Consider the following 57,071-nt stretch of genomic DNA (forward strand, 5'->3'; position numbering starts at 1 on the left):
GTCCCGAAGATATTGCTCAAGCCGTCGCGATGCTGGTCGCTTCGGACTACCTGACCGGAGAAATTCTGCTATCGGACGGCGGGTTGAATCTCACATAGCAAGCGCGAGATGAGCGACCGGCTGCTTTGGGGGGAATGGGAAGGGCCGCTCAGGGTGGCGGATTCAACCGGTCGTCGGTGTATAGATTAACTGCCTGGAAGATCGTATGGCAACCTAACGCGCTGAGCTTGACGAAGATTCTCGGCAATGATGCGCGGGCAACATTGCATGCCGCAAATCCGGCCTGATAATTGACTTCATCCCCGCTTCGGGTTTGCGACGGCGAACCGCGCATCTTTGCATTAATATCGCAGGCATAATGCGGAAAAAAGAAATGCGGGGGACTTATGCCAAAACAGATACGCGCACTTTACTGGGCAGCCTGGCGCTTCACATTCCTCCTGATGCTGATCGACAGCATATGGGCGGCCCGTATCGGCTTTCGACTCGCCCGCGGCGGCGTCATGCTGACCATCGCGCTCACTTGCGGCCTGGTCGCGATCAGCGGCGTGCTTTGGATACTCTCACGCATACCGTACAAAGACGTTAGCCGATCGATCTTCTATCGGAACGTGCTCGACGTGTTCCTGTGGATCACCGTTCTGGCCACGTTCAGCAAGGTCTGTATCGTGTTTCAGTACCTGTGCGTGGCGACGAATTTCCCGCTGGCAACCCATGCATTCATCGCCGCCGACGCCGCGCTCGGATTCCACTGGTCCGATACCTACCGGTGGGTTCTGGCGCACCCGTGGCTGCACCAGGCACTCGGCTGGGCCTATGCGTCCGGCGCCTGTCAGCTGTTCGTCGTGCCGGTCATTCTCGCGATCACCCGCAATACGCAGGACTATGCGGAGTTCGTCGTGCAGTTCATGGTGTCGGCTACGCTGGTGATATTGATTTCCGTGCCTTTCCCGGCTGAAAGCGCATTCGTGCATTTCGGCATTCACGATCCCGGCACGGCCTCGACCGTGTCTGACTTCGCCCTTTTCAGAACCGGCCAGGCGCGAGAACTGAATCTGTTATTCGTGCAGGGACTGGTTTCTTTTCCATCGCTGCATACGATTCTTGCGCTCTGCTTCGCGTATGCATTGCGTCACGCCGGTTATGTTTTTCCCATCGCGATTGCGTTGAACGCTTTCATGATCGTTTCGACGCTCACGCAGGGCGGCCATTATCTTGCCGACGTGTTGTCGGGACTGGTCGCCGGCGCGCTGGTGATCTGCCTGGTTCGCCGGTTCGCTTTCCAGGCGGCCAGTCCTGTTGCCGAGCGGATTCCTTCGGCGCTGACCTCGTAAGGAACGCTTGCTCCGCCTGCTGGCTGCGCGGCGAGATCGAGACTGCAGTGCTTGCCGCAACCGTCGGCATCGCGCTTTTTATCCTGCTGCCGGTAATGCGGTTTATATTGATGTCAGGCGTGTTCCTGCATCAACGAGACTACCGGTTCGGCGCGATCGCCGCACTCCTGCCGGCGATCGTAGCGCCCGGCCTGGTGGTCGGCGCGGCCTGAAATGCGCGGAACGCACGTGCCCTGGTATGATGCCCATCGAGCGTCTTCAGCGGAGTCCGTTCACCGTCGCCGCTCACGCTGCTTTTCCTATCGTCACGAGACCCATCATGCCCGCCCAACACGACAAAGTCCCCGCTGCCAGCACCACGCCGGGAAAGGCCCAGCGCAAGGCGATGCCCATTGCGGCACGCAATCTTCTGATGGTGGCCATCGGCGCCCTGGTCTTCGCGATCGTGGCGACCGTTGTGCTGTACGGTCCGCTCACCTATGGCGACCAGATTCCGAACTTCGGCATCATCCTCATGCTGACGGTGCCAGTGATCGCAGGTGTCGCGTTCCGGGTCGGGCTGGACGCCTGGCTGGATCGGAAATGAAGGAACGGCGCGCGGCGGCGGCGAGACCGTGTAAGCCTTTTGACGGCCCGACGCCCCGCAGATTGCATTAGCCGAACCCTGCATGGCACGCCGCCCTCCTCTAACGCATCGAGCCACTGAGCGGCAACACCACCCACACCTCCAGCCCGCCACCCTCGCGCGCATGAAACTGCAGGCTGCCGCCGTGCAGCCGCGCGATCCGCTCGACGATCGCCAGCCCCAAGCCGGTGCCGCCGCTATGCGAGCGCGCATTGCGGCCGCGCTGGAACGGCGCCTTCAGTTGCTCCAGCTCCTGCGCCGAAAGGCCTTTGCCGCGATCGCCGACCGCGACGATCACCGAATCAGCAGTCGCCCAGCTTCGCACCGCCAGTCCCGTGCCGCCGTACACGATCGCGTTCTGCATCAGGTTCATCAGAAGCCGCATCATGCTGATCGGCCGGTAAGACACGGCCGGCAAGTTCGCGAGAGAGAGCTCGAACCCGTGCCCGAGCCCCGCGAAATCGCCCGCGAGCCGTTCGATCAGCGCATTCAGATCGCCCGGCTCCCGCTGCTCGCGCTCGCCGCTGCCGGCGTAATCCATGAACTGCTGCAGGATCGTTTCGATCTGATCCAGATAGGACTCGGCGGCCACCACAAAGCTGCTGTCGCTGCCGTTCGGCATTGCCATCGCCATTGACAGCCGCAGTTTGGTGAGCGGCGTGCGGATGTCGTGCGAGATGCCGGCCAGCATCAATGCACGCGACGCCTCGGCCTGCTGTAACGCTTGTGTCATCTGATTGAAGGCGCCGCTCACGGCGGCGATTTCGGTGGGACCGTCGGTCGGCAGTGGCGCGGGCATTTCTCCGGCGCTCACGCGGCGCGCCGCTCGCGTCAACTCCTGAAGCGGCTGGTTCAGGTGGCGCTGGATCAGATAGCCGGTCAACGCCGCCAATGCGCCCAGTCCGAGAGAGAGCAGGATTGCGGCGTCGAGTCCGCTGCCCTGCGCGTCCTCGGGAACCGGCAGCGCGATCCAGTACGGTGCGTTTGGTGCATCGGCCGGCGCGTGCATCCGGATCCACAGGCGCTGGCCGTCCACGGTTTGCCATAGTGCCGGCATATCGGCCGGCAGATGCGCGCGCAGGCTGTCGAGAAACATGCTGCGCTGGTAGAGGCGATAGCCGCGCATGAAAGTCCGCGGCGGCGCCTCGAAGGCTTCGGCCGGAACCTGCGCGCGCGCGTCGAGGCGCGCCGTCAATTCGCTGCGAGCTTTGGGCGGCGTAGCTGCCAGCAGGTTGTCGAGCGTGCTCACATAAGTGGCGAAGACGGCTGCGGCGCGCTCCACGCGAGGCCGCTGCACATAGTGCAGCAGCACACCGAGCACGCACATCTGGCTTAGCATCACGAGCGCGATCAGCAGCGCGATATTGCGCGCCAGCAGTGTTCTCGGCAGCGCTCTTTGCAGCAGCGAGCGCGTCATGAGTCGACGTCCGCGGCCAGCATGTAGCCCACGCCCCACACGGTTTTGATGAAGCGCGGTTTGGACGGATCGTCCTCGATTATCTGTCTGAGCCGCAGCACCTGCACGTCGATACTGCGATCGAGCGCATCGTGATCGCGGCCCCGCGCGCGCGCCAGCAGATTGTCGCGGCTCACCGGCCGGTTCGGCGAAGACGCGAGCGCGATCAGCAGCAACATCTGCGCCGAGTGAATGTCCAGCAACTCCCCAGCGCGCGAAAGCTGCTGCTTGCCGACATCCAGCGAGAAATCGCCGAAGCGCACGCTTTGCGAGGTCACCGTAACGTCGCCCGAAGCCATCTTCTGGCGGCGCAGCAGCGCGTTGATGCGCGCCACCAGTTCGCGCGGCAGGAACGGTTTGGCGAGATAGTCGTCGGCGCCGGTTTCGAGGCCTACCACCTTGTCGAGCGGATCGCCCTTCGCGGTCAGCATCAGGATCGGCAAGGTCTGGCCCTGCTCGCGCAGGCGGGCGCAAATGGCGAGGCCGTCCTCTTCGCCGATCATCAGATCGAGCACCAGCAGATCGAAAGGCTCGCGTTCCAGATAGCGGTCGAGACGCTTGCCGTCCTCGGCGACTCTCACGTCGAAACCGTGACCACGCAGGAAACGCTGCAGCATGTTGCGCAATTCGACTTCGTCGTCGAGCACGATGATTTTCGCGGGACGGTCCATGCGAAAGCTCCTTGAAACAGCGTTTGGTTCGGCAGGACGGCTCGCGCGCGAGCGGCACACGCCGCGCCGCGCGGCGGCTCCATCGTCGCGCCAAGGCCCGCGCGGTTCAGTGTGCCGCCGCGCGTTGCTGCATGAACGCTTCGATCTGCGGCAAGGTGATGTAGCCCGCCTTCTGCGTATCGATCTCGTCGAAATGTCTGGCCACCATCGGCATGCCGGCGGCGGCCTGATCCTTCGTGAGCTTGCCGTCGTGCGTAGTGTTGGCGTTCGCAAAGCGCGTTTGCAACTGCTGCACCATGCGCGCCATGCGCTGCGGATTGCCGCCTGGAGCGCCTTGAGTGCCAGGAGTGCCTTGAGCACCTCGAGCACCTTGAGGCGCGGCGGTTTGGGCGAACGTGACGGTGGCTGCGCAGCACAGCAGCACGATAGCGAGCAACTTCTTCATGACTGACTCCTTCGATCGAGCCACCGGGCGTCGCTTGCCGTTTGCCGCGATCCGTTCCGGTAACACAGGCCGAATTCTTCGCGAAGCCCCGCGCCAAGGCAACGTCAGAATCATGTCGACCTATGTCACGAGTCTCATCCATGCGGCGTCGCGCGTGCCGGCAATGCGTGCATCCGATGGATTGATTACGTCCTGATTACGGAAAAAGACTGTGGAACCAGCATAGAACATGCTGTCGCCAGCAATGCCTGGTGAATTCCCGTTGTTGTGAGGAATGTGGAGTCGCCGGGAATAAAGCGGCCGCCCGCCCGGTTATCGAGGAAGAGGAAAAGGAAAGGGAAAGGGAAAAGGAAACGCGCGCGCGATTCGTCCCGACGAATGCGGAACGGCCCTTGCTCGACGTTGTTCGTGACGACTCTTCGGAAAACATCAGATGAACCATCAGGAAATAGACAGGGAGATCGCCCACCTGGAACGCGTATTCGTGGCGATCTCCAACACCGATCGTATTCCGCTGTCCTATTGGCACAATCGTCTGCGCGGGCTGGCGCGGCCCTCGTTGATGCCGACACAACGCGCGCGCGTCGCACGGCTCGCGGAGATATTGCGCCTGCTGAAAGAAGCGGAGGAAGCCATGCGTGCCAAAGCGCCGCTGCGTGCCAGCGGCACGCGGCCATGACGCCGCGTATTCGAACCTGCGGCGCCGCGTTCAAACCCCGCGTGCGCTGTTCAGCCGGTCAGAATCCGCGCGCCGAGCGCGAGCACGAGCGCCGGCAGCATGACCAGCGACCCCACCTTCAGAAACTTCATGAAGCTCACGTCTTCGCCCTCGCGGCGAATCGCGCTGAGCCAGAGAATCATTGCCAGTGAACCGGTAATCGACAGGTTCGGACCCAGATCGACGCCGATCAGAAGCGCGTCGATCACGCGCTCCGGACTGTGTGCCTGCAACACGGTCGAACTGGCAATCAAACCGGCCGGCAGGTTGTTCATCAGATTGCTGCCGATCGCGATGATGCTGCCGGCCCAGCCCGCCGCGGCCAGTTCGTTATGTTGTGCGGCGCGCTGCGTCAGATGGGCCAGCGCCGTGATGACGCCGGTATGATCGAGCATCTCGACGAGCACGAAGAGCGCGGCGACCAGCGGCAGCACGCTCCATGAGATCTCGCGGATCATCAGCAGCGGCGATTTGCGCTCCAGAATCAGCACGATCAGCGCGGTCAGTGCGCCGAGTATCGCGGTGGGCAGGCCAAGCGCAATGTCGAATGCGGAGACCGTCAACAGCACGGCAGCCGTGACCGCGATGCCCGCGAGCGCCACGCGCCCGCTCGACGACAGTTCGAGCGCTTCGAGATTCGCCTCGCAGGTGCCGGCCAGCGCCTCGCGCTGGGTCCAGCGCAACATCACGTAAGTGGCGATGATCGACAGCAGCGACGGCAGCGTGAAGCGCAGCAGCCAGGCGCCGAGCGCGGGCGTGTGATTGCCGTACAGCACGATGTTCGCCGGATTCGAAATTGGCAGCACGAAGCTCGCCGCATTGGCAATGAACGCACAAACGAACAGCAACGGCAACGGATCCGTCTTCGCCTTTCTGGCGGCGGCGAACACGGCCGGCGTGAGAACGACGGCGGTGGCGTCGTTCGACAGAAAAGCGGTGATCACCACGCCGACCAGATAGACGAGCAGGAAGAGCTTGCGCGGCGAGCCCTGGGCGTGGTTGACCGCGAGCACGGCCACCCAGTCGAACAGGCCTTCACGGCGGCCCACTTCCGACAGCAGCATCATGCCGAAGAGAAACAGATAGACGTCGGTGCCCTTGCCGATCGCCTCGATCGCCAGATGCACGGGCAACAGGCCGAGCGACACCAGCAGCACCGCGCCGGCCACGGCCCAGACGGCCTCGGGCCATTTGAACGGCCGGGTGATGACGCCCGCCGTGGCGACGGCGGCGATACCCCAAGACAGAAAAATCGAATTCACACACTTGACCCTGGATTTTTGATTGAGCGCGAGCACGGGGTTCCGCGCCTCGCCTCACGCGCCGCGACATGCACCGGCAGCAGGCGCTCAATTAGCACATTGCGCGCCTGAGACCATGCCGCGGCTCGCGCTTCATGCCGCCCGGTTCACCGCCGCAATGCAGTCGCGCCCGTTGTCCTTCGCACGGTAGAGCTGCGTATCCACCAGATTGACGAAGGCCACCGGATCGTCCGCCTGCGCCGGAATCGTCGTGCCGACGCCGAAGCTGGCGGTCACCGTCTGCCGGAACGGCGAGCGTTCATGCGCGATCTCCTCGGCTGCAATCCGGTCGCGGCAACGCTCGGCCACCTGGCGGGCGGCGTCGGCGCCGGTGTTCGGCAGGATCAGCGCGAACTCTTCGCCGCCGAACCGGCCTACACAGTCGCCCGGCCGCACGGCGCTGCCCAGCACGCCGGCAACCCGTTTCAGACACTCGTCGCCTTGTACGTGGCCGTAGTAATCGTTGTAGGACTTGAAGAAGTCGATATCGACCATGATCAACGAGAGCGGCGCCGCATGACGCAAGGCTGCGGCCCATTCGCGTTGCAGCGTGGTGTCGAACGCGCGGCGATTGCCGACGCCCGTCAGTCCGTCCTTGAACGACAGCGCCTCCAGTTCGCGTTGCAGCGCGGCTACTTTTTCCTCGGCCTTCTTGCGTTCGCTGATATCGAACATGAAGCCGACCAGCGATTGGACTTCGCCATTCGCGTCGCGCACCACATGCACCACGTCGCGCAGCCACACGTATTCGCCCCGGCTCGTCAACGCGCGATAGTCCGCTTCGTGATCGCTGCCCGCCTTCGATTGCGCGACGCAGAATTCGACCACCTTGTCACGGTCGTCCGGATGCATGCGCGCCGCCCAGTCCTGCACGTTTTTCCAGCTCGATGGCGCCCAGCCCAGCAGGGCTTCGATCTGCGGACCGATATAGGCGAACTCCATGGTCGCCCATTCGATCTTCCAAGGAATCGCTTTGGTCGATTCGAGCAAGGTGCGGTAGACAGCCGCGTCATGCTCCATGTAGCCTTCCACCCCGGCTGCGGCAGGCGCCGTTTCGTGCCGCAGAAAATCCGCGCCGGGCGCGATGTGGTTGTTGTCGATTCTGTTCATGGTTCCCAACTCTCCTGGCGGTTCAGGCGGCAAATTACCACAGTGGACGACCTCGCGGCCCCGTTACGGCCGCGGCGCCGTTTTATTCCAGCGACATTAGCGTCACCGATACAACAATGTGTTCTCTTCTGCACGCCTATTCAGTTTTCATTGGCATCCCTACTATCCGCATTTGATCTGCATTCGCCGGCAATGGCCGGCGACCCACGAGCACGAAACCATGACATCCCGCCCTGCCCGTTCAGACCGCTATCACGGCGCCGCGATTACCTTGCACTGGCTGATCGCCGCGTTGATGATCTGCGGCTTCTATATCGGCTGGATCATGACCGATATTCCCGGCTTCACGCCCACCAAGCTGAAGTATTTCTCCTGGCACAAGTGGATCGGCGTGACTGTGTTCGTGCTCGCGGTGGCCCGCGTGCTGTGGCGTGCCACCCACCGCGCGCCGCCGCTCGACAGCGCCACGCCCGTGTGGCAGAAGGCCGCCGCCCATCTCGTGCACGCCGTGCTATACGTGCTGATGCTGGCGATTCCGCTGTCCGGCTACTTCTATAGCTCCGCCGCCGGCATTCAGGTGGTGTATCTCGGCATCGTGCCGCTGCCCACCTTCATCGGCCCGGATCAGGCGCTCAAGGCAACTCTGCGCACCGTTCACGTGCTGCTCAACTACACGTTGCTCGCACTCGTGGCGATGCATGTGGCGGCGGCGCTCAAGCACCAGTTTCTCGACCGCGACGGCCTGCTCGCGCGGATGGTTCCATTCCTCAAGTAACACGCGTAAAGCGCGGGTCAGGGGCGGGTGACGGGAGGGTCACCCCTACATAGCAGACGGACAGCAGGCGATTGGCAACAGCCTGTTGGCAATCTAATTCCCCGCGGTGCGCAATCAACGCACGCGGGTTCGATAGGATGCGTATCACCATGAAATCAAACTTTTACCTCTCCGCTCACCGTGTGACGCTTGCCGGCATCGCGGCCTTCTCGCTGTTCGGCGCAAGCTTCGCACACGCCGATGTCGACACCAGCAAGAGCACCGTCATTGCCACCACGAAGCAGATGAACGTGCCCGTCGACGGCCAGTTCAGGAAGTTCTCGGCGCAACTGAATTTCGATCCGGCCAAACCGACCTCCGGCAGCGCCAATGTGTCGATCGACACGGGCAGCTACGACCTCGGTGCCGACGACTACAACAAGCAGGCCCAGGGCAAGGAATGGTTCGACAGCGCCGCGTACCCGGCCGCGACCTTCGTCTCCAGCGCGATCGCGCCGGCGGGCGGCAATCAGTACAAGATCACCGGCAAGCTCACCATCAAGGGCAAGTCGCAAACCGTCGTGGTGCCGGTCACCATTGCCAGCCAGGGCGCCCTGCAAACCTTCGACGGCTCGTTGCCGATCAGGCGCTCGCAATTCGACGTAGGCACCGGCGAATGGAAAGACACGTCGGTAGTCGCCGACGAAGTCGTCATCAAATTTCACCTCGTCGCTTCGAAGAAATAATCCGAACCGAAGCGTCGCAGCACTTTCTGAAACCTGGAGAACACCTTGAAGAAAAACATTTTGCTCGCCGCAGGCGCGCTGGCCGCCGTATTGTCGTTCAACGCCTCGGCAGCTGACACGTACCAGCTCGACCCGACGCACACCTACCCGAGCTTCGAAACCGACCACTTCGGCGGCATTTCGATCTGGCGCGGCAAGTTCAAGAAGAGCAGCGGCACCGTGGTGCTGGATCGCGCGGCGAAGACCGGCACGGTGGACGTGACGATCGACATGAGCTCGGTGGATATCGGCAACGACAAGCTCGACGCGGAACTGGTCACGGACAAGTTCTTCGACGTTGCCAAGTACCCGAGCGCGACCTACAAGGGCACGCAGATCCGCTTCGACGGCGACAAGCCGGTGGAAGTGATCGGCACGCTGACGATGCACGGCATCACCAAGCCGGTCAATCTGAAGATCGAGTCGTTCAAGTGCTTTGTCAACCCGATGCTCAAGCGTGAAGTGTGCGGCACGGAATCGACCGCGACGTTCAATCGCGATGACTTCGGCGTCGACTTCGGCAAGACTTACGGCTTCAAGATGCAGACCACGCTGCATATTCAGGCCGAAGGCATCAAGCAGTAAGCGCCGGCCTTTTCAGGCCTGCGTGAAGCGGGCTGCCGTTTCCGGGCGGCCCTTGCCAGGGCGGAGCAAGGTACTATTACGGTTTGGCCGTTGTCGTCATCCGTTTTCGCCCTCCCATGAGTTCTGCAAGCCGCCGCATCGCGCACCTCGACATGGACGCGTTCTACGCGTCCGTCGAGCTCCTGCGTTATCCGGAACTGCGTGGCCAGGCGGTGGTGATCGGCGGCGGCCGCAACGGCGTGCCGCAAATACTCGAAGACGGCACCCGCCGCTTCGCGAAACTGCGCGATTACGCGGGCCGCGGCGTGGTGACCACCTCCACTTACGAAGCCCGCGCGCTCGGCGTGTTCTCGGCCATGGGTATGATGAAGGCCGCCATGCTCGCGCCGGACGCCATCCTGCTGCCCACCGACTTCGACTCGTATCGCCACTACTCGCGTCTGTTCAAGGCGGCCGTCGCCACGTTCACGGACCGGATCGAAGACCGCGGCATCGACGAAATCTATATCGATCTGACCGAGTTGCCGGGCGAGCCGCGCGAGATCGCTGCGCGCATCAAACAGGCGGTCAATCAGGCCACCGGACTCACCTGCTCCATTTGCGTGGCGCCGAACAAGCTGCTCGCGAAAATCGGCTCCGAACTCGACAAACCCAACGGCCTCACGATCCTCACCCCGGCCGACGTGCCGCTGCGCGTCTGGCCGCTGCCGGTGCGCAAGGTCAATGGCATCGGGCCGAAGGCCGCGGAAAAGCTGACCGCGCTCGGACTCGCCACGGTCGGCGATCTGGCGGCGGCGGACGCGGGGCTGTTGCAGGACCACTTCGGGCGCAGTTATTCGGCGTGGCTCATGCAGATCGCGCAAGGCTACGACGAGCGGCCGGTGGTGGTCGAATCGGAGCCCAAGTCGATGAGCCGCGAGACGACCTTCGAACGCGATCTGCATCCACGTCACGACCGGCCGGCGCTATCCAGTTCGTTTACCGGCTTGTGCGTGCGGGTGGCGGAGGATCTGGTACGCAAGGGCTACGTGGGGCGCACCGTCGGTATCAAACTGCGCTACGACGATTTCCGCACCGTCACGCGCGATCTGACGCTGGACACGCCAACCGCGGACGCCGCCGAGATCCGGCGCGCGGCAACCGAATGCCTGCGCAGAGTGGAACTGAACCGCAAGCTGCGGCTTCTCGGCGTGCGCGTCAGCGCGTTGACGCCGGCCAACGCGCAGCCGCCGCAACGGCGGCTGCCGGTTCAGGCCGACTTGCCCTTCGCCAGCGACGAATAATCCACCCCCTCAGCCGTCGCGCCTGCATTCGGACGCGCCGCCCGCAGGCCGGCTTCCATCGGCAACGCGGCGACTGAAAACGCGAAGGTGTTGATACCGTGCGCGCTTTGCGCCGACACCGTGCCGCGATGCATCTCCGCAATCGCTTTCACGATCGCCAGACCCAGCCCGTGGTTTTCGCGGCTGTTCGTGCGCGAAACCTCCGCGCGATAGAACCGGTCGAACAGATGTTCGAGCACGTCCGGCGAGATCGGTGCGCCGGGGTTGGCCACCGCGACGCGTACCTGATCCTCTTCACACACGATCGTCACGTTGATTTCCGCACCCGGCTCGCAATGCTGGATCGCGTTCATCAACAGATTCGTGCAGGCACGGCCGAACAGCGAGCGGTTCACGCGCGCCACGGCGTCGCCGCGCAATTGCGCGCGCACCCGCGCTTCTTCGAGCGGAATCTCCAGAAACTCCAGCGTATGCTCGACTTCCGCGGCCAGCGACACTTCGACGAGGCCGGTTGCCCGCTCGCCCTGGTCGGCACGGGCGAGGAACAGCATGTCGTTGATGATCGCCCGCATGCGCTCGAACTCCTCCAGGTTCGATTGCAACGTGTGGCGCAGATCGTCGACCGAACGATTGCGCGTCAATGCCACTTCGGTCTGGCCGATCAGAATCGTCACCGGCGTGCGCAGTTCATGCGCCACATCCGCATTGAACGATTCGAGGCGGCCATATGCGCCGTCCAGCCGCTCGAGCGCACCGTTGAAGGAATTCGCCAGGTCGTTCAGTTCGAGCGGCAGCGAGGCTGTGTTCAGGCGCTGTGAGCGGTTGTTCGGGCTCACGGCAGAAGCGTCGCGCGTGAGACGCGTGAGCGGCGCGAGGCCGAGCCGCGTCACCGAGTAACTGAGCAACAGTACGGCGAGACTGCCCAGCGCCGACAACGCGGCAAGCGCCGAGCCGAACACGCGCATGGTGCGCACATTGGGCGAATAGCTCGCGGCCACCTGCAATTGCACCGGCGGACGCGCGGCGTAAGCCGGAATTATCACCGTCGAGGTCAGCATGTCCTGGCCGCCGTCGTCCGGCGTCACGCGCGTGTAACCGCCCGGCCAGCTCGTCACCACCGAACCTTCGACCGGCTTGCCGTAATGAAAATATGGATCGGTGCTCGACACCGCATAGACCGTGCTGCCGTCGTGCGGCGTCATGTCGGTGAGCTTTTCACGCGCCATGCGCCACTTTTCCGGCGTCACGGCGTGATAGACGATGATGCGCGCGATCTGCGTGCGATCGTCGAGCGACTCGCGCAGATGGTGTTCGAGTTGCGTGCGCAGCACCAGAAAAAGTCCGGTGCCGACCAGCGTGAAGACGAACAGCGCGACGAACGCGAACATCAACGCGAGGCGCCGGGCGATCGAGCGGTTCATGACTGCTCCGCCTCCTCGCGCACTTCGAGCACGTAACCCATGCCGCGCACGGTGTGCAGCAGCTTGGAGGGGAACGGGCCGTCCAGTTTGGCGCGCAGTCGTTTGATCGCCGTCTCGACCACATTCGTATGACTGTCGAAATTGACGTCCCACACGAGTTCGGTAATCGCGGTCTTCGACAGAATGTCGCCTTGGCGGCGCGCCAGCACGCTGAGCAGCTGGAATTCCTTGGCGGTCAGGTCGAGGCGCACGCCGTCGCGAGTCGCGCGCCGGCCGATCAGATCGACGAACAGATCGCCGACGGAAATCAGCGTCGACTCCTGTGAACGGGTGCGCCGCGCCAGCGCGTGCAAGCGTTCGACCAGTTCGAGGAACGAAAAGGGTTTGGTGAGGTAGTCGTCGGCTCCTTCGCGCAGACCGCGCACGCGGTCGTTCACATGATCGCGCGCGGTGAGCATGATGACCGGTGTCGATTTGCGCATGCGCAGCGCCTTCAGCACGCTGAAGCCGTCGCGTTTGGGCAGCATCACGTCGAGGACGATCACGTCGTAATCGAATTCGGTGGCCAGGTGCATGCCTTCCTCGCCGTCGAGCGCGACGTCGACGACCCAGCCCTGCTCTGTCAAACCGGAGCGCAGGTAGTCCACCACCTTGTGCTCGTCTTCAACAATCAGCAATTTCATGCGCGTCCCCTTGTCTCTACATTATACGAAACGCCTCGTTTTCACCTTGCGTCCCGGCTGCTGCACGATCCACCGGCTCACCGCGCGGGAGCCATCGCCTCCTTCGTGTCGCCGGGCTGAGCGTTCTTCGACATGTCCGGCATGTCCGTGCCGACATCCCAGCCGCCGCCGAGCGCTTTCACGAGCGATACCGAGAGCGTCATCTGCTGGCCGTGAATCTGCACGTCCTGGCGCTCGCTGGTCAGCAGCGACTGCTGCGCGGTGATGACGTCGAGGTAAGCGACGAGGCCGCCCGAATAGCGGTCGTTGGCAAGCGCGAGCAGATGCTGCGCATCCATGACGGCTTCGCGCGACTGTTTCGCCGCGCCGTCCAGCACGGAGAGTCCGGTAATGCCGTCCTGCACCTGCTGGAACGCGGTGAGCACGGTCTGGCGGTAGTTCGCCTCGGTGGCCTTGTAGCCTTCGCTCGCGAACTGCACGTTGGCCGCGCGGCGGCCGCCGTCGAACAACACCTGGCCGACCGCCGCGCCGAGCGTCCACATCAGCGTGGGCGCGCTCAACAGGCTGGCGAACTGCGTGCTTTCCCAACCGATGCTCGGCGCCAGCGTCAGACTCGGGAAAAACGCCGCCTTGGCGACGCCGATCTGCGCATTCGCCGCGGCCATTGCGCGCTCCGCCGAAGCGATATCCGGCCGCCGTTGCAACACGTCGCTGGGCACACCGAGCGGAATCGACGGCACCTGGACATTGACCACGTTGGGCGCGATCGAAAACTGCGGCGCCGGCACGCCGACGAGCGCGGCGATCGCATGCTCGAACTGCGCCCGCTGATTCAGAAGCAGTTGCGCCTGCACGCGGGTCGAGTCGAGCAGCGATTTCTGCTGCAGCACGTCGAGTCCCGACACCGAGCCGAGATCATGTTCCGTCGTGACGTAATCGAGCGCCTTCTGCTGCAGTATCACCGACTGATTCAGCACGTCGATCTCGGCATCGAGTTCGCGCAGCGAAAAGTAGTCAGTGGCGAGATCCGTGGTGAGAACGAGCCGCGCGTTGGCGAGGTCATCCGCCGATTGCTGCGCGGAGGCCACCGAGCCTTCCACCTCCCGACGTATCCGGCCGAATAGATCGGTGTCGTAGTTGATGGTGGGGCCGAGCTGCACGTTGTTCTGCACCGTCGAGGTGGTCGGCGTGCCGTAATTGGTCTGCGGACGGTTCTGCGAAATCCGGAAGCGCGATCCCTGCGCGCCGAGATCGACTTCGGGAATCTGCTGAGCGCGGCTGTTCGCGAGCGTGGCTCTAGCCTGTTCATAGTGCGCGCTGGCCGCTACCAGCGTCTGATTCTGCGCGAGCGCCTGGCTTTCCAGCGCGCCGAGCGTCGAGTCGCCGAACGCGCTCCACCAGTCTGGCGAGATCGGCGCATGGGACGGCACGGCCACGCGCCAGTACGAATCGGTTTGCCACGTGGGCGGCACCTCGGCCTGCGGCCGCTGATAGTTGGGTCCGACCGTGCACGCGGCCAGCAGCGCCGTGCTCGCGAGCGTCGTTATCGCGCGCCTCGTGGCCACGAGCTTCACGACGCCCCCTTGCCGTTGGCCTGTGGTTGCTGGATCTGCACATGATCGCCGTCCGCGATCGAATCGCTCGGGTTGATGATGATCCTGTCGCTCGCCTCGACCCCGCTTTCGATCTCGAGCTGCTGTCCGAGATCCCGCGCGATGACGATCTTATGCAACTGCACGTTGCCGTTCGCGTCGACCACCGCAACGCGCGGACCTTCGGCGCGGAACAGCAGCGCGTTGCCCGGCACCATCAATTGCGCGTGTGCGACTGCCGGCACCGCGACCTGTACGTATGCACCCGGGCGCAGCTTGTCGTCCGGATTAGGCAGCGTCACTTCGATCTGCAGCGAACGGGTGGGCACGTCGATCGCGCCGGAAATGTGCGTGATCGTGCCGTGGAATTGCTGGCCCGGCAGTTCCGCCTGCGTGACCACCACCTTCTGTCCGACCGACACGTTTTGCGCGTACGCCTGCGGCAATTGCACATAAACGCGCAGCGGGTCCGACTGCGCGAGCGCGAACAGCGCGCGGCTCGTGCCGCTGCCCGCGTCGATCAGGTCGCCCACATCCACATTGCGCTGCGTGACCACACCCGCGAACGGCGCGACGATGCGCTTGAACGATTCGAGTTGCTGCAGGCGTTTGACGTTGGCGTCGGCCGCGGCGAGATTCGCGACGTCCTGCGTATAAGTGCTCTGGCGTTCGTCGAGCTCCTGTTGCGAGACCGCATCGCGCTGACGCAGTTGCTGCCAGCGTTCCAGCGAGCTTTTGGCGAGGCCGAGGCTCGAACTGGTTTGCTGGCGCTGCGCCAGGGCCTGCGCGAGTTCCTGATCGATTTCCGGCGTATCCAGATCGGCGAGCAGTTGCCCCTGTTTGACACGCGTGCCGATATCCGCGTACCAGTGCAGCAGATAACCCGTGGAGCGCGCGTAGATCGGCGATTCGACGTAACCGCGCAGCGTACCCGGCAGCAACGTATTGCCGCCGCCTTCGGCCTGTGTCGGGCTCACCACGTTCACGTACTGCGTGGCGTTCTGCTTCGTTGTCTCCGCCACCGAACGGTTTTGCATTACGTTCGCGATCACCGTGCGCAACGCGCCGACGGCGAGCAGCGCCAGCACGATCCAGACGGCAATTTTGGCGCGCTTCCATTCGCGATGGCGCGGCGGCAAGGCGTGGCCGCCTTCGGTCTCTCGCGAGGGAATCGCTAGCGATGCGTGAGTTTTTTCGGTCATCTCAGTCAGCTATCTCGGTCAGCCGTCAATTAACTTTACGCGGGCCTGGCGGCGTCGCCGTGGTCCGGCGCGGGGCCGTCGTGGCCGTCGCCGTCGGAACCCGTGTGATTCGCGCCACCATCGTCACCGTCGTCGCGGTGGCGGCGTGCGAGGCGGGTGTGAATGGCCGCGAACACGAGGGGCACGAAAAACAGCGTGGACACCGTGGCGAACAGCAATCCGCCGATCACCGCGCGGCCAAGCGGCGCATTCTGCTCGGCGCCTTCGCCGAGACCGAGCGCCATCGGAATCATGCCGATGATCATCGCGAAGGCGGTCATCAGCACCGGCCTGATCCGGCTTGCACCGGCTTCGAGCGCGGCGGTCAACGGCGGTGCACCGGCGGAAAGCCGCTGGCGCGCGAACGCCACCATCAGAATACTGTTGGCGGTGGCCACGCCCATCGTCATGATCGCGCCGGTCAAGGCCGGCACGCTCAGATGCGTGCCGGTCAGGAACAGCATCCACACAATGCCCGCGAGTGCCGCGGGCAACGCGCTGACGATAATCAGCGGATCGACCCACGACTGGAAATTCACCACGATCAACAGATACACCAGCACGATCGCCATCGCCACGCCGACTCCCAGACCGAAGAACGAACTGCGCATGGTCTGCACCTGGCCGCGCACGGTGATCTGGCTGCCGCGCGGCAGCGACGCGCGCATGTTGTCCACGAGCTTGTCGACCTGGTTCGCCACGCTGCCCAGATCGCGCTTCTCGACGCTCACGTACAGGTCGATCACCGGCCTGATGTTGTAGTGCGTGACTTCCGCGAACTGGGTTTGCGGCGAGACCCGCACGAGGTTGCCGAGCAATTGCGTCGGCCCGTTGGCCGAACCCGATACCGGCGTGCGCAACAGTTCATCGATCGACGACACCTGATACTGCGGCGTCTGCACGGCCACGCTGTATTCCACGCCGTTCCTGTTGTTGAACCAGAAACCCGGCGACGTCTGCGAACTGCCCGACAGGGAAATGAGCACGTTTTGCGCCACGTTGCTCGCACTCAGATTGAGTTGCTGCAACCGCGTGCGATCCATCTGCAGATTGATCGCCGGTTCGTCCAGTTTCTGCTGGATGTGCGTATCCACCGTGCCGGGAATCTGGCGCACCTGTTTCAGCAGTTTGCGCGCGACGTCGAAGTTACCCTCCTGATTCGCCCCGGAAATCTGCACGTCCACCGCGGCGGGCAAGCCGAAGTTGAGAATCTGCGTGACGATGTCGGCCGGCTGAAAGAAGAACTCGACGCCCGGAAATCGCTGCGGCAGGATGGCGCGCAGTTTGTCCATGTAGATTTGCGACGGCTTGTGGTCTTCTTTGAGCGCCACCTGAATCTCGCCGTCGAGCGTGCCGATCGTGCCCGCATTGCTATACGAGAGATTGATGCCGCTATAGGGCAAACCGAGGTTGTCGAGAATCGTGCCGAGTTCGTTCGCGGGCACGACCTCGCGGATCACGTTTTCGACTTCGTCGGCCAGACGCGCGGTTTCCTCGATACGGGTGCCGGTCGGCGCGCGCATGTGCAGGCGAATGTCGCCGGCATCCACGCTTGGAAAGAAGTCTTCGCCGAGCACGAAAATCAGGCCCATCGACACCACGCAGAAGCCGAGGAACACGCTGCCGAACATGCCGCGGCGCACCAGCACGCTGCTGAGAATCATGATGTAGGCGGCACGCATGCTCTCGAAACCGCGATCGAAGCGGTGATAGAGGCGCATGAACAGATTCGGCTTCGCGCCCGGCTTCGGCTTGTGGGCGTGCCCCATCAGCAGCATCGCGAGGGTCGGTACCAGCGTGCGCGACAGAACGTACGAAGCCAGCATCGCGAACACCACCGCTTCGGCGAGCGGCACGAACAGATAGCGCGCCACGCCGGTCAGGAAGAACATCGGCACGAACACGATACAGATACAGAGTGTGGACACCAGCGCGGGAATCGCGATTTCGCCCGCGCCGTCGAGAATCGCATCGTGCAGATTCGTGCCCATGTGCAGATGCCGTTCGATGTTCTCGATCGTGACCGTGGCATCGTCCACCAGAATCCCGACCGCGAGGGCGAGACCGCCGAGCGTCATGATGTTGATCGTCTGCCCGAGCGCGTGAAGCGCGATCAGCGACGACAGGATCGACAGCGGAATCGAGATCGCGATGATGCAGGTGCTGCGCCAGTTGCCGAGAAACAGCAGAATCATCGCGGCGGTCAGCGCGGCGGCCACCAGCGCCTCGCGCACCACGCCCTGCACTGCCGCTTTCACGAACACCGACTGATCGAATAGCGGCGTGATCTTCAGATCCGGCGGCAGCGCCGCTTGCGCAGCCGGCAGCAGCCCACGCAGCGAATCGACGATCGAGAGCGTCGATGCACTGCCGTTCTTGAGCACCGACATCAGCACGCCGCGATGGCCGTCCTGCCGCACGATGTTGGTCTGCGGCGAGTAACCGTCGCGCACGTGCGCGACTTCGCGCAGATACGTCGTGGCGCCGTTGAGCGTGCGGACCGGAATATCGTTGAGCCCTTCCACCGTGGCGGGCGAGCCGTTCATGTTGATCGTGTATTCCTTCGGCCCGATCTTCGCCGTGCCGGTCGGCAGGATCAGGTTTTGCGCGTTGAACGCGCTCACCACGTCGGAGGGTGTCAGGCCTTTTGCAAGCAGCGCGCGCGTGTCCAGATCGACGGAGATCAGCCGCGATTTGCCGCCATAAGGGTATGGCACCGCCGCGCCCGGAATCGTCACGAGCTGCGGACGCAGAAAGTTCAGCGCCGTGTCGTTGAGCGCCTGCTCGGAAAGCTTCGGACTCGACAGACCGAGCTGGATCACCGGAATGCTGGAGGCCGAGTAGCTGATCACCAGCGGCGGGGTGGCACCTGGCGGCATCTGCTTCAACTGCGCCTGCTCGACGGCCACCGTTTGCGCGATGGCGCTCTGGATGTTCGCCGTCGGCTGCAAAAACACCTTCAGGATCGTAATGCCCGCGAGCGATTGCGATTCGATGTGTTCGATGTCGTTGACCGTGGTGGTCAGACTGCGCTCGTTCACCGACGTGATGCGGTTGGCCATGTCCTGAGCCGACAAGCCCGTGTAGGTCCAGATGATACTGACCACCGGAATATTGATTTCCGGCAGCACGTCGACCGGTGTGGTCAACAGTACGAATGGCGTCGCCAGCAAAATCAGAATGGCCATCACGATGAACGTGTATGGCCGTTTAAGCGCAACGTTGACGATCCACATGAAACGTGCCCGAGAGAATGCAGGTAAGGGGTGGGGGAATCAGCGCCTATGCTAGATCGATAGCACCAACGCCTGCATGGCGCGAAAATGGCGGGATTGTCAGGAAGGCCAATGTAAGGAAAGTGGGCACCTGAACTGCGCTGCGGTTTGCCGAAAAGCAAACGTTTGATGGCTGAAGATAGCCGAGGTTGAGGTGTTGCTCAATGCCAGGTCCCGCGAAGGCATCGCGGGACATCGCACAGATTGATTTGCGCAAAGCAAATACTTCGCGCTTGTTGAAAGCTTAGTCGATCACCGCGTAATTGCCATATTGCCGACATGTTCGGCAAAAGCGGTTCCGGTGTTTATTGCGGCGCGACCGCGAGTCGCCGGCGTCACTTGGCAAACAACGACGACATGTCGGCAAACGCCTTGAATTCCAGCGCATTGCCCGACGGATCGAGGAAGAACATGGTGGCCTGCTCGCCGACTTCGCCCTTGAAACGCACGTGCGGCTCGATGATGAAATCGATGCCCGCTTTCTGCAGCTTGTCGGCGGCGGCCTGCCATTGCGGCATGGAAAGCACCGCGCCGAAATGGCGGACCGGCACGGCGTCGCCGTCGACCTTGCTGGTTTGACGGTGGCCGGCTTCTTCAGGCGCAAGATGGGCGACGATCTGGTGGCCGTAGAAATTGAAATCGACCCACCCGTCCGAACTGCGCCCTTCCGGACAGCCCAGCAGCTCGCCGTAAAACTCGCGCGCGGCGGCAAGGCTATGAACAGGAAATGCCAGGTGGAACGGCGGCAAGACGGTGTCGGCAACGCTCATGATGGGGAAACTCGCTGATTGGAATTAGGTTGAACGCGCAGGCACTCCGGGCCACACGCGTGAGGCCAAGTTTAGCCATGACTAAAAATCGTAAAAAACGATATATATTTGATCTGACCAACACCAAAATCGATCAATCGATCATGCTGAGCGAACTCAAGACTTTCATTGCCGTATGCCAGTACGGCACGTTTTCCGGCGCCGGCGCACGAATCGGCCTCACGCAATCCGCCGTGAGCGCGCAGATGCAGCGGCTCGAAGAAGAACTCGGCTTTGCGCTGTTCGACCGTACCGGCCGCTCCGCCACGCTCAACGACGCCGGCCGCGAAACGCTCGCGCTCGCCGAAGAGATGATGACGCTATACGCCCGGCTCTCCGAACGCGGCGCGGTCGCGGCGGAAAGCGGCATGCTGCGGGTAGGCGCCATTGCGTCCGCGCAGGTGTCGTTTCTCGCCGATGCGCTGGCGCGCTTTCGCAACGACCGGCCCGGCTGGCGAATTCGCGTCGTGCCCGGTGTGTCGCTGGGCTTGCTGGGGCAGGTGGATTCCGGCGAACTGGATCTGGCCGTCATCATCAAACCGCCGTTCGCGCTGCCGTCCGAACTCGAATGGCGCACGCTCGTCGCCGAGCCGTTCGTGCTGCTCGTGCCCAAAGTGCTCGCGCGCGGCAAGGGTAATGCGCGGTCATGGCGCGAACTGCTGCGCAGCGAGCCGTTTATCCGCTACGATCGCACCTCGTTCGGCGGCAGGCTGGTCGATCGCTTTCTACGGCGTTCGCGGCTGAACGTGCACGACGTGATCGAACTGGACGAATTGCAGGGCATCGTGCAACTGGTCGCGCGCGGCATCGGCGTAGCGCTGATTCCGAATAGCGCGGGACTCGGCAAGTGGCCCGCCAGCGTCGCCGCGCTCGAACTCGGTGAAGCGGCTTTTCAGCGGGAGATCGGGCTCGTGCAGCGTCCACGGCATAGCCGGCAGGCTGTGGCGGGCGGGCTCGCCGATTGCATCGGCATGGCGGCGGGCGCGTGAGCATGATCGCCGTGACGACTGAAGCGGAGAAGCGAACACGATGAGCGGCGGTAATGAAGTGAACCCGGCGGCGCAACGCTCGACCCGACAAAAGCGGTTCTATCTGGCGGGTGTGGCGGCATTCGTGACCGGTTTGATCGCGGCAGTGATCATCTACGCCATGGCGCCGCCGCCGGACAGTGCGGTCTCCATGTACAGCGTGGCCGATCCACGCTATCAGATCGAATTGCAACGCATCGGCGGCAATGCGGCGGTGCTGATGGCGCAGTTGCATCAGTGGTTCGACGGCCTCTGGCACGGCACGGCGCTCGCTTATACGGTGGCCGTGCTGGGCGCAGCCGTCGCGGGCGCATGCTTCTTTATCGGTTATTTCTTCGCTCACGAAGAACCGCAACGCTAAAACGCGCCACAGGTCCGCACAACGCTTGCGCTTACGCGGCTCTTCAGGTGCCGGTCGGATTCACCACGCCGGCCGCGCGCAGCGCCTCGTGCAAGGTGTTGAAAATGCAACTTGCGTCGATGATCGGTGTGATGCCGTGCCGGTCCATGTCCGAGCGCAAATACCGGTTCACACGCGCAAAGAACACCTCGATGCCGGCGTGCTTCAATGCCGCGCACAACTCGCCGACCGAGCGCGCCGCCGAATAGTCGATATCGGTGATCGCGCTCGCGTCGATCACGAAACAACGCACTTTGGTGGGCGCCTGGTCGATCAGGCGACGGGCGTCGTCGACGAAAAAGTGGTCGTTCGCGTAAAACAGATCGGCGCCGAAGCGATAAACGATCAGGCCCGGCGTGGTCTGCATGCCGGGCACGGCGGGCTCGGGAACCCAAACGCCGTTGTCGCCGGGGACGAGAATCATGGTATGCGGACGGTAGCTGTGCCGTACGTGGCGCAGCAGCGATAGCGCCACCGCCACCAGGATGCCGTGCTCGACGCCGATCAGCACCACCGCCGCCGCAGTGAACACGGCCAGCGCGAATTCGCCGGGGCTTTCGCGGCGAATCGCAAACAAGCTCCGCAGATTGATCAGGCCGATGGCGATCGTAAACACGATGCTGGCGAGAATGCAGTGCGGCAGATACTGCAGGAATCGGCTGAAGAACAGCAGCACCGCGACCACCACTGCCGCGAACACCAATTGCGCGAACTGACTGCGCGTGCCGGCGAGATCCGCCATCGCGGTTTGCGTCGGGCTGCCGTTCACCACGAACGCGCCTGAAAATGCGGCCGCCGCGTTCGCCGCGGCGATTCCCAGCAGATCGGCGTTGGTATCGACCGATTCGTGATAACGCTCGGCGAACACGCGACTCGCGGCGGCGCTTTGCGCCACGATCATCACGAAGCACGAAGCCGCGACAGGCAGCAGATCGAGCACCTGCTGCCATGTCACCTGCGGCATGCGCAGCGGCGGCAATCCGCCCGCCACCGGGCCGAGTACGGCAATCCCGTGGGCCGAAAAATGGTAGAGATCGCTCGCGGCGATACCCGCCACCACCGCGATCAACGGCACCGGCAGGCGTGGCTTGATGCGTTTGAAAGCGAGCGTGGCGCCGACCACCAGCAGTGAAATGGCAAGCGTCGGCCAATGTATCTGCGCCGTTTCGCGCACCACCAGCATGAGTTGATCGACGCTGCGCGAGGCACGACCGGGCACGCCGGACATGTCGCCCAGCATGCTGATGCCGACCTGCACGCCGACCCCGGCGAGAAAACCCACCAGCACGGTACGCGACAGGAAGTCGGCCAGAAAACCCAGTTTGAAAATCCGTGCGACGAGTAGCAACGCGGCGGTCAGCAAGGCGACCATCGCGGCGAGCGCGGCATATTCGGCGCTGGACGCTGGCGCCATGCTGGAAAGCCGGCTCGCGAAAATGGTGGCGGTCGCGGAATCGGCGGCCACGACGAGGTGCCGCGAGGCGCCGAAGAATGCAAAGGCGATCAGCGGCAGAAAAACGGTGTACAGGCCCGTCACGGCCGGCATGCCGGCAATGCGCGCATAGCCCAGCACTTGCGGAATATCCATCGACGCAAGCTGCACGCCGGCCAGCGCATCGCGCGCCGCCGCTGCATGATTCAGAGGAAGGATGCCCTTCAGCACGCCGGCACGCGCCGTGATACTCGTCAGAAAATCCCGCATACGCGATACTGCCCTAATCTCAGGTTATCGCGCATCGTGCCGCGACTCGGCACTCAAAGGCAAGACTTATAGCCGGACCGGCTCACGAAAACAGCACACCGCAGCGCACGGCCGGCGGCGCTGCGGAAAACACCCAACTGGCGGATTCAACGCTTGAATTGTCCCGTCACCGGATCGACGTGCCGCGCGAAACCAAACAACGCGGCGATGCAGATCGGGCAGGCGATGAAGAACACGGCCAACATCTCGCACCCCGTAACATATTGTTACCAGCAAGTTTAAGCGATCGGCATGCGAATTGAATGAGGGAAAACGGCAAATCAGTGTATCGACGGCTACAACAATCTCACGAGCGGCAGCGGTCGTATAGCGCTAAATGCCGGCAGAAAATGCGGCATAAAGCGTAGGAAACCGTATGTTCCACTACGCGCTCCGATACGCAAACGCTTGCGAGCCCTTCCGCCTCTCGCCAGTCGCATGTCGACCGCACACAGCGCTATCTCGCAATTAGACGGACGCTTCTACTCGCGCGAGCACGCGTTGCATTATTCAGGGGTGATCTGACCGCATTTGCGGCCCACGCAAGGGCTGTTTCCATGCTCTCCGCGCTCTCCCCGTATAATCCGGCATGATCCGAATCCCGCACCACCCGCCCTCGCAGCCGGCCGCTTATCGCTGCCGCGTTGCCCATCGCCCATCGGCGGTCGCATGAAAACGCCGAAACGTCTACTCCCGCTGGTCGAAGAAGGCCTGATCGACGAAGTCATCTCACAGTTGATGAGCGGCAAGGAAGCTACCGTCTACGTGGTGCGCAGCGGCGAAGCCACACGCTGCGCGAAAGTGTACAAGGACGCCAAACAGCGCAGTTTCCGTCAGGCCGCGTCCTATCGCGAGGGCCGCAAGGTCAAGAACAGCCGCCAGCAGCGCGCCATGGAAAAAGGCAGCCGCTACGGCCGCGAAGTACAGGAACAGGCCTGGCAGAACGCCGAGGTCGACGCCTTATTCCAACTCGCCAACGCGGGCGTACGTGTGCCGCAGCCTTTCATCTGCACCGACGGCGTGTTGCTGATGGAACTGGTGACCGACGCTCAGGGCAACGTCGCGCCGCGTCTGAACGACGTCGAAATGACCGAGGCACGCGCGCTCGAATTGCATGCGCTGCTGTTGAACCAGGTGGTGCGCATGCTGTGCGCCGGCATGATTCACGGCGACCTGTCCGAATACAACATTCTGCTTGCCGCCGACGGCCCGGTCATCATCGACCTGCCGCAAGCGGTGGACGCCGCCGGTAATCTCGAAGCGCCCGCCATGCTCGAGCGCGACGTCAACAACCTCGCCACGTATTTCGGCCGTTTCGCGCCGGGGCTGCTCGACACCAGCTACGGCAAGGAAATCTGGGCGCTCTACGAGGCGGGCGCGTTGCATGTCGACGCCGTGTTGACCGGCCACGTCGAAGCGGACACCACGCCGATCGATCTCGAAGCCGTGCTCCAGGAACTGGAAGACACGCGGCTCGACGAAGAAGCGCGCCTGCGCTACGAGCAGTCGCTGCACAGCGGCACCTGAGCCGTTGCCGCGAGCGGCAAGGGCAACAGCAACGGCAACCGCGCAGCGGTTTGCCACCGCGTGAGATCTCGCCAGGGCGTGGGGTTCAAGCCACCTCGCCGGATCCCGCTAGGGCGTGGGGCTCAAACGTACCGCTTCGATCGCGGCCGCCGCCACACCCGGCGCCGGCCCCACCGACTCGCGCATCGTCACGCTGACCGGAAACTCGCGGAAAATCTCCCACGTGGTCCGGTAGCACTGGTTGAGCAGCCAGCGCACGGCGTTCTGCGTCAGCTCGGCGGTGGGAATATGCACCGACGTGAGTCCGGGCGCGGCGTACGCAGCGGAGTAATCGTCGTCGTAACCGATCACTGACACCTCGTCGGGAATCGCAATGCCCGCCTGGTGAAAACGCGCCAGCGCGCTCACGGCCATCGTATCGTTCGCGCAGAACACGCCGGTGAAGCGGCGTTTCGTATCGAGCAACTTCTGCGCGGCGGCGTAGCCGCCTTCCGGCGAGAAGTCCGATTCGATCAGCGTGACCTCGTCGCGCGCAATGCCCTCGCGGGCGAGTTCGGCAAAGAAGCCTTGCAGACGCGTCTGGTTGTCCGATGCGGTGAAAGGGCCGGAAATCACCGCGATCTCGCGGTGCCCGTGATCGAGCAGCGTGCGCGCCGCCAGCTCGCCGCCACGGTGATGGTCGGCGCAGAACGACGCCTCCGGCAGCTGATCGAACGCGCGGTTCAGGAACACCATTTTCGGGTGCATACGGTGCAGCATGATCAGATCCTCGTCGTGCAGATCGTGGCTGATCACCACCACGCCATCGCAATCGCGGCCGATCAGAAAGCGCACCGCCTCGATAGCCTGTTCGCGCGGCGACACTTCTCCGCAACCGGTCGCCACCACCACATGACGGCGCACCGCGCGCAGTTCGGTGTCGGTCTGCTTGAGAATCGTGCCGTAGTAGGAGCCGAAGAACGTCGGCACGAAAATGCCGACCATGCCGAGCGACTGCGTCGCCATTGCCCGGCCGATGGAAGACGGACGAAAGTTCAACTGCTCGACGGCCGCCTTCACGCGGGCGGCCGCATCCGCCGAGATGGGGCCTTTACCGGAAATGGCGCGCGAGGCAGTCGACATGCCCACGCCGGCCAGTGCCGCGACATCCTTGAGTGTTGCCACGCGGTTCTCCGTCAGGCATGTTGTATTTCGAGCGACGCCGCGTGGCGGCGCTACAAACGATGGCCGTTCGCTTCGTCGAACAGAGAGACATGTGTGCCGTCGAACGAGAACGCCACGGTGTCCCCCACCGCCAACGGCGTTTTCGTCTGGTCGATCGACGCGACCTGCTCTCCATGATAGTCGAGCCAGATAACGCGGTGGTTGCCCATTGGCTCCACCAGCGAAACTTTTGCGCGCCCGCTCGCGCCCTCGCCCACCCGCACGTCTTCAGCCCGCACGCCGAGCACGCACGGCGACGCATTGGCCGGCGTGGTCCTGAACGGGTAATTCGACACGTCGAGCTGCCAATGTCCTGCGCAGAAATGCAGCGCGCCGTCGCGCGCTTCGAGCGTGCCCTTGAGCAGGTTCATCGCGGGCGTGCCCAGAAAGGTTGCGACGAACAGGTTGTCGGGGCGCGCGTAGACTTCGGCGGGCGTGCCGAACTGCTGGATCACGCCGCCGCGCATCACCGCCATGCGGGTGGCGAGCGTCATTGCCTCGACCTGATCGTGCGTGACGTAAATCATCGTCGCGCCCAGACGTTGATGCAGTTGCTTGAGTTCGCGGCGCAGTTCGGTGCGCAATTTGGCGTCGAGGTTCGACAGCGGTTCGTCGAACAGGAACACGTCGGCTTCGCGCACGATCGCCCGGCCGATCGCCACCCGCTGCCGTTGACCACCCGAAAGTTGCGCCGGTTTGCGCTTGAGCAGCGGCCCGAGTTGCAACATTTCGGAGGCCCGCGCCACGCGCCGCGCAATCTCCGCTTTCGGTGTGCCGTTGATGCGCAGCGCGAACGACAGATTGCGCTCCACGCTCATGGTCGGATAGAGCGCATAGGACTGGAACACCAGCGCAATGCGCCGGTCTTTCGGGTCGGCCCAGGTCATGTCTTCACCGGCGATCTCGATGCTGCCGCCGGTTACGTCGATCAATCCGGCAATGCTGTGCAGCAAGGTGGATTTGCCGCAGCCCGAAGGTCCGAGCAGCACGACGAATTCACCTGCCCGCACGTCGAGGTCGAGGTTTTCGATCACCGTGTTCGCGCCCAGCCGGATGGTCAGATTGCGCACGGCGACGTTGGCCGGATTCGCGAGGGCCGCTGCGTGTGCCGCGGCGGGACTGTTCGCCATGTCTGCCACGTCCGCTGCGTCTGCAGCGCTTGCGACCGGAGTTGCCATCACGTTTACCGGATTAGCCACGTTTGCCATTGCCCTATCCCTTGACGGCGCCAGATGCAATACCGCGCACGAACCAGCGGCCCGAAACGAAGTAGACCGCGAGCGGCACCATCGAAGTCAGAATGGTCGCCGCCATGTTGACGTTATAGAGGCGTTCGCCGGTCGTCGTATTGATGATGTTGTTCAGTTGCACTGTCATCGGCAGGTTCCTGGTGCCGGCGAACACGAGGCCGAGAATGAAGTCGTTCCAGATGCCCGTCACCTGCATGATGACCGCCACCACGATGATCGGTGTGGACATGGGCAGCATCAGTTGCAGAAAGATACGCCAGAAGCCGCCGCCGTCGATGCGCGCCGCCTTGAACAGTTCCTGCGGAACCGACACGTAGTAGTTGCGAAACAGCAGCGTCATGACCGGCATGCCGAAGATGGTGTGGATCACCACGATACCCGGCAACGAACTGAACAGATGCACGCTCGCCAGCATGCGCACGAGCGGATAAACCATCACCTGCACGGGGATGAACGCGCCCATCAGCAGCACGCCGAACAGCAGGCCGGCGCCGCGTGGCCGCCAGAACGACAGCGCATAGCCGTTCACCGCGCCGATCGCGATCGACAGGATCGTGCTTGGCACGACAATGCGCACCGAGTTCCAGAAACCGACCTGAATGCCGTTGCAATCGAGCCCGGTGCAGGCGGACTGCCACGCGGTGCTCCACGCGCTGAGCGTGAAATGCGTGGGGAATGCCAGCAGATTGCCCAGACGGATCTCGCTCATCGGTTTGACCGAGGTGACGAGCATCACATACAGCGGCAGCAGGAAGAACAGCGCCGCCGTCAGCAGAAATGCGTAGATGCCGAGACGCGCCGGAGTGAACGACGCGCGGCGCGGCGCGCCGCCCTTGAGCGGTGGACTGAGCGTATTCATCACACCTCCCGGCGACTCGCCGCACGGCTGCGGGCATAGAAGAACGGTGCGAGGATCGCCAGCACCGTGGCCAGCAACACGATCGACGCCGCCGACGCGAGCCCGATATTGGCGCGGCCGAACAGATAGTCCATGATGAACTTCGCCGGCACTTCGCTCGCCGTGCCGGGGCCGCCTTGCGTCATCGCGACCACGGCGTCGTAGAGCTTCACGACCATCACGAACAGCAGCACGAAGGCGGTGGAGATCGACGGTCCGAGCATCGGCACGACGATGCTCACGTAGACCCGCCAGCGCGGAATGCCGTCGATACGCGCGGCCTTCCACAGTTCGTCGTCGATACCGCGCAGGCCCGCGAGCAATAACGCCATCACCAGACCCGAAGCCTGCCATACCGTCGCGATCACGATCGTATAGATCACCCAGTCCTGATCGACGATCCAGTCGAAGCGCGCGTGCGCAAAACCGAGCTTGTGCAGCACGGCCTGCGCGCCCAGTTCCGGGTTCAGGATCCACTGCCACACGAGCCCCGTCGCCACGAACGACATCGCGTACGGATAGAGAAACACCGTGCGCAATGCGCCTTCCGCGACCACGCGCTGATCGATGAAAATCGCCAGCAGCAGACCGATCACCATGCACGCCACGATGAAGCACACGCCGTAGATCACGATGTTCTGCAGCGACAGCAACCACCGGTCGTTATTGAAAAGCCGCGCGTATTGCGTGAAGCCCGCGAAATCGCCGGAAGGAAACGTGCGCGAATTGCTGAGCGACACGCGCGCGGTCCACAGCATCGTGCCGAAATAGGCGAACACGACTGTCAGGACCATCGGCAGCAGCGCCAGCCACACCGCGAACGGAAAGCGCTTTTTGAGCGGCTTTTTCAGCCTTGCTTTCCTTGCCTTCGATCCGGTGGCCGGCAGCTTGAGCGCGTGCATGGGGCGCACCTAGCTCTTCAACGCACTGGCAAACGCCTTCTGCGCGTCGTCGACCGACTGGTTCTTGTTCCAGAAGTTGGTGATGACGTCGATCAACGCGCCCTGCGTGTCAGGCGAGAGCAGCATTTCCGGATTCGGCAACTGACGCGACTTGTCTTTCATGATCGCAATGCCCTCCTTCGCGCAGATGTCGAGACTGCTGGCGTCCACGTCGGGACGAATCGGAATCGAGCCTTTCTTCGCGCTGAATGCGACTTGCGCGGCCGGCGAGGTCATTACCGTGGCAAGCAGATTCTGCGCCTTGATCGTGGTGGGGTTGTCCGTTTTCGGGAACACGAACACGTCGCCCGCGACCAGATACGGCGAATGCGGACCGAAACCCGGGAAGCAGCCAAAATCTTTACCCGCACTCTGGTTGGCCGCCGAGAATTCGCCCTTGGCCCAGTCGCCCATGATCTGCACGCCCGCTTTGCCGGAGATCACGAGCGCGGTGGCGTCGTTCCAGTTACGGCCAGGCGAGCCGGCATCGACGAAATCGTGCAGACGTTTGAACGACGCCAGCACTTTCTTGAACGCATCCGACTTCACCGCATTCATGTCGTGATCGCGATACACCTTCAGATACAGATCGGCACCGCCCACGTCCGCCAGCACCGCGTCGAACGTGATTTTCTCCTGCCAGGGCTGGCCGCCGAGCGCGAGCGGAATCACGCCCGCGGCTTTGAGCTTGCCGAGATCGGCGATGAATTCGTCGTAGCGCTTCGGCTCGGCGGTGATACCCGCTTTCTGGAACACCGGCTTCGAGTAGAAGAACCAGGCCGGCATGTGGATGTCGACGGGCGCCGCGTAGTAATGCCCCTTCACCTTGATGCTGTCGAGAATCGACTGCGGGAACACGGCGTTCCAGTTCTCTTTCGCCGCGACCTCGTCGACGTTGTTCAGCAAGCCCTGATCGATCAGATCGTGAAATTGCTTGGACGTATTGAACTGCGCGGCCGTGGGCGGATCGCCGCCGACGATCCGGTTGATCGCCGTGGAGCGCGCCTGATCCGCGCCCGCCACCGCGTTGTCGACCCACTGGCCGCCGGCCTTGTTATACGCATCGGCGAACTGGCGAATCGCGGCCGACTCGCCGCCCGAGGTCCACCAGTGAATCACGTTGGCCTTCAAAGGCTCCGCATGCGCGACGACGCCGTACAACGCCAGTGCCGCAACTATGCCTCGCAAGACCATTTTTCTACGATTCATTTTGTCTCCCATCCCATGCAAAGCATATCGATAGTTGCACCAGGCCCAGCATCCTTGTCTCAACCCGACATCCCAACCATCCTCCTCTGCTACTCCCTTCGTGCCTTGCGCTCCTTCAGGAATTTCGACACCAATTCGGCACTGTGTTTAACCGTGCGTTTCTGAGTCGCGTAATCCACGTGCACGACACCAAAGCGCCGCTCGTACCCGAACGCCCACTCGAAGTTATCCATCAGCGACCAGAGAAAATAACCGCGAATCTCCACGCCTGCCTTGATCGCTTCATCGACCGCGGCAAGATGGCGCTTCAGAAACGAAATGCGTTGAATGTCATCCACCCGGCCGTCGATCACCTTGTCATCCGAAGCCATACCGTTTTCGGTGATGTAGATCGGCGGCAGATTCCGGTACGTGGCCTTGAAGCCGATCAGCAGATCGCGCAAGCCGTCCGGATACACTTCCCAACCCATCTGCGTGCGCTCCACGCCTTCGAGCGGCACTTCCCTGAAACCATGCGCACCGTCGCTCGCGACATTGGTGCGGAAATAGTAGTTCATGCCGAGAAAGTCCAGCGGCGCGGCAATGGTTTGCATATCGCCGCCCAGCACCAGCGGCTCGGTGCCGGGCCACAGGCCGAACAGATCCTGCGGGTAGCGGCCTTCGAGCAGCGGATCGAGAATCCATGCGTTGTGCTGCACCTCGAACAGATGCGCCGCGCGCCGATCGGCGGCGCTCTCGCTGTTGGCCGTGCCGCGTCCAATGTTGGCGACGATGCCCTTCTGCGAAGCCGGATCGTTGGCGCGCAGCACCGGCATGGCGAGACCGTGCGCCAGCAGCAAATGATGCATGGCCTGCGTGGCATAGCGCGCGTCGGCAAGCCCAGGCGCGTGATGGCCGTTGCCGTAGCCGAGATACGCCGAGCACCAGGGTTCGTTCAGCGTCATCCACCCGTCCACGCTGCCGGCCAGTTCGCGACTCATGAGGTCGGCGTAATCGGCGAAACGGTATGCGGTATCGCGGTTGAGCCAGCCGCCGCGATCTTCCAGATGCTGCGGCAAGTCCCAGTGATACAGCGTGACGAAGGTCGCGATGCCCTTCTCCTTGAGCCGTGCCAGCAGGCGCTTGTAGAACTCGAGCCCTTTGCGGTTCGGCACGCCGGCCGTATCCATCACGCGCGGCCAGGCAATGGAGAGCCGGTAGCCTTCGAGACCGAGCCCGGCCAGCATGTCGACGTCCGCTTCCCAGCGATGATAGTGATCACAGGCCACGGCACCGCTGTCGCCGGCCAGCACCTTGCCGGGTATTGCCGAGAAGGTGTCCCAGATGGACGGCAGACGGCCGTCTTCGTTCACCGCGCCTTCGATCTGATACGAAGCCGTGGCCGCGCCGAGCAGAAAGTTCTTGCGCCACAACGACGAGTCCGCGGACGGCGTGAAAGGATCGGCGAACGATTGGGAATGGGGAGAGAGAGCGTCGGATACAGCGGATGCGTCGTTTGCCACGGATTCTCCTGGGTGGTTGAACCGGGTACGGCGAAAGTCCTGCACAGCCCGATCTGAGGCTGAAGTGGAAGCGCTTCCACAACGACCAGCGAACGATAGCAGCGGCGGCTTCAACGCAGCAATCAGGGTTTGTCTGGAGCGGCGCTGGCACGCGCGGCGTCACGATGCGCCGCGCATGGTGGGCCTCTTGCGGGCCTCTTGCGGGCGGCACTGCCAACGCGCCGGAAGCGCACCGGGCGCGATGTCATGCGCCCGGCGTGATGAAGCTCAAGGCCTGGTGGTGGCGGTCAGGTTGAACTCGCCGCTGTCGTAGGCATCGCAATATGCTTTCCAGTCTGCCGCCACCTGGGCCTCGCATTGCATCGCGATGTCGACCAACGGCAACTGCCAGTCGCGGCGATTGCCGAACGCGATCAACTCATCGGCGATCGACGATTTCTGCCGGCCGCCGCTGCGCAGATGCGCCCACGCGCTCAACCCGGCCATGTTGTTGACCACCTCTTCGAGACGCGGCAGCTTGCCGTCCCAGTCGCTCAACGCCACGCGGTCTTCCGAAGGCTGCAGACTGCGCAACACATAGGATCGCTGATTGAATTCGACAGCATGCAGGAATGCCTGCGAGACCGCCTGATTACGCCGCTGAATTTCCACCACGCGCTGCGCTTCCGTCTGCCAGGCCGGTTGCGGCGTACTCAGGTGCGGTGTGACGGACGAAGGCAGCGCTTCTTTCAGATCGATCAGATAGTTGCCGTCCGGCGAGCCTTTACCCTCGACGAGAATCACATAGCGGTCCACGCCGAGACTCCCCGTGCCGGCAATCCGCCGCGCGACGTCGAGAATACGGAAGAAGTCGGGATTGGGCTCGCCCGCGGCGAACTTCAGCATGAATTGGGTGACCGCGGCACGCTGGGTGTCGCCGACCGCCAGCGCTTTCTTGCCGTCCACTTTCAGCGTGCGGGTCTTGCCTTTGAGCGTGGTGCGCCGGTCCAGATGTGCAACCCGTGTGCGGCTGGCGAGTGCGACGAACAGATCGCGGACCATACCCGTCGCGGTTTCCTCCTCGATCCAGCGCGATTTGCCGTCCGCGAGCGCGGCGCCATACGCTTCCAGAGCGGTGTGGCACAACGCCAGCGCCTGCGCGCGGCTCAGCTTGAGATCGCTCGCGCCGACCAGCACACTCGTCAGCAGACGCACCAGTTCGTAGAGATTCGGCGCGAGGCAGGCTTCGTCGAAATCGTTGTTATCGAAGTAGATCAGGCGATTATCGGCCTTGTAGCTGCCGAAATTTTCCAGATGCATGTCGCCGCAGATCCATACCGGCGGCGCGTCGTCGAGCGTCTTGTCGCGCGGCAGGCGTTCGTAAAACAGGTGGCAGGTGCCGCGCAAAAACACGAACGGCGAAGTGCGCATGGCCTTGTATTTCATCGCAAGCCGCTCGGGATCGCGCCCTGCGTTGAAACTGGCGATGGTCCTGGCGACATCGAACATGAGTTTCCCCTGAATATGCGGCTGAGTGCGGCTCGACCATCGTTCAATGCGAACGCATGGAATCCGCCAGCGCGTGCAGATTGAGCGGCTTCACGCGAATCACGCCGCCGCGTGGGCTGTCTATGTCGGCAATCAGCGTGAACGATAACGACACCACCAGCGGTACGATCAGCAGCAATCCCGCTCCCGCTTTCAATGCGCGCGCGCCGTAGCCGACCAGCAGATTGGCGCCCATTGCGATCAACGCCATGAGCGCCCAGGCCGCGTACGGAATGCGATTCCACCACGCTGCCTGGGTATAGCCCTGCGTATTGAGCACATCGTTCATTCCTGAAACGGCGAGCGCGACGACCGGCGTGGGCTGCGCGGCGGCCGCCTGTCTCACAGTAGACCACATTGCGCCCTGCAGGCGCTCGGTCTCGGCGTTGACCTTCGCCAGTTCCTGCGCGTCGCGCGTGGTATAGAACAGCACGCGCTCATCGAGGTAGTTTTTCAGCAGGCCGCGCACCGCCGCCGCGTCTGCCGCCGGCAACAGGTCCGCGCGAACGTATTCGGTGCCGATCGCGTTCGCCTCTTCTTCCTCGTAATTCTTGCGCTGGTCGTAACGCCCCACCGCCATCGAAAAAGTGAAACCGATGATCAACGCAAGCAACGTCAGCGTAGCGGCCTGAATCACGCTGAAGTCCTCGCGGGCCTCGTCCTCGATTTTTCTGAAACGCCGCAGAAGCGCGGCGCCGAGACGGGCCGACATCCACATCAGTACAAAGGACACGATGAACACGAGCGCCGGGTAGTCGAGGATATTTTGCATGGCGAGCGTTTTTCTCAGAGCGGGTGGGCGGGAAGCGCTTTCTGACAAGGCATCGACGTGTAAGACTGCTACATGATAAGCGCCGCAGCCGAGGCGTGGACAGGGGCGCGGCGCCTGTTCGCGAGCATGGCCGAAAGACGCCGAACGAGCGAACCCATTCACCCGGCGCAACGCGGTGCTAAGCCGTTTCCCGCGCGCCGAACTTCTTGCGATACGCGGCCGGACTCGTCAACGCAATGCGCCGGAAATGCCGCCGCAACGATTCCTCGGAACCGAATCCCGCCAGTTCCGCGACGCGCGCCATCGGCAGCAGCGCCTGCGCTTCGAGCAGTTCGCGCGCAATGGCCACACGCTCGCGCACGAGCCACTCATAAGGCGCCATGCCGGTGGCGTCGTGAAACTGCCGCTGCAATGTGCGTGGACTCATCGCCGCGCGCTCGGCGAGCGAACGCAAGGTGTGCGGCAAGGCAGGATGACCGCGCACCCAGTCCATCAGTCTGGACAGACGCCCGCTTTCGTCCTGCGGCATGGGGCGCGGCACGAACTGCGCCTGCCCGCCCTCGCGATGCGGCGGCACCACGAGCCGCTGCGCGACCCGGTTCGCGACCGCGCTGCCGTGATCGCGCCTCACCAGATGCAACAGCATGTCGAGCCCCGCCGCCGAACCCGCCGACGTGATGATCCGCCCTTCGTCGACATAGAGCGCGTCCGGCTGCACGCTCAATTGCGGATAGCGCTGCTGCAATTTGTCGGCGTAGCGCCAATGTGTGGTGACGGTCTTGCCGTCGAGCACCCCCGCAGCCGCGAGAACAAATACGCCGGAGCAGATCGAACAGATGCGCGCGCCGCGCTCGTAAGCCGCGCGAATCTTCTTCAGCAGCGGTTTGGGTGGCACTTCGTCGGCGTCGCGCCAGCCGGGAATGACGATCGTGTCGGCGCGCTCCAGCAACCTGAGCGTGTAAGGCGCGGCGAGGGTCACGCCTCCCGCCGCGCGAATCGGGCCCGGTTCGCTTGCGCAGACCGCGAAGCGATACCAGTCCACGCCGAGTTCGGGACGATCGAGCGCGAATAGCTCGGTCACACAGCCGAATTCGAAGGTGCAGAGCCGGTCGTAAGCAAGCGCAACGACGAGATGATTGTGCATGGCGTGATGTTACCGGAGATTGATGATTCCGCCACCTACCCCGCCTGGAGCATAACGCCACAACGAAAAGCTCCTGATATCCATGCGCAATACAGGTGAGAGAAATGCGAAAGACCGCGAAAGGATCTGTCGTCGCGCCGTGTTTCGCATTGACTGATTCAACCTGCCTCACCTGGCCGCGTCATAGATCATTTTTTTTCGTTGCCGGTAGCTAGCTGGAAACCCTCGTCGAGCCAGCCGGTAACGCCGCCGATCATTACCTTGACCGGGCGGCCTAATTGGGCAAGTTTGATTGCGGCACGCGTCGCGCCGTTACAGTGAGGGCCCGCGCAGTAAGTGACGAAGAGCGTATCGGGCGAATACCCGGCAAGCTTCGACGCCACGATCTTGCCGTGCAGAAGGTTCACTGCGCCCGGCACGTGGCCGCGTGCGAAAAGTGCGGGACTACGCACGTCGAGCAATACGAAGTCGACGGAAAGCGGATCGGCACTTTCGAGTGCGGCTTGCACATCGGCGCAATCGGTTTCGAACGACAACAGGGTACTGAAGTGAGCGAGTGCGGCAGCGCTGTCGGCGGGTGGAACGGTCGAGACCGGGGACATGTGAATCTCCTTCTGCGTGTAGGGTTGCAACGCATTGTCCGGGTCTCATGCACGATCAGCTAGCGGCGTGAATGACATATTCCGGTAAGATCACGCCACGTCGAACAGCCGCGCTCGAGGTTGTTGCGGCTGGGCGTTCGCCGACATTGAACGTCTAGCTGCCCTCACCGGCCGTTCGTGGCCGGCGGATCAATCATGAGGTGCCTCGATGCTGACCGATCGCAAACAACACAGAATCACCAGGCGTACCGAAGGCCCAGATCGCCCTGCACGCCCTGACGCCGCCCCCTCCGTCCGAGCCGCCCACCGCGAACTTGGTAGCCCGCCTGGGCATAGAAGCTCAGACACAGGCTCATCTTCGCCGTGACACCGGCCGCGTAGCTTCTTCTTCCAATGGCACCTCATCCGCGCTGAACATCGTCGATGACCTGGATCTGCGGTTCCAGCACAAAACCCGGTCCGAGCGGCAACGGTACGGGGTAACCGGCTTCCACCGACGTGACGAAACCATTGCCCGTGGTCGGCAACCGGGCGGATTGCGTGGTCGCCTCGCCCTGATAGGACGTGCCCTGAAACACTGCGTCGACGTACCAGCCGGTGGGGCCGTAGTGTGTCCAGTACGCGCCGCCGGAATACGCATCGAGATTCAGTTTGCCGGTGCGAGTCAGGACGTAGGCCGTTGCCGCCGCATTGGTGACAAGACCGTCTACGTCAAGGTTGCTGTTGCCATGAGCGAAATAGACCCCGGCAATGTCGCGATGCCCGGCGAGAAAGCTGCCGTCATCGGCCTCACGCAAGAGCCAGTCTGACTCATACATATTTGTCGATGACTGGCGTTTGCGCAAAGATTAAATCGGTGACCGCCCAAATTTTTCACATGGCCGGAAAGACACTCATCGAATACATGGCATTGATATTGCTCTTCCAGAACACCTTTCAGATCAGGAACGAGAGAACCGCCGTCAATGTTTGTCTATCGCACGACGCCGTCAAGGCTGCACGATCGCGATATCGTAAGGCCGCGCGCCGACCCCGAACGGGCTACCAGGAATATCGGTCAACGCACCGGTGGTCTGATTGATCTGCTTGATACCCACGGTGATGTGGATGAAATTTGCCTCGAACAGCAACGTGCCTGTTGGATCGAGCGTGACAAAGACAGCACCGCCGCCGCCAACCGTATCGATATCGCCGGCAATCTGCGTCAGTGCACCCGAGGTGGCGTCAACGCTATAGCTTAAAACAGCGCCGTCCTGGCCGGTCGCCACGAAGGCAAGCGTGCCTGAGGCATTGAAGGCGGTGTTCATCGATGCGCCATCCTGATACGCGTAGCCCATCGCAAACGGACTTCCAGCGATGGCGGTCAGGACTCCCGTCGATTGATCGATGCTGAAGCCTGTCACGTTGCCTTGAGCATTGGTGGCGTACACGTGAGTCCCTGACGGATCGGTCGTGATGCCCATAGGCTGATTCCCGCCATTGGAAAACGGGCTGCCGGCCACCGGTGTCAAAGCGCCCGTGCTTGCGTCGATGCTATAGACAGAAATCGCCGTTCCGTTCTGATCCGCCACGAAAGCGAAGGTACCGGCCGGATTGATCGCCACCTTGGTCGGTACCGAGTCTGTTGCGAATGGGCTGCCGGGCACTGGGGTCAGCGCGCCCGTGCTACGGTTGATGCTAAAAACCGAAACCGTATTGCTGTTTGCATTGGGAATAAAGACCAGTGTGCCGGCCGGGTTCACGGTGACGGAATTCGGGGTGGCGCCAACCGGATAAGGACTGCCCGGAAGTTGCGTCAATGCGCCTGTGCTGTGATTGATGCCATACACCGACAGGGTGTTCGCACTCTCACTCGGAACGAAAGCATAGGTGCCGCTAGCGTCCACAGTGATCCAGCGGTCCTGCGCGCCGGCTGCAAAGGGGCTGCCCGGAATGGTCGACTGTGCCCCTGTGACGGTGTCGATCGTGTAGCCCAGGATTTGCCCGTTGTTATAGTCGGGCACATACATATAGATTGGCCGGCTCGTTACCACGCATTGGACCGCAACGTTGCTCACGTTAGCCGTGACACCGCCGGCGCTACCATTCGTGACAGTGCATGTCTGATTGGTCGGTTGGGTGCCGACCGTCACGTTGTAGTTCCCGCCATACGCCACAGGCGTGGCAAAGGAGAAACTGCCGTTGCTGGCGATGGTGGTCGAGTCAGCGCCGTTGTTCTGCAGCACGAGCGTACCGCTGAGATCCGTCACGCTGCCGCTGATGGTGTAAGTTTCGATGGCGCAAACGACGTTCACATTAGTGACGTTGGCGGACACACCGCTGGCGCTGCCATTCGAAACCGTACACGTCTGCCCGCTGGGCTGCGTCGCGACGCTGACGTTGTAGCTGCCGTTGTAGGCGATTCGCCCGGCGAAGGTGACGTTGCCATTGCTGCTGACGGTGGTGGCATCGCCGCCGTTGTTCTGGAGCACGACCTGCGCCCCGCCCGCCAGACCAGAAACGTTGGCGCCCACGGTGTAGCTGTTGGCCGAGCAACTCACAACCACATTGGTTATGTTGGCTGTGGCGGCCACGCCGGTGCCCTGACCCACGCTGCAGGTCTGGCCGGCAGGCTGACTGCCCACGCTGACCGTGTAGGCGCTCGCGATCGGCGTCGAGAATCTGAAGGCGCCGTTGGCCGGCACGACCAACGCATTGGCTCCATTGAGCAGCAACGTCATCGGGCCGCCCGATAGCCCGGAGACCTGACCGCCCACCGTGAAGCTAACGTTGGAGGTTACCGTCGAACCGCCTGAACCGGTCGAGCCCGTGGTCGGGGTAGTCGGCAACGAAACACGAACCGATAGCCCTGCGCCCGACGCTGGCGCAATCTGCACGCTCGCGGAGGTCGGCGCCGTTAAGGGATAGGCGTCGAAGAAGGCATCGATGCCTTGACCATCGGCGGCGAATGACGTGGCTCCTGCCGAGAATCCACTCGTCTGCACACCGTAAGTGTTCTGCAGAAGCAGCAGCAAGGATGCCGTCAGCACGTCCGACCGCGCCCGCTGGTATTGCGCGCTCGTCACTTTGGACAGCAAGGCCAGCGCTTGCGCCGCGGTAGCCGGGGCCGGGGTGCTTGTCACCATGCCGGCGGAGGCGTAGGCAATCAGGGTCGTCAGCGGATCGATATTGACGACGCCGTTGATCACGGGCGTTCCCTGCACAGGAACGGCAACGGCCATCAGCGAAACACCGGAGGGTATGGTGTATCCCTCGACCGAGAAGGCGGCTGCGCCTGCTGCGCAACGGCTCGTATCCATCGTATAGGAACCGTTGCTCGACGTCGTCGCTTGCGCGCACAGTCGACCTGTCGAATCTACTGCCTGAACGGTCCGACTGACAACCGGACGGCCGTAGGCCGCAGTACCTGTGACGCGATAGGTTGCCGCTGGAGTTGTTGCAGGCTTCGCTGTGTTCGAATCGACCGAGCCGCTGCATGCAGCAAGCACACCGCTGACGAAGATGACGATCAGGAAACCGAAGAAACTACGGGAAAGTGGTGGATGACCTTGCATGTTCATTGTTTTCTACTTATGTCGGCGTCGGGGAGGTGTGCCGGATTATGTGATCGAAATGCCAGGCAAAACGAAATCGGTGAGATAAGAACGTTTCAGCGTTGCATGCGGGACACTAACGTCCATTGACGGCATCCTTTAAAGGTGCTACGTCCATAGCGTTTGGAGAATGAGGGGCTGAAGCCAGAGCGGTAATTACAATTATCTGCCGGGCTGTATGTCGCGCGGTGCTGCGACTCGCGTGCTGCTGATTACCGACAGGTAGCGCCCCGCCATGAACCGACATGCCGTGTGAGGCAGAATTCGCTTTGGGCGCCCCACAGCGAGTACCCGATGCGGATGTCGGGCGGCCCAATGTAGACACTTGCGAGAATTCAAATGATTCAAATGAGACAACCGGAAGACGCGCCCCACGCGTTTCAGACCGCCTGGAACAGTCACGACATGGAGTCCCTCGGAGCACTGTTCCACGAAGATGCGACATTCGTAAACCGGTTCGGGCACTACGTACGCGGCGTCGAGGCGATTATCAAGCTGCATGCACCCATCCACGCAACCATCTACAGCGATTCCACGCTGGAGAACGAACTGATCGACGTGATCGCGATCGGTGACGATGCGACGGTCATGCACTTCTGGAGCCGGCTCACGGTTGGCGCGGCCCATCCGGCGGGGTCGCACGCTGTCGACACGCTGATCCTCGCGGTGCTGACACGGCAGGCTGGCGAGTGGCGAATCAAGGCGCTCGAGAACGTCACGCTGACGAATCCTCGCACGGGAGAAGCTATCTTGAGAGACGGTCAGGGACTCTGATCGAGCGGAGACATTATTTCCACGACGTGCATGGACGTAGGCAATTGTCTGCCTGCGGGCGGATTGAGTGTTCGTCGTGGATCGATATGCGATCGACGTGTCCGGCAGACCGATGGGAAGCTCCAACTCTACACGTTCCAAATGAACCACGATGCCGCTGCGATTTATGAGCAGCATGGGTTCGTTGCCATCGCATACAGTGATGGAAATAGAAACGAAGAAGACTGTCCCGATGTTTTGTATTGTTTAACGCGGTAACGCTGCCATACATAGGCTCGCGTCGAATATCCGTTTCGGCGAGTCTGAAGGACCGCTCAGAGTCGTTCGAGGCCGACCGCATCAGGCATAAGTCGGCCCAGTTAGAGACGCCGGGCGAGATGCAACCCAGGCCATTTGAGTGTCTGCTTCAGACTCGGAAAGAGACAGCGGCTGCGCAAGGCCGCCCAATCGCGCGTCGCCACTAATGGGTAGCAGTCGGCGTGACCAGTGGTCTTCGGCCTCGCCATGCTCGATGTTCCATGCTCGAATACGGCGGCTTACGTGCCGCCAAACGGTTTTTTCACCGATAGCCTGTTGGTCACCGACGTCACTCCGGGAACGCTTCTGGCGATCACCTCGGCCTCGCCGATCTGGCCAGCTTCCGTGACCGTGCCATTCAGTTTCACCGCACCGTCTTTCGCTGTGATACTGATGTCTCCGGCGCTGATTCCCTTGTTCTTCCCAATGGCGGCATAGACTCTGCGGCGCAGGGCGCGGTCCGCTTTCCTGCCCTTGGACGCCACAGTGCCCGATGCGGTCATTGCAGACGCACTCTGCGCACCGGCGGGTGCACTGGCTGCGTCACCAGTCTGGGACCACGCCGTCGTGGACGCGACAACGAACCATGCGGCGATTGCCAACTCGAGTGCGTTAATCGTTTTCATGGATTACTCCGGTTCGTGAAAGTGACGGAATCAGAAGCTATGACGAATGCCGACCATAGCCGCAGTGGTGGAGACGCCCGGCGCAACTGGGGCTCCATAGACGATCGTCTGGTTCATCGTCCCCTTGTTGTTGACATACCCCACCTGCGCGTACGCCCTGGTTCTCAGGGACAGGTTGTACTCCGCACCTACTGCGAATTCGCTCGAGTGATTCGCGGAATTATTTCGATCTTTCAGGTAGTAGTAGCCTGACGTGATCCTGAAGCTCGGATTGAACTGGTAGCCGAGGCCGCCCGACGCCATTTCGAAGTCGACGCTGTTGCTCTTCGCCGGATTTCTGGCAATAGCGTACGAGGCAGATACCGAAAATCCGCGAATCGTATACATCGCACCGAAATAGTAGAAGCGATTGTTGCTCTGGCCTGTCGCAGGCGCAACCGGCGCCGCCGGATAGGTCAGCGGGAACGGATTGGTGTCATGTCCGTTGTAGTACACCGCAGACAGGTTCAGGCCGTAGTTCGAATACTTGAGCACAGCCGACTCGCGCGTGCCGCCCTGAAACTGCCCCGCGACTCCGCCCGGCGCGTACTCGAGTGCGAGCGTCGTGCCATAGAATTTTGGCGAACTGTAGACCAGCGCGTTGCTGTCATACAGGGCGCCGATTGGAGCGTTCGTGCTGGTGCCGGGCCAGCCGGCCGCCTGATTGATTCCCAACCACGCAGTCAGAATGCTGCCGAAATACTGTGCACCGCGTACGTCAGTCTCCGCCATCGCGTAGATCATCGGGACGATCTGCCGGCCGGCGTCGAGGGTGCCAAACGGGCCGGTTGCCCCAAGCGTCGCATACTGATTGAAGAGTGCGGTCGCGCCCGGCGTGTCGGACAGCCCGAACTTGCCGTTCGTGGTGTTGAACGTGCCTTGCAGCCTGAACGTGATCTTGTATCCGCTGCCGATGTCTTCGCTCCCCTTCAGCCCCCAGTAGCTCGAATAGATGCCGCCGTCCTTGAGTTGATAAACATGCCCCAGGTTCGGCGCGTTCGGCAGAAACGTCGCGGCCGAGGTGCTTTGATAGAGGAGCCCACTGTCGAGTACGCCGTAGAGCGTAATCGACGACTGCGCATGGGCGGTCGCAGAAAAAACTATCAGCACTGCCAGGCTGCCTGACTTGAATTTCATTGTGTCTCCTCCAGGTGTGAGGCGCGCCGGGTGGCCCCGGCTGATTTATGGCTTATTGCGAGAATGAAACTGTGTTGTTGCCTCGTCGGTGTGTCAGGCCGACTGGTAGTAATCGCCGCACTGATCCCGTGACTGATTTTTGAGCACCTTGCCCATCGCGCCGAGCGGAACCGATTCGACGAACACCACTGCGTCCGGCTTCCACCACTTCGCAACCCGGTCGTCAAAGAACATGAGCAGCGACGCAACCAGCGGTTGCTGCATCAGCGAACCTCGGATCCTTGTTCCCCGGAATGACTCCATGTTCGCGCGCGGCCCGGATCACAGCGCTGCATTGCATGCCGTTGCCTGCGCGGGAACGGCAGCGGGATCTTCGAGGCTAACGAACAGCTTTCCGTCGATAGCGCGTACCGGGAAAGTCGCCAGGCTCAACCCGCCTGGTCCCGGCATGCAACCGGTGCGCAGGTCGAAGCGCAGGCCATGCGCCGGGCAGCTCAGCACACATCCGTCGAGATGGCCATTTGCGACCGAGGCTCCCTGGTGGGGACACGAGTCGTCGATCGCGTGGATCGTGCCGTCGATGTTAAACAGGACTACACCGCGGCCACTGATGAAGGCCAGTTTTCGCTGACCTGGCACGAGTTCACCGACCGCGCCAACCGGTATCTGATCAGACGAGTTCATGGATCAGTGTCTCCGCCATCGGCCATTCGCCAAACCCTGCAGCCGGATTCAGGTGACCGACTTCGCCAAGGTCGGCGAGCCGACTGCCCCAATCTTTCGCCATCGCCTCGGCACGCTCGAACTGCGCGAGCGGATCGTTGCGGCTTGCACCGACGATGCTCGGAAACGGCAGCGGCTTTCGTGGAATCGGCTGCCAACCGTTCTGAGCGAGCGCATCGAAGGCGGGATAGCCTGCGGGCAGCGGCGTCTCGAGGTCGGCCGGAGCGGCAAGCAGCGCACCGTGAATCCTGCGGCTGTGCTGCTGGGCCCAATGCACCACGATCATCACGCCCGCGCTATGCGCGACCAGGATCACCGGGCCAGCGATTTTCGCGAGGGCTGCATCGAGCGCCGCGACGCGCGCCGCGCAACTGAGTTTGTCGTGCTCAAGCGGTGGCACCGAGATCGCGTTAGGCAATCTCCGCTCCAACAGCGTTTGCCAATGCTCTGCGACGAAGTCGCGCAAGCCCGGCACCATCAGGATGGTGGGCGTCATATCGAGCGTCATGAAGTGGTTTTCCGTCGATCGGAGTTAGCGCTTTAGCGCGCTACTCCGATCCCATGCAAGAGGGTTTGCTGCCCGATCAGTACGGCTTGTCGCCGATAATTCCGGCGCGCTCCATTTTGCGGTGACATGGCGGGTAGTCCATCACTGCATAGTGCTGCGTGCTGCGGTTGTCCCAGATCGCGATGCTGTTGGGTTTCCAGCGCCAGCGCACCTGGTACTCGGGGATGTAGGCCTGGCTGATGAGGTAGCGCAGCAGGTCACCCGCGCCCGGATTGGCGTCCTGCCCGAAGCGCACGCGCTCTGGCGTGTGGTAATTGGTGAAATGGGTGGTGAAGGCGTTCACGAACAACACTTTCTCACCGGTCTCCGGGTGCGTACGCACGACGGGGTGCTCCGCATCCGGGAATTGAGCCTTCAGAGCGAGACGTTTTTCGATCGGCATCGCGGCACCGAAGCTCGCCTCGATGCTGTGGCGAGCGCGCAGGTCTGCGATCTGGGTCTTGATGTGGTCAGGCAGGTTCCCGTATGCAAGGACCATGTTTGCCCACATTGTGTCGCCGCCGACCGGCGGGCACTCAACGCAACGCAGGACGGCGCCGAACTGCGGCGCCTCGCGCCAGGTGGCATCCGCGTGCCACGCGTTTTCATACCGATCGTTGGGTTGATCCTGGTTCTTGTAGATGCGCACGAGCCCGGGATGTTCCGGGTCGCTGCCGGCGACAGGATGGTCCTCCAGTTCGCCGAAACGGCGCGCAAACGCAACATGCTCCGCGCGCGAGATGTTCTGGTCGCGCAGAAACAGCACCCGGTGTTTGAGCAGCGCAGCACGGATCTCGGCAAACAGGCCGTCATCGTCGACGGCATCGGCAAGATTCACGCCGATGAGTTCGGCGCCAATGGCACACGTCAATGGTTCGGCTCGCATGGCGTTCTCCTCAGACGACGAAGACCGACGAGCCGGTCGTCTTGCGAGATTCAAGGTCGCGGTGGGCCTGCGCCGCGTCCTCCAGCGCGTAACGCTGGTTGAGTTCGATCTTGATGCGGCCCGCGGCGACGTGTCCGAAGAGTTCACCGGCGAGTTCGTCTTTTTCGGCGGGATCGGCAATATAGTCTGCCAGCGCGGGGCGTGTCAGGTAGAGCGAGCCCTTCATTGCCAGAAGCTGCGGATTGAATGGCGGGATCGGCCCCGAAGCCGTGCCGACGCAGACCATCAGGCCACGGCGCCGGAGCGAATCGAGCGATGACTCGAAGGTATCCTTGCCGACGCTGTCGAACACGACGTCCACACCCAGGCCGTTGGTCAGTTCGCGCACGCGCTTCGCGACGTCTTCCCGGCTGTAGTAGACGATGTGGTCGCAGCCATGCGCGCGCGCTACCTCACCCTTGGCCTCGTTCGAAACAGTGCCTATGACGGTGAGGCCTAGCAGCTTCGCCCATTGCGACACAATCAGCCCGACCCCGCCGGCGGCAGCGTGCAGCAGAATCGTGTCACCCGCCCTGAAATCGCGGATGCGACGCATCAGGTATGACGAGGTCAGACCTCGCATCGTCATACCGGCAGCTGTTTCGCAGGAGATCGTATCCGGCAGCTTGATGAGCGGCGCGGCCGGGACCAGGCGTTCGGTGCTGTAGGCGCCGAGTGTGTTGAGAAAGCCCGTGTAGGTCACGCGATCGCCGAGCGTAACGTTGGTCACGTCGGAGCCGATTACCTCGACCACCCCTGCAGCCTCGACGCCCATGCCCGCAGGTAGCGGCACGGGGTACAGGCCGGTGCGGAAGTAGGTGTCGGCGAAATTCAGACCCACTGCCTCATGGCGCAAGCGAACCTGCCCTGGGCCGGGGTCGCCCACTTCAACGTTTTCATAGCGCAAAACCTCGGGACCGCCGGTTTCATGGAAACGCACTGCTTTCGCCATTTCGAATCTCCTGTTCTTTACTCGAACTACAAATTTATATCTGCTCGCCGACGGTGCTCTCCGCCCCGCTCTCGGGTTCACTTGCGAGGCCTAAAGCTTGCCGGTGGCCATTGGGTCTGCACCGGCCTGTTCACGCAGGGCACCCACGCGATCGAGGTCGACACCATAATTCCGCTTGCCGATGAAGAAGGCGACTGCTGCGACGAGCGGCGCAAACGGCACGAGTTGCAACGCGCCGAGCAGCCCGATCCGGTCGGCCACGATGCCCGTCAGGACAGCAGCGGGTGCCAGCCCCAGCAGGTTGTTCGCCAGCGTTAGAGTGGCAAACGCCGACGCATGGATCGGCGGCGGGGTGAGGTTCGCCACCATCGCACCCGAGGGACCGGTCGCGCCTGCGCTGAAGAACATGGCGGCGCCGATCACGATGAGCTGTGCCGGACCCACCGGCATCCGGAAACCGATCGTAAGCAAAACGAAGCAGATCAGGCAGAAGGCGATGGCTGTGCTCCACTTCCTCTCCCGAGCATGCTTGCAGAGCCGGTCGGTCAGATTTCCGCACACCACCATGCCGACCGCGGTCGCCAGCACGAACACGGCCGCGCTCATGGCCGCCTTGCCGGTGGACATACCGTAGTAGCGGTTCAGGAAGCTGGGCATCCATGCCCACACGGCTGCCGGGACCAGCAGATGGATACCGCTGCCGACGTAGGCGCACACGACTGACTTCGTCGAAAAGAGCCCTTTCATCAGCGCGCGGAAGCTCGTGCACACACCGTGGCCCTGGGCTTGCCTGCTCACATTTGCGGGCTGCAGGCGCGCCAACTGTTTTTCAGTGACGGCAAACCGGTAGGCGGCCAGCAGCACGATCCCCAGAGCCGCCATTGCACCGAACGCGGCGCGCCAGCCCAGGTGAGCCGCGACCGCACCGCCCAGCGCCATGCCCAGCACTGAACCGAATGCACCGCCAGCCATGAACGCGGCGGTGAGTGTGGCGCGCAGCCGTGCCGGAAAGATGCTAAGGACGACCGCGATGCCGACACTGCCATAGGCGGCTTCACCGACACCGACGAAGGCGCGCGCCAGCAGCATCTCGCCATAGCTTGTCGAGAGCGCACAGCCGAGGGTCGCGAGACTCCACATCGCAGCCATCAGGAGAATGCTCTTCACGCGGCCCCAGCGGTCGGCAAGTACCGACAGCGGAAAGGTGAGCACGCCGACCATCAGCGCGACCACACTGCTCAGCGAGCCCAACCGGGTATCGGAGAGGTTCCATGCGGCCTTGAGCATCGGAAACACCGCATTCAACACCTGCCTCGACATATAGTCGGAGAGCAGCAAGCCGACCGTCAGCGCAAATACCACCCACGCATACGCGCGCACGTCTTTTTGCGTCGTCGAAACATCGGCCGTCGTGGGCTCGGCATGCGTGAACATGAGTCGTCTCCTTCGTGTCCAGCTCGTTGGCGACCGCCTTTGCCCGGCAGGGCAAAGGGATCCTTATGGATATCGTGCAACCGTTCCCGCCAGATCGGGAACCCGACTTTCAGAACCCGACATCCGCGAAGCGTCAGCCGCGTTCCAATCCCTTACGCCGCGCGCAGCGGCAGGTTCTTCACACCGGCCTTGCGATTCGGCGCCATGCCGTTGGCCACGAGCGTCTCGTCGACCGTTTCGTACTGCACGCCGATGCGGTAGATGTCCCGCGCCTGCTTGCCGGAAGCAATCTCGCGGCCCAGTTCGCGCGCCACGCGCACGCACTGTTCGATCTGCTGTACCGAAGTCATCCTGCTGCCGTGCTGGTCGATGATCGTGTCTTCGATGCCGCAGCGAGGATGCAGGCCCATAGCCATCGCCATCATGTTGAACGGCAACACGTTCTTGAGCAGCGACTCGGCGGTGAGCGTACAGCCGTCCGGCGCGCGGTGCACGAAGTTGAAGAAGTTGAATGGGTTGGGGCCGTCGAAGCCCCCGCCGATACCGATCCATGTCAGGTTGAGCGGCCCCTTGTAGGCACCCTTGCGCACGAGGCGATCGAGTGTCTCGAGCGCATGGATGCCCGTGAGCTGGAAGTGCGGCTGGATGCCGGAGGCCTGCAGACGACGCAGGTGCTCCTCGACCCATGCCGGGCCGGCGGGAACCGTCATTTCGCTATACGCGGCCATGAGCGCGGGATTGGCCAACGAAGTGCCTTCCAGGTACGCCGGATAGAGCAACTCCATGATGTTCATCTGCGTGGTATTGATCGCCACCGTCACCTGGTCGGGCTTCGGGTCGAGATCGGCCAGCATGTGGCGCGTATCGTCCGACAGCCACTTCGCGGCCTGGCCGTCGTCTTCCGGCGCGAACGAGATCGAGCCACCGACCTGGATGATCATGTCGGGCACGGTTGCGCGCACACCCGCAATGAGTTCGTTGAATTTCGACAGGCGCTTGGAGCCCTTGCCATCCAGTTCACGCACGTGCAGGTGCAGGACGGTCGCGCCAGCGTTGTAGCAGTCGACGGCCTTCTGGATCTGCTCCGCCATCGTCACCGGTATGTCTTCCGGAAAGTCCTCGGGCATCCATTCCGGGCCGTACGGAGCAGTCGTGATAACAACCTTGTCCTGGTTCTCGGGGTGCAGCGAATCGTCGAGGAATTGCATCGTGTTCTCCAATTGGGGGACGGTATTCCGACGCTCGCGACACGGCTGGCCGCGTGAGAACTGGTCGGAACATGATGAACCGCTGAGATCGCACGATACGGCAATCCTGCGTTACACTTTTATGATTGAACGCCATCTTTTTAGTATTTCGTGCCACTGCGCGTTAACACCAGTACGTGCGCACGGTAGGCATTTCATTCCCAGACACAGCGACGCCGCCCGCGAGAGGGGTGCGGAGACAAAGCCATGGAAACGATGTTGCGCTCGGTAGCAATGAGCGGCTATTTCGATGTGGCGCGGCGGCTCGGACTGAACCCGGTCGAGCTTGCCCAGCAGGTCGGGATCGATACCGCGGCGCTTGCGAATCCGGACGATCGCATTCCGGCAGCCAGATCGTGCCGGCTGCTGGAACTGACAGCCAACAAGGCGTCATGCCCGACTTTCGCGCTTCAAATGGCCGAGACCCGGCAGAAGTTCGGTACCGGTGTGGTCAATGTTCTGCTCGCGCACAAGCGCACGCTGCGCGAGGTTCTGCTGGCTACGGCCGAATACCGGCATCTGCTGAACGAAGCCCTGGCTCTTTACGTCGAGGATGCTGGCGAAACAGTCACCATTCGGGAGGAACTGGTCGTCGAACCGGGTACCCCGACGAATCAGGCGATTGAACTCGCGGTCGGTGTCCTCTGGCGTCACTCCAGCGCGTTGCTGGGTGACCACTGGAAGCCACGCTCGGTCCATTTTGTTCATCAGGGCCCGAAAAACCTGACGTTTCATCGACGGTTCTTCGGCTGCCCGCTGGAGTTCGGCAGCGATTTCAACGGCTTTGTGTGTGCGGCCGCCGATCTCGACTACCCGAATCCCGCCGCTGACCCCGAACTGGTGCGATATGCCGAAAGTCTCGCGGATTCACTCAACATGACGGGCGTGGATTCGACCGCGCTGGAAGTGCGCAAGGCAATCTACTTGCTGTTGCCCCTCGAACAGGCCAGCGTCGAACTGGTTGCCCGCCATTTGCGTCTGAGTGTTCGCACCATGCAGCGCCAGCTTGACGTGGCGCATACCAGCTTCTCGCATCTGGTCGAGGAAGTCAGGCGCGAACTTGCCGTGCGCTATATGAGCAATCCGCGCTATCCCATCGGGAGGGTTTCCGCACTGCTCGGCTATTCGCAGCAGGGTTCCTTCACAAACTGGTTTAATTCGCGCTTTGGTGTGACGCCGCGTAACTGGCGCAACAGCCATTTGAAATGATCGCGATACGCCTTGGGCCCTTCGAAGTTTCGATCGCAAGCCAGTCGTCGAATCACCGAAAACTCGCAACCATAAATCACCCGGACGCGCGGCGCAGACAGTCGTGTCCATCACCCGCAAGCATCTGGTGCGCGAGCCAAACCGGGTCCAGAGCGGGCGAACAGAACATGAGTGAGCGTAGCGCATGGCGCAGTTCATTGCTCAAACCTCTATCTGGCGGCCCGCGGGTACGGCTACATCACGGAGGAATGGACGGCAGGTGATCCGGCGACTGGCACGATAGCGGGTGCGGGCATGGTCGGATACAAAGCTGCTTTACTGCACGAGTGCATCACTACGCCGTTTCGTTGGCCGGGTCGATCCGCCGTTCGCGGCCAGTTCCTGCGATCAGCCTCGTCGCATGAATCGCAGACAATCGCGCAACGCTTGTCCGATGAAGCCGACATAAGCGCCTTCTAAAACGCACGCTGGCATCGAAATGCGACATGCTACGATTGCCAGCCGATATATCCCTGAGCCGCTCTCACATCATGCTCAAATTCGCTTATCTGCTTGTCTCGATCACGCTCGCCACGCCGCTCCCCGCTCTGGCGCTCGGGGGCGACAATCCAGACTACGATCAATGCATCCTGCGTTCGCTAGGAAACAGCCAGAGCAACTTCGCGGCCCACGTGATTAGCAACTCGTGCGAGGCGCTTTACAAAAATGGCGCACTGCTCCTGCCGCGCGAAAGGTCGTATCACGTGTGTGTCCTGCAGAATGTTCAAACCGTGAGAGGGGCATTTGCGGTTCAGGAAATATTGCGAGCATGCCGGCGCCAGAATCAGATGTGAGCCGTGTCAGCAACCCCCGCCGATACTTACAACGGGGACTCGCAAGAGGATTTTGACGGGCCGCTATCCGCGGAACCGGAGGTCCGCCAAAGTCGGGCAGCGCCAATCATGCGTGCCCGGTACAGCCGACATGATCATCTGCATACGATCAGCGTATTGGGTTCTACACACGCCCCGCACATCGAACGGCTAGAATCGGGCGTCAGCGCTTAAGCGCGCCCACCTCTTCCAACCCACAATTTTCACGTCATGGCCCGCATTCAATTGCAGTTTCCCGAAGACCAGTTTTACTATTCGACGCATCTCACAGTGCGCGTCACCGACATCAATGGCGCGAACCACCTCGCAAACGATTCGATGATCTCGATGATTTCCGAGGCCCGCGCACGCTTCCTGTTCGACGCGGGTATCGAGGACATGAAAGACGTGCACACGAGCATCATCGTGACCGATCTCGCCACGACCTATCGCGCTGAAGCTTACGCGCGGGACCAGTTGTGCTTCGAAGTCGGCATCATGGATTTCAACAAATATGGCGGCGACATCATCTTCCGCATTACGCGGCCGGCAGATGGCACGCTTGTCGCAATGGCGAAATCGGGTTTCGTGTTCTTCAACTACGAGACGAAAAAAGTCGCGCCGATGCCGCAGGCGTTCCGTAACAAGTTTCCGAACGTCAACGCCGTCGACTGACGTTTCCGACGTCTGAGCATAGGCAATTCGCGAAGTCGTCCCTTGCTGGCAACTGCCTGTCGCGATGAAGATTAGACTGCTACCTGGCGCGGTAAAAGCACTCATTGAGCGCATGCTTCGTGGAGTCCCGAAATCGTCAAGACGGGCAGCCTCGTGTTCATTCCATGACGCACGCAATAGACGAACGTAAACGGTATGCGGAGGCACGCCATGCAGAGAGAAAAGATACGTGAAGCCCTGAATGCGCACTGGCAAGCGTCGGCGGCCGGCGACTTCGACGCGGAACACGATATTTACGATGATGATGCCATCTGTGACTATCCCCAGTCGGGTGAACGAATTCTCGGGCGAATGAATTTGCAGGCACTGCGGAGTCATCATCCAGGCAAGCCAGCAGGGTTCGATGTCAGGCGAATTCAAGGAGAAGGTAATCTTTGGATCACTGAATACTCCATCACCTATAACGGGCGACCGGCTTACACGGTCAGTATTATGGAATTCCGCAACGGCAAGGTCGTTCACGAGACCCAGTATTTTTCGGATCCCTTTGAAGCGCCGAGTTGGCGGAGTCAATGGGTTCAACGGATTGGGTGACAACCAATTGCGGCGAAACATGCAAGTTAGCTGGACGCGGCTTGCTTTCCGAAAGTAAGGGTCGGTGTGGCGGCGACTGTGCACGCAGCGGCGGGCTGAACGGCGTGGCGCGTCTGACTGGCTCAGACGACAGCCGCTTGCTGCAATGCACATCGTTTCGCCACGAGTAAGAGCCCGCGGCACGGTCATTGCTGCACTCGTGATCAAGCAGGCGGCGATCGTCTGCGTCTATATTCCAGTCCGATCAAAGGAGGGATGGATCATGAGCAAGGTAACCAGCACATTAATCGCGGCCCTCGCCGCACTTACGCTGTCGGGCGGCGCTTATGCACAAACGGCCGGAGGTTCGAGCGGCAGCGGTTCGGCAGGCAGCACGGCCAGCCCGGCGAATCAGGCGAACGGTGCAACGGGTGGCTACGGCACACCGGGCGCTACTCGTTCGGACAGCGGTACGGCCAACAGGCCGCCGAACTCAGGTCTGCCGAGTGGCACGAACAGCAGTTCGACATCCGGCACGAGCGCTCCGAAGAGCAACAACACGCTGGCGACCCCGAGCGTAGTGTCGCCGGCTGCTGGCCAATAACAGCTGCTAAAAATGACAACCAGCCGCGAATAAAGCGCAAAGCGAACATGCTTCAATCGCATGGGGCGCAAGCGAAACTGCGACCTCCGCCCCAGTTTCGCGGCTGGCAAGCGCTAGTTGATACGGCGGGCGATGCCGGGCTTCCCCATCATCGCGCTTCACTGCTCCCGATCCGAGCCAACTCTCATCTAGCCATTGAACAATTCACTACGCGCCGCGTCCATGATCACCGCGACAGCCGGGTGACTGATTCGGCGCTCGATCGAGATTGCGAAGAATTCCTCCACGATGGAATTGATCTGCCCGACTATCGTCAGGTTGTGCTCGGCCTGTAACTGGTTTTCCAGCACCGTCGGCGCGAACAGCAACCCGCGGCCTTCCCGGCCGAACGCCAGGGTCATGGCCCCGTCGTCGAACTCCCCGACGATGCGCGGCGAAATGGCATGCGACGCGAGCCAGTGATCCAGCTTGCGTCGCACTGCGGATTCCGTGCCGGGCAGCAACACCGGCAACTGGCCGAGCGACAGCGGGAAGCGTTTCTTCCCGCTTTGAATCAGCGCCTGCGCACCAAAACAGCTAAGCGTAGAACGGCCGAGCCGGTGATTGAACGCCTTGATGTTGACGTCGGCGGGAATGGGGGCGTCGGCGATGATCAGATCGAGCCGGTGTACGGCCAGTTGCGCGAGCAGCGCATGCAGTTTGCCTTCGTGACAGATCATACGCAGCGACATGGAAGCACTCAGCGCCGGTTCCAGTAGCCGGTACGCGATCGCCTTGGGTACCGAATCCGCGATCCCAACGCGGAACCGCGTTTGCGCGCCGGCTTCGCTCTCGCGCCGCACGGCGCTTTCTAGCTCCGAGCCTAGCGAGAATATTTCATCGGCGTAATCGAGCGCCAGGCGGCCAGCGTCGGTGAGTTCGATCGTTCGCCCGTTTTTCCTGAACAGCTTTTTATCCAGCGCTTCTTCCAGCAGTTTGATCTGCCCGCTGAGCGTTTGCGGCGAGATGTGCAACTGCTCGCCGGCCCTCACGATTCCTCCCGCGTGTGCCGCAACCCAGAAGTAATGCAGATGCTTGAAGTTCACGCCCTCTCCCTCCTCCGTCAAACCATAGACACTACGGTTTTCTCGAAGTATTCACATCGAAAATACGCATTTTACGCTTCATCACGTTCAGTTACATTGAAGCCTCGTACTTAGGCGCCAGCGGGCGGCTAACGACCACTGAGAGAGGTGACATATGGCATCCGTTGCGCAACTCCTGCGTTCAAAAGCGTCCCAGAGGGTGTGGTCGACTCAGGCCTGCGCTTCGGTTTACGACGCGATAGCGGTCATGGCGCACCGGCGGGTGGGCGCACTGATCGTCGCACATGAGGGACGTATCGCCGGCATCGTAACGGAGCGTGACTACGCACGAAAAATCGTGCTGATGGACCGCTCGTCGCGGCATACGCCTGTGCGCGACATCATGTCGACGGCTGTGCGCTACGTCAGCCCGGACCAGACAACCGAAGAATGCATGGCTCTCATGACGGAGTACCGGATCCGCTATCTGCCTGTCATTACCGCAGGACAAGTGATCGGAATGGTGTCGATCGGCGACCTCGTTCAGAACCTGATTGTCGAGCAGGAACAGACCATCCAGCAGCTTGAGCACTATATCCACGGCAACGGTTTTCAGGCTGTCCAGAGCGGATTGCAAGCGCGACGGACAGCAAGTTTGACCAGCCAATAATATTACCGTTCGTAATGTTTTCGCGCGACCTGAATCGCACTAGGCGGACAGTCCCCTTGCTTACCGAAAGAGGCTTCATATGTACACGCAGATCATCAATCGACTTCGAAGTGCTGCCGGCGCGATCACGCGCGGGACAGCGGCGCTCGGTCTGGCCGGACTGCTTGCCCTCGGCGCCGTGGCCTCGAACGACGCCGAAGCGAAGCGCGTCGGCGGCAGCCAGAGCATCGGGCGGCAGTCGCAGGCGGCGTCGCCCACCGGGCAAGGACAACGAAGCCAGCAGGCCCAACCGGCCCAGCAGACAGCGCAGGCGCCCGCGGCCTCCGGCGCCAGCCGCTGGATGGGCCCGCTCGCCGGACTCGCCGCCGGACTCGGCATCGCGGCGTTGCTCTCATCGTTCGGTCTGGCCGAAGGGCTGGCGCAAATGCTGTCCAATGCATTGCTGATCGGCCTGGTGGTTGTCGCCGGCGTGATGCTGTTCCGCTTCATCGCCAACCGTCGTCGTCCGGATCTCGCTTATGGACACGGTTCGGCAAACCGGCAGCAAACGAACGGCTCGCCGTTTCTGAATCAGGTCCGCGAAGCGCGGCCTGACACGAATCTCCGCGACTGGCCGCGCGCAGCGATGGGTACGACCGGAGCGGCGGGCAGCGTCAAGGCGCCGGAACCCGCGCTCGCGGATCAGGCCGCGTTTCTGGTCTCGGCGAAGGCCATGTTCATGCGTCTTCAAGGCGCGTGGGACCGCAATGAGCAAGGCGATCTGTTCGAGCTGACAACGCCGGAGATGTTTATGCGACTCAAGCAGGATCTCGAACACCGGGGCCACGAGCCGAGCCGTACGGACGTGACGCAACTCGATGCCGAAGTGCTGGGCACGGAAAGCAACGCAGATGAAACGCTGGTCAGCGTGCGCTTTTACGGTCAGATGCGCGAAGACGACGCGCAGATCGCCCAGCCGTTCCAGGAAATCTGGAACATGGTCAGGAGCGTACATGGCGACGAAGGGTGGCGACTGGCGGGCATCCAGCAGATCGACCGTTAAAGGAGCGCCATTGGACAACCGGCAGCGGCTTGCTGCCGGTTGTCATATCGAGTATCGCTTCGACCTCACAACCGTTCTCGTGCTCGAGTTTGCGAAAGAGCGCAAAACAGCCAGCAGTACATGCTAAAGGTCGCCGCTGGCACGGCGCGGATAGCCTCCTACACGGCCCGTCGCCTAACGACGTGGTTCTGTCTCACAGCGCGTAGAAGCACATGGTTTTGAAATTGACGCCAGAAACACGGCTCAGCGCACCACCTTCACTTTCTGATTGACCTGTGTCAAGGCCGCGCAGGCCCACGACGACGATGCTGATTCCAAAGTCACCGCCGCAGACTGCGATTTGCAATGCCGGCGGTCGGGACGAAGAAAAGCGCCATTCGATCAGCACACAGGTTCCGGCATGAATCCTCGAGACATGCAGCATCGCGCACTACCTGAGCACCGCGCCTGGCATGCGGAGACCGCTGAGTCCACGATTGAATGCTTCGGCACCGACGCGATAAGGGGACTCGACGCCGACGAGGTGGCGCGTCGGCGCACGGTCTACGGACGTAACGAAATCATCGAAACGGAACGGCGCCGGATCGCCACGATGCTGATCGAGCAATTCAAGGATTTCATGATCCTCGTTCTGCTCGCCGCTGCCATCGTGTCGGGAGTCGTCGGCGACCTTGAAGATGCGCTCGTGATCGTCGCGATCGTCGTACTGAACGGAACGATTGGCTTTTTTCAGGACTTTCGCGCCGAACACGCTATGGCGGAACTCAAGCGACTGGCCGCGTTTCACGCGTCGGTCGTCCGTGACGGACGTCCATTGACGATTACCGCCGCCGAAGTCGTTCCCGGAGATATCGTCCTTCTCGAAGCAGGCGGCGCCGTTCCCGCCGACCTGCGAGTGATCGAGGCTCCGCAGTTAAGAGTCAGCGAAGCAACGCTGACGGGCGAGGCCGCCCCCGTCGACAAGCATCCGCTGCCGCTAACGGGCGATGCGACGCTCCCCATCGCCGACCGGACCAACATGGTCTACAAGGGCACCATCGTGACCTATGGGCGGGCTCGCGGCGTGGCAGTCGCAACGGGGATGAATACGGAACTCGGCAAGATCGCCGCCCTGCTGGAGTCGGCTCCCGCCCTACAGACTCCGCTGCAACGGCGGCTGAGTCGATTCGGCAAGCAACTCGCCATAGCCATTCTCGCATTCTGCGTGCTGATATTCGTGTTCGGCGTATCGAGCGGCGAGCCACCGATACTCATGTTGCTCACCGCACTGAGCCTTGCCGTCGCCGCCATTCCAGAAGCATTGCCCGCGGTTGTCACGATGATGCTGGCCCTCGGTGCACGCAGCATGGCGCAGCGCGCGGCGCTGGTCCGGCGCCTTCCTGCCGTGGAGACGCTCGGCTCCGTGAGTTTCATCTGCACAGACAAGACCGGCACGCTGACGCTCAATGAAATGCGCGTGGTTGAAGTATGTCCGGCGGGGATGCGGCGGTTGCAAGCCGCGAGCATGAGCATCGACGATATCACCGGGCAGTTGCTGCGGGCCGTTTCGCTGTGCAACGACGCGGCGCACGACGCATCCGGCAAGCTGACCGGCGATCCCACTGAAGTGGCACTGTGGCAGGTCGCGGCGGACGCCGGCGTCGATCGTTCCGCTCTCGACAAATCGACGCCGCGCTGCACGGAAATGCCGTTTGATTCCGTACGAAAACGCATGACCACCGTGCATCGGGTTGAAGACTCGTTTATCGCCTATACCAAGGGTGCGCCTGAAACCGTGATTGAACGGTGTACATCGGTTATCGGACAGGACGGCACGCCGTTCGACGCGGCCACCTTGACGTCGATGGCGGGTGCGATGGCGGCGGACGGACTGCGCGTGCTGGCTGTGGCAGCGCGCCGCTGGCCGCACATGCCACCCGCCGGCATCGACGAACTCGAGTGCGACCTGACGTTACTCGGCTTTATCGGCATGCTCGATCCGCCTCGCCCCGAGGCCGCAGGTGCTGTCGCATTGTGCAGGGAGGCCGGCATCACCCCGGTGATGATTACGGGCGACCACCCGGTCACCGCGTTGGCGATTGCCAGAATAGTCGGCATTGCTACCGATGAAAGGCAGGTCATGACCGGCTACGCGCTGAGCAGCCTGTCCGACGAGGCACTGCTCGAAGCGACACAGCGCATCCGCGTCTACGCAAGGGTGGATCCCTCGCAGAAGATCCGCATCGTGAAAGCAATGCAGTCGACCGGGCACTACGTT

56 protein-coding genes (2 of these 56 cut by a window edge) are annotated in these 57,071 nt (G+C 62.3%); 21 read left to right on the top strand and 35 right to left on the bottom strand.

Features of this window, described 5'->3' with window-relative positions; genetic code table 11:
- The 4 genes from NE850_RS05165 to NE850_RS05180 form a co-directional block, all read left to right on the top strand.
- A protein-coding gene (locus NE850_RS05165; protein WP_310698545.1) for an SDR family oxidoreductase crosses the window boundary here: on the top strand, positions 1-98 show its 3' portion. Its footprint begins 646 nt before the window's first position; 98 of the gene's 744 nt are visible here — the last part of the coding sequence; its start codon lies off the left edge, out of view; the stop codon is at positions 96-98.
- Positions 99-386: 288 nt separating this feature from the next.
- Positions 387-1,334, top strand: coding sequence for a phosphatase PAP2 family protein (locus tag NE850_RS05170; protein ID WP_007176736.1), 948 nt, complete (start codon positions 387-389; stop codon positions 1,332-1,334).
- Between the two features lie 47 nt (positions 1,335-1,381).
- The gene (locus NE850_RS05175) at positions 1,382-1,546 is read left to right on the top strand and encodes a hypothetical protein (RefSeq protein WP_157187691.1); all 165 of its coding nucleotides are present in this window, start codon (positions 1,382-1,384) and stop codon (positions 1,544-1,546) included.
- Between the two features lie 107 nt (positions 1,547-1,653).
- Positions 1,654-1,920, top strand: coding sequence for a hypothetical protein (locus NE850_RS05180; RefSeq protein WP_165188105.1), 267 nt, complete (start codon positions 1,654-1,656; stop codon positions 1,918-1,920).
- 100 nt (positions 1,921-2,020) lie between these two features.
- Here NE850_RS05180 and NE850_RS05185 read toward each other — a convergent pair whose 3' ends face one another.
- The 3 genes from NE850_RS05185 to NE850_RS05195 all read right to left on the bottom strand — a co-directional run bounded on the left by NE850_RS05185 (position 2,021) and on the right by NE850_RS05195 (position 4,531).
- A complete protein-coding gene (locus NE850_RS05185; protein ID WP_007176734.1) occupies positions 2,021-3,376 on the bottom strand; it encodes an ATP-binding protein in 1,356 nt (451 codons plus the stop codon).
- The gene (locus NE850_RS05190; RefSeq protein WP_007176733.1) at positions 3,373-4,086 is read right to left on the bottom strand and encodes a response regulator; all 714 of its coding nucleotides are present in this window, start codon (positions 4,084-4,086) and stop codon (positions 3,373-3,375) included. Before NE850_RS05190 ends, NE850_RS05185 begins: the two co-directional genes overlap by 4 nt.
- A gap of 106 nt (positions 4,087-4,192) precedes the next feature.
- Positions 4,193-4,531: a hypothetical protein gene (locus tag NE850_RS05195; protein ID WP_007176732.1), complete on the bottom strand. Its 339-nt coding sequence runs from the start codon at positions 4,529-4,531 to the stop codon at positions 4,193-4,195.
- A gap of 433 nt (positions 4,532-4,964) precedes the next feature.
- Here NE850_RS05195 and NE850_RS05200 point away from each other — a divergent pair, with 433 nt between their 5' ends.
- A complete protein-coding gene (locus NE850_RS05200) occupies positions 4,965-5,210 on the top strand; it encodes a hypothetical protein (protein ID WP_007176731.1) in 246 nt (81 codons plus the stop codon).
- A gap of 50 nt (positions 5,211-5,260) precedes the next feature.
- Here the strand turns inward: NE850_RS05200 and NE850_RS05205 are convergent, their stop codons facing one another.
- Both NE850_RS05205 and NE850_RS05210 read right to left on the bottom strand, forming a co-directional pair.
- Positions 5,261-6,511 carry an arsenic transporter gene (locus NE850_RS05205; RefSeq protein ID WP_310698504.1) on the bottom strand — a complete coding sequence of 417 codons (1,251 nt, stop codon included), beginning with the start codon at positions 6,509-6,511 and terminating at the stop codon, positions 5,261-5,263.
- Between the two features lie 132 nt (positions 6,512-6,643).
- Positions 6,644-7,660, bottom strand: coding sequence for a sensor domain-containing diguanylate cyclase (locus NE850_RS05210; RefSeq protein WP_007176729.1), 1,017 nt, complete (start codon positions 7,658-7,660; stop codon positions 6,644-6,646).
- 220 nt (positions 7,661-7,880) lie between these two features.
- Here NE850_RS05210 and NE850_RS05215 point away from each other — a divergent pair, with 220 nt between their 5' ends.
- The 4 genes from NE850_RS05215 (at position 7,881) to dinB (ending at position 11,067) form a co-directional block, all read left to right on the top strand.
- Positions 7,881-8,435 (top strand): cytochrome b, encoded by a 555-nt coding sequence (locus NE850_RS05215; protein ID WP_007176728.1) that lies wholly within the window; start codon positions 7,881-7,883, stop codon positions 8,433-8,435.
- Between the two features lie 149 nt (positions 8,436-8,584).
- Positions 8,585-9,160 (top strand): YceI family protein, encoded by a 576-nt coding sequence (locus NE850_RS05220; RefSeq protein ID WP_007176727.1) that lies wholly within the window; start codon positions 8,585-8,587, stop codon positions 9,158-9,160.
- Positions 9,161-9,205: 45 nt separating this feature from the next.
- Positions 9,206-9,784: a YceI family protein gene (locus NE850_RS05225; RefSeq protein WP_007176726.1), complete on the top strand. Its 579-nt coding sequence runs from the start codon at positions 9,206-9,208 to the stop codon at positions 9,782-9,784.
- 116 nt (positions 9,785-9,900) lie between these two features.
- A complete protein-coding gene (gene dinB, locus NE850_RS05230; RefSeq protein WP_165188102.1) occupies positions 9,901-11,067 on the top strand; it encodes a DNA polymerase IV in 1,167 nt (388 codons plus the stop codon).
- Here dinB and NE850_RS05235 read toward each other — a convergent pair.
- The 6 genes from NE850_RS05235 to NE850_RS05260 form a co-directional block, all read right to left on the bottom strand.
- Complete coding sequence (locus NE850_RS05235) at positions 11,034-12,488, bottom strand: heavy metal sensor histidine kinase (protein WP_310698505.1); 1,455 nt, start codon at positions 12,486-12,488, stop codon at positions 11,034-11,036. The two genes, dinB and NE850_RS05235, sit on opposite strands and share 34 nt — an antisense overlap.
- Positions 12,485-13,171, bottom strand: coding sequence for a heavy metal response regulator transcription factor (locus NE850_RS05240; RefSeq protein ID WP_007176723.1), 687 nt, complete (start codon positions 13,169-13,171; stop codon positions 12,485-12,487). Before NE850_RS05240 ends, NE850_RS05235 begins: the two co-directional genes overlap by 4 nt.
- 77 nt (positions 13,172-13,248) lie before the next feature.
- Positions 13,249-14,745: an efflux transporter outer membrane subunit gene (locus NE850_RS05245; protein ID WP_007176722.1), complete on the bottom strand. Its 1,497-nt coding sequence runs from the start codon at positions 14,743-14,745 to the stop codon at positions 13,249-13,251.
- Positions 14,742-15,965: an efflux RND transporter periplasmic adaptor subunit gene (locus NE850_RS05250; protein ID WP_007176721.1), complete on the bottom strand. Its 1,224-nt coding sequence runs from the start codon at positions 15,963-15,965 to the stop codon at positions 14,742-14,744. The genes NE850_RS05245 and NE850_RS05250 overlap by 4 nt, the downstream gene beginning before the upstream one ends.
- A gap of 35 nt (positions 15,966-16,000) precedes the next feature.
- On the bottom strand, positions 16,001-19,240 hold the full coding sequence (locus tag NE850_RS05255; RefSeq protein ID WP_310698506.1) for an efflux RND transporter permease subunit: 3,240 nt from the start codon (positions 19,238-19,240) through the stop codon (positions 16,001-16,003).
- A 374-nt stretch (positions 19,241-19,614) separates the two neighbouring features.
- The gene (locus tag NE850_RS05260) at positions 19,615-20,049 is read right to left on the bottom strand and encodes a VOC family protein (protein ID WP_310698507.1); all 435 of its coding nucleotides are present in this window, start codon (positions 20,047-20,049) and stop codon (positions 19,615-19,617) included.
- Positions 20,050-20,192: 143 nt separating this feature from the next.
- Here NE850_RS05260 and NE850_RS05265 point away from each other — a divergent pair, with 143 nt between their 5' ends.
- Positions 20,193-21,077 carry a LysR family transcriptional regulator gene (locus tag NE850_RS05265; RefSeq protein WP_035517113.1) on the top strand — a complete coding sequence of 295 codons (885 nt, stop codon included), beginning with the start codon at positions 20,193-20,195 and terminating at the stop codon, positions 21,075-21,077.
- A gap of 40 nt (positions 21,078-21,117) precedes the next feature.
- Positions 21,118-21,477, top strand: a complete 360-nt coding sequence (locus tag NE850_RS05270; protein ID WP_007176717.1) for a hypothetical protein — start codon at positions 21,118-21,120, stop codon at positions 21,475-21,477.
- 43 nt (positions 21,478-21,520) lie between these two features.
- On the opposite strand, the gene NE850_RS05275 is transcribed toward NE850_RS05270, so the two are convergent.
- A complete protein-coding gene (locus NE850_RS05275) occupies positions 21,521-23,218 on the bottom strand; it encodes a SulP family inorganic anion transporter (RefSeq protein ID WP_007176716.1) in 1,698 nt (565 codons plus the stop codon).
- Between the two features lie 708 nt (positions 23,219-23,926).
- On the opposite strand from NE850_RS05275, the gene NE850_RS05280 reads away from it, so the two are divergent.
- Positions 23,927-24,784, top strand: a complete 858-nt coding sequence (locus tag NE850_RS05280; RefSeq protein WP_007176715.1) for a PA4780 family RIO1-like protein kinase — start codon at positions 23,927-23,929, stop codon at positions 24,782-24,784.
- Between the two features lie 108 nt (positions 24,785-24,892).
- Here the strand turns inward: NE850_RS05280 and NE850_RS05285 are convergent, their stop codons facing one another.
- The 12 genes from NE850_RS05285 to NE850_RS05340 all read right to left on the bottom strand — a co-directional run bounded on the left by NE850_RS05285 (position 24,893) and on the right by NE850_RS05340 (position 39,392).
- On the bottom strand, positions 24,893-25,948 hold the full coding sequence (locus NE850_RS05285) for a substrate-binding domain-containing protein (RefSeq protein WP_007176714.1): 1,056 nt from the start codon (positions 25,946-25,948) through the stop codon (positions 24,893-24,895).
- Positions 25,949-25,998: 50 nt separating this feature from the next.
- Positions 25,999-27,195, bottom strand: coding sequence for an ABC transporter ATP-binding protein (locus tag NE850_RS05290; protein WP_165188092.1), 1,197 nt, complete (start codon positions 27,193-27,195; stop codon positions 25,999-26,001).
- A gap of 4 nt (positions 27,196-27,199) precedes the next feature.
- Positions 27,200-28,096: a carbohydrate ABC transporter permease gene (locus NE850_RS05295; RefSeq protein WP_165188090.1), complete on the bottom strand. Its 897-nt coding sequence runs from the start codon at positions 28,094-28,096 to the stop codon at positions 27,200-27,202.
- Entirely contained in the window at positions 28,096-29,037 is a 942-nt protein-coding gene (locus NE850_RS05300; RefSeq protein WP_310698508.1) for a sugar ABC transporter permease, read from the bottom strand. The genes NE850_RS05295 and NE850_RS05300 overlap by 1 nt, the downstream gene beginning before the upstream one ends.
- A 9-nt stretch (positions 29,038-29,046) precedes the next feature.
- The gene (locus NE850_RS05305; RefSeq protein WP_007176710.1) at positions 29,047-30,285 is read right to left on the bottom strand and encodes an ABC transporter substrate-binding protein; all 1,239 of its coding nucleotides are present in this window, start codon (positions 30,283-30,285) and stop codon (positions 29,047-29,049) included.
- Between the two features lie 89 nt (positions 30,286-30,374).
- Positions 30,375-31,787 carry a GH1 family beta-glucosidase gene (locus tag NE850_RS05310; RefSeq protein WP_310698509.1) on the bottom strand — a complete coding sequence of 471 codons (1,413 nt, stop codon included), beginning with the start codon at positions 31,785-31,787 and terminating at the stop codon, positions 30,375-30,377.
- A 267-nt stretch (positions 31,788-32,054) separates the two neighbouring features.
- Complete coding sequence (locus tag NE850_RS05315; protein WP_007176708.1) at positions 32,055-33,275, bottom strand: DUF2252 domain-containing protein; 1,221 nt, start codon at positions 33,273-33,275, stop codon at positions 32,055-32,057.
- Positions 33,276-33,318: 43 nt separating this feature from the next.
- Positions 33,319-34,086, bottom strand: a complete 768-nt coding sequence (locus NE850_RS05320; protein ID WP_007176707.1) for a hypothetical protein — start codon at positions 34,084-34,086, stop codon at positions 33,319-33,321.
- A gap of 178 nt (positions 34,087-34,264) precedes the next feature.
- Complete coding sequence (gene ftrA / locus NE850_RS05325) at positions 34,265-35,230, bottom strand: transcriptional regulator FtrA (RefSeq protein ID WP_007176706.1); 966 nt, start codon at positions 35,228-35,230, stop codon at positions 34,265-34,267.
- A 188-nt stretch (positions 35,231-35,418) separates the two neighbouring features.
- Positions 35,419-35,832 (bottom strand): rhodanese-like domain-containing protein, encoded by a 414-nt coding sequence (locus tag NE850_RS05330; RefSeq protein ID WP_007176705.1) that lies wholly within the window; start codon positions 35,830-35,832, stop codon positions 35,419-35,421.
- Between the two features lie 401 nt (positions 35,833-36,233).
- Complete coding sequence (locus NE850_RS05335; RefSeq protein ID WP_035516534.1) at positions 36,234-36,650, bottom strand: autotransporter outer membrane beta-barrel domain-containing protein; 417 nt, start codon at positions 36,648-36,650, stop codon at positions 36,234-36,236.
- A 171-nt stretch (positions 36,651-36,821) separates the two neighbouring features.
- Positions 36,822-39,392: a beta-propeller fold lactonase family protein gene (locus tag NE850_RS05340; RefSeq protein WP_165188082.1), complete on the bottom strand. Its 2,571-nt coding sequence runs from the start codon at positions 39,390-39,392 to the stop codon at positions 36,822-36,824.
- A 381-nt stretch (positions 39,393-39,773) separates the two neighbouring features.
- Here NE850_RS05340 and NE850_RS05345 point away from each other — a divergent pair, with 381 nt between their 5' ends.
- Positions 39,774-40,199 (top strand): SgcJ/EcaC family oxidoreductase, encoded by a 426-nt coding sequence (locus NE850_RS05345; protein WP_232292830.1) that lies wholly within the window; start codon positions 39,774-39,776, stop codon positions 40,197-40,199.
- A 536-nt stretch (positions 40,200-40,735) separates the two neighbouring features.
- Here the strand turns inward: NE850_RS05345 and NE850_RS05350 are convergent.
- From NE850_RS05350 to NE850_RS05390, 9 genes are all read right to left on the bottom strand, one after another.
- Complete coding sequence (locus NE850_RS05350) at positions 40,736-41,122, bottom strand: BON domain-containing protein (RefSeq protein WP_007176702.1); 387 nt, start codon at positions 41,120-41,122, stop codon at positions 40,736-40,738.
- Positions 41,123-41,152: 30 nt separating this feature from the next.
- Complete coding sequence (locus NE850_RS05355; RefSeq protein ID WP_007176701.1) at positions 41,153-42,298, bottom strand: porin; 1,146 nt, start codon at positions 42,296-42,298, stop codon at positions 41,153-41,155.
- Between the two features lie 93 nt (positions 42,299-42,391).
- The gene (locus tag NE850_RS05360) at positions 42,392-42,562 is read right to left on the bottom strand and encodes a hypothetical protein (protein ID WP_157187690.1); all 171 of its coding nucleotides are present in this window, start codon (positions 42,560-42,562) and stop codon (positions 42,392-42,394) included.
- Between the two features lie 57 nt (positions 42,563-42,619).
- A complete protein-coding gene (locus tag NE850_RS05365) occupies positions 42,620-42,982 on the bottom strand; it encodes a Rieske 2Fe-2S domain-containing protein (RefSeq protein ID WP_007176700.1) in 363 nt (120 codons plus the stop codon).
- Complete coding sequence (locus tag NE850_RS05370) at positions 42,969-43,529, bottom strand: alpha/beta hydrolase (protein WP_007176699.1); 561 nt, start codon at positions 43,527-43,529, stop codon at positions 42,969-42,971. Before NE850_RS05370 ends, NE850_RS05365 begins: the two co-directional genes overlap by 14 nt.
- Before the next feature lie 76 nt (positions 43,530-43,605).
- Positions 43,606-44,454, bottom strand: a complete 849-nt coding sequence (locus NE850_RS05375) for a TauD/TfdA family dioxygenase (RefSeq protein WP_007176698.1) — start codon at positions 44,452-44,454, stop codon at positions 43,606-43,608.
- Between the two features lie 10 nt (positions 44,455-44,464).
- On the bottom strand, positions 44,465-45,445 hold the full coding sequence (locus NE850_RS05380) for a quinone oxidoreductase (RefSeq protein ID WP_007176697.1): 981 nt from the start codon (positions 45,443-45,445) through the stop codon (positions 44,465-44,467).
- A 90-nt stretch (positions 45,446-45,535) separates the two neighbouring features.
- Positions 45,536-46,879, bottom strand: coding sequence for an MFS transporter (locus NE850_RS05385; RefSeq protein ID WP_007176696.1), 1,344 nt, complete (start codon positions 46,877-46,879; stop codon positions 45,536-45,538).
- Between the two features lie 152 nt (positions 46,880-47,031).
- Positions 47,032-48,087, bottom strand: coding sequence for a 3-keto-5-aminohexanoate cleavage protein (locus NE850_RS05390; RefSeq protein WP_007176695.1), 1,056 nt, complete (start codon positions 48,085-48,087; stop codon positions 47,032-47,034).
- Positions 48,088-48,333: 246 nt separating this feature from the next.
- On the opposite strand from NE850_RS05390, the gene NE850_RS05395 reads away from it, so the two are divergent.
- From NE850_RS05395 to NE850_RS05415, 5 genes are all read left to right on the top strand, one after another.
- The gene (locus tag NE850_RS05395) at positions 48,334-49,335 is read left to right on the top strand and encodes an AraC family transcriptional regulator (RefSeq protein ID WP_007176694.1); all 1,002 of its coding nucleotides are present in this window, start codon (positions 48,334-48,336) and stop codon (positions 49,333-49,335) included.
- 530 nt (positions 49,336-49,865) lie between these two features.
- Positions 49,866-50,168, top strand: a complete 303-nt coding sequence (locus tag NE850_RS05400) for a VF_A0006 family four-cysteine protein (protein ID WP_007176693.1) — start codon at positions 49,866-49,868, stop codon at positions 50,166-50,168.
- 249 nt (positions 50,169-50,417) lie between these two features.
- Positions 50,418-50,861: a thioesterase family protein gene (locus NE850_RS05405; RefSeq protein WP_310698511.1), complete on the top strand. Its 444-nt coding sequence runs from the start codon at positions 50,418-50,420 to the stop codon at positions 50,859-50,861.
- 210 nt (positions 50,862-51,071) lie between these two features.
- Positions 51,072-51,455 (top strand): nuclear transport factor 2 family protein, encoded by a 384-nt coding sequence (locus tag NE850_RS05410; protein ID WP_007176691.1) that lies wholly within the window; start codon positions 51,072-51,074, stop codon positions 51,453-51,455.
- Between the two features lie 262 nt (positions 51,456-51,717).
- Entirely contained in the window at positions 51,718-52,038 is a 321-nt protein-coding gene (locus NE850_RS05415) for a hypothetical protein (RefSeq protein WP_007176690.1), read from the top strand.
- A 188-nt stretch (positions 52,039-52,226) separates the two neighbouring features.
- On the opposite strand, the gene nhaR is transcribed toward NE850_RS05415, so the two are convergent.
- Positions 52,227-53,123, bottom strand: coding sequence for a transcriptional activator NhaR (nhaR, locus tag NE850_RS05420; protein WP_165188077.1), 897 nt, complete (start codon positions 53,121-53,123; stop codon positions 52,227-52,229).
- Between the two features lie 154 nt (positions 53,124-53,277).
- Here nhaR and NE850_RS05425 point away from each other — a divergent pair, with 154 nt between their 5' ends.
- Together NE850_RS05425 and NE850_RS05430 are read left to right on the top strand one after the other, a co-directional pair.
- A complete protein-coding gene (locus NE850_RS05425) occupies positions 53,278-53,772 on the top strand; it encodes a CBS domain-containing protein (protein WP_007176688.1) in 495 nt (164 codons plus the stop codon).
- Positions 53,773-53,851: 79 nt separating this feature from the next.
- On the top strand, positions 53,852-54,814 hold the full coding sequence (locus NE850_RS05430) for a Tim44 domain-containing protein (RefSeq protein ID WP_007176687.1): 963 nt from the start codon (positions 53,852-53,854) through the stop codon (positions 54,812-54,814).
- A gap of 193 nt (positions 54,815-55,007) precedes the next feature.
- On the opposite strand, the gene NE850_RS05435 is transcribed toward NE850_RS05430, so the two are convergent.
- A complete protein-coding gene (locus NE850_RS05435; RefSeq protein ID WP_035516528.1) occupies positions 55,008-55,202 on the bottom strand; it encodes a hypothetical protein in 195 nt (64 codons plus the stop codon).
- Positions 55,203-55,214: 12 nt separating this feature from the next.
- Here NE850_RS05435 and NE850_RS05440 point away from each other — a divergent pair, with 12 nt between their 5' ends.
- Positions 55,215-57,071 carry the 5' portion of a cation-translocating P-type ATPase gene (locus NE850_RS05440; RefSeq protein WP_007176685.1) on the top strand. The gene runs 825 nt beyond the window's last position, so only the first 1,857 of its 2,682 coding nucleotides appear in the window; the start codon lies at positions 55,215-55,217; its stop codon lies off the right edge, out of view.

This window comes from Paraburkholderia sp. USG1 (assembly GCF_031570135.1).
GTDB lineage: Bacteria > Pseudomonadota > Gammaproteobacteria > Burkholderiales > Burkholderiaceae > Paraburkholderia > Paraburkholderia dioscoreae.

What these genes read in the sequence shown, in the direction of transcription:
- NE850_RS05170 (WP_007176736.1), top strand. Translation starts at nt 387, where the DNA reads ATGCCAAAACAGATACGCGCACTTTACTGGGCAGCCTGGCGCTTCACA.
- NE850_RS05180 (WP_165188105.1), top strand. Translation starts at nt 1,654, where the DNA reads ATGCCCGCCCAACACGACAAAGTCCCCGCTGCCAGCACCACGCCGGGA.
- NE850_RS05185 (WP_007176734.1), bottom strand. Translation starts at nt 3,376, where the DNA reads ATGACGCGCTCGCTGCTGCAAAGAGCGCTGCCGAGAACACTGCTGGCG.
- NE850_RS05190 (WP_007176733.1), bottom strand. Translation starts at nt 4,086, where the DNA reads ATGGACCGTCCCGCGAAAATCATCGTGCTCGACGACGAAGTCGAATTG.
- NE850_RS05195 (WP_007176732.1), bottom strand. Translation starts at nt 4,531, where the DNA reads ATGAAGAAGTTGCTCGCTATCGTGCTGCTGTGCTGCGCAGCCACCGTC.
- NE850_RS05200 (WP_007176731.1), top strand. Translation starts at nt 4,965, where the DNA reads ATGAACCATCAGGAAATAGACAGGGAGATCGCCCACCTGGAACGCGTA.
- NE850_RS05210 (WP_007176729.1), bottom strand. Translation starts at nt 7,660, where the DNA reads ATGAACAGAATCGACAACAACCACATCGCGCCCGGCGCGGATTTTCTG.
- NE850_RS05215 (WP_007176728.1), top strand. Translation starts at nt 7,881, where the DNA reads ATGACATCCCGCCCTGCCCGTTCAGACCGCTATCACGGCGCCGCGATT.
- NE850_RS05220 (WP_007176727.1), top strand. Translation starts at nt 8,585, where the DNA reads ATGAAATCAAACTTTTACCTCTCCGCTCACCGTGTGACGCTTGCCGGC.
- dinB (WP_165188102.1), top strand. Translation starts at nt 9,901, where the DNA reads ATGAGTTCTGCAAGCCGCCGCATCGCGCACCTCGACATGGACGCGTTC.
- NE850_RS05235 (WP_310698505.1), bottom strand. Translation starts at nt 12,488, where the DNA reads ATGAACCGCTCGATCGCCCGGCGCCTCGCGTTGATGTTCGCGTTCGTC.
- NE850_RS05240 (WP_007176723.1), bottom strand. Translation starts at nt 13,171, where the DNA reads ATGAAATTGCTGATTGTTGAAGACGAGCACAAGGTGGTGGACTACCTG.
- NE850_RS05250 (WP_007176721.1), bottom strand. Translation starts at nt 15,965, where the DNA reads ATGACCGAAAAAACTCACGCATCGCTAGCGATTCCCTCGCGAGAGACC.
- NE850_RS05255 (WP_310698506.1), bottom strand. Translation starts at nt 19,240, where the DNA reads ATGTGGATCGTCAACGTTGCGCTTAAACGGCCATACACGTTCATCGTG.
- NE850_RS05260 (WP_310698507.1), bottom strand. Translation starts at nt 20,049, where the DNA reads ATGAGCGTTGCCGACACCGTCTTGCCGCCGTTCCACCTGGCATTTCCT.
- NE850_RS05265 (WP_035517113.1), top strand. Translation starts at nt 20,193, where the DNA reads ATGCTGAGCGAACTCAAGACTTTCATTGCCGTATGCCAGTACGGCACG.
- NE850_RS05270 (WP_007176717.1), top strand. Translation starts at nt 21,118, where the DNA reads ATGAGCGGCGGTAATGAAGTGAACCCGGCGGCGCAACGCTCGACCCGA.
- NE850_RS05275 (WP_007176716.1), bottom strand. Translation starts at nt 23,218, where the DNA reads ATGCGGGATTTTCTGACGAGTATCACGGCGCGTGCCGGCGTGCTGAAG.
- NE850_RS05280 (WP_007176715.1), top strand. Translation starts at nt 23,927, where the DNA reads ATGAAAACGCCGAAACGTCTACTCCCGCTGGTCGAAGAAGGCCTGATC.
- NE850_RS05290 (WP_165188092.1), bottom strand. Translation starts at nt 27,195, where the DNA reads ATGGCAAACGTGGCTAATCCGGTAAACGTGATGGCAACTCCGGTCGCA.
- NE850_RS05295 (WP_165188090.1), bottom strand. Translation starts at nt 28,096, where the DNA reads ATGAATACGCTCAGTCCACCGCTCAAGGGCGGCGCGCCGCGCCGCGCG.
- NE850_RS05300 (WP_310698508.1), bottom strand. Translation starts at nt 29,037, where the DNA reads ATGCACGCGCTCAAGCTGCCGGCCACCGGATCGAAGGCAAGGAAAGCA.
- NE850_RS05305 (WP_007176710.1), bottom strand. Translation starts at nt 30,285, where the DNA reads ATGAATCGTAGAAAAATGGTCTTGCGAGGCATAGTTGCGGCACTGGCG.
- NE850_RS05315 (WP_007176708.1), bottom strand. Translation starts at nt 33,275, where the DNA reads ATGTTCGATGTCGCCAGGACCATCGCCAGTTTCAACGCAGGGCGCGAT.
- NE850_RS05320 (WP_007176707.1), bottom strand. Translation starts at nt 34,086, where the DNA reads ATGCAAAATATCCTCGACTACCCGGCGCTCGTGTTCATCGTGTCCTTT.
- ftrA (WP_007176706.1), bottom strand. Translation starts at nt 35,230, where the DNA reads ATGCACAATCATCTCGTCGTTGCGCTTGCTTACGACCGGCTCTGCACC.
- NE850_RS05330 (WP_007176705.1), bottom strand. Translation starts at nt 35,832, where the DNA reads ATGTCCCCGGTCTCGACCGTTCCACCCGCCGACAGCGCTGCCGCACTC.
- NE850_RS05335 (WP_035516534.1), bottom strand. Translation starts at nt 36,650, where the DNA reads ATGTATGAGTCAGACTGGCTCTTGCGTGAGGCCGATGACGGCAGCTTT.
- NE850_RS05340 (WP_165188082.1), bottom strand. Translation starts at nt 39,392, where the DNA reads ATGAACATGCAAGGTCATCCACCACTTTCCCGTAGTTTCTTCGGTTTC.
- NE850_RS05345 (WP_232292830.1), top strand. Translation starts at nt 39,774, where the DNA reads ATGAGACAACCGGAAGACGCGCCCCACGCGTTTCAGACCGCCTGGAAC.
- NE850_RS05350 (WP_007176702.1), bottom strand. Translation starts at nt 41,122, where the DNA reads ATGAAAACGATTAACGCACTCGAGTTGGCAATCGCCGCATGGTTCGTT.
- NE850_RS05355 (WP_007176701.1), bottom strand. Translation starts at nt 42,298, where the DNA reads ATGAAATTCAAGTCAGGCAGCCTGGCAGTGCTGATAGTTTTTTCTGCG.
- NE850_RS05360 (WP_157187690.1), bottom strand. Translation starts at nt 42,562, where the DNA reads ATGCAGCAACCGCTGGTTGCGTCGCTGCTCATGTTCTTTGACGACCGG.
- NE850_RS05365 (WP_007176700.1), bottom strand. Translation starts at nt 42,982, where the DNA reads ATGAACTCGTCTGATCAGATACCGGTTGGCGCGGTCGGTGAACTCGTG.
- NE850_RS05370 (WP_007176699.1), bottom strand. Translation starts at nt 43,529, where the DNA reads ATGACGCTCGATATGACGCCCACCATCCTGATGGTGCCGGGCTTGCGC.
- NE850_RS05375 (WP_007176698.1), bottom strand. Translation starts at nt 44,454, where the DNA reads ATGCGAGCCGAACCATTGACGTGTGCCATTGGCGCCGAACTCATCGGC.
- NE850_RS05380 (WP_007176697.1), bottom strand. Translation starts at nt 45,445, where the DNA reads ATGGCGAAAGCAGTGCGTTTCCATGAAACCGGCGGTCCCGAGGTTTTG.
- NE850_RS05385 (WP_007176696.1), bottom strand. Translation starts at nt 46,879, where the DNA reads ATGTTCACGCATGCCGAGCCCACGACGGCCGATGTTTCGACGACGCAA.
- NE850_RS05390 (WP_007176695.1), bottom strand. Translation starts at nt 48,087, where the DNA reads ATGCAATTCCTCGACGATTCGCTGCACCCCGAGAACCAGGACAAGGTT.
- NE850_RS05395 (WP_007176694.1), top strand. Translation starts at nt 48,334, where the DNA reads ATGGAAACGATGTTGCGCTCGGTAGCAATGAGCGGCTATTTCGATGTG.
- NE850_RS05400 (WP_007176693.1), top strand. Translation starts at nt 49,866, where the DNA reads ATGCTCAAATTCGCTTATCTGCTTGTCTCGATCACGCTCGCCACGCCG.
- NE850_RS05405 (WP_310698511.1), top strand. Translation starts at nt 50,418, where the DNA reads ATGGCCCGCATTCAATTGCAGTTTCCCGAAGACCAGTTTTACTATTCG.
- NE850_RS05410 (WP_007176691.1), top strand. Translation starts at nt 51,072, where the DNA reads ATGCAGAGAGAAAAGATACGTGAAGCCCTGAATGCGCACTGGCAAGCG.
- NE850_RS05415 (WP_007176690.1), top strand. Translation starts at nt 51,718, where the DNA reads ATGAGCAAGGTAACCAGCACATTAATCGCGGCCCTCGCCGCACTTACG.
- NE850_RS05425 (WP_007176688.1), top strand. Translation starts at nt 53,278, where the DNA reads ATGGCATCCGTTGCGCAACTCCTGCGTTCAAAAGCGTCCCAGAGGGTG.
- NE850_RS05430 (WP_007176687.1), top strand. Translation starts at nt 53,852, where the DNA reads ATGTACACGCAGATCATCAATCGACTTCGAAGTGCTGCCGGCGCGATC.